Here is a 57671-nt window from a genome sequence, read left to right on the forward strand (position 1 = left end):
TAGAGGTAGTAAAATCGTAATTCACGACACTGATAAAGAGAATATTTCTGAATCTTTCAGGATGTTGCGAACCAATATTAATTTTATGCTTTCTAAAATAAAAGGTCGCGCAAAAATAATATTTATTATGTCGACAATTGTTGGAGAAGGTAAAACTTTTACCACATTAAATCTAGCATCGGTAATTGCCCTTTCTAATAAAAAAGTATTGTTAATAGGTGGAGATATTAGAAAAGCAAATAGTAATGAATATATTAATCAAAATATAGGAAATGGATTGTCCAATTTTTTAATGGATAATTTTCTAAAAGTTTCGGATGTGATTGAACGTTCTTTAGAAGGAAACTTTGACATTATAAATTCAGGGACAGTACCTCCTAATCCATCTGAGCTAATAATGAACGGTCGTTTTGATGAAATTTTCGATTACGCAAAAGGTAATTATGATTACGTTGTTGTAGATACAGCTCCTGTAAAAATGGTTACTGACTCGCTATTGTTAAGTCATTATGCTGATTTATGCTTGTATGTAATTAGACTTAATAATTTAGACAAGAGGCTTTTAGAAATTCCAAAAAAGATGTTCAATGAAAAGCGATTGCCTAATATGGCGATTCTTATAAATGGTGTTGATTTAAAACGAGGCTACGGGTATGGCCAAAGTTACGGGTATGGTAGATCTATGCCAAAAAAAAACTGGTGGAAAAGGATTATAGTAGGATAATTCGATAAGGGAAATCAAAACATTTCAATAGTATTGTTGCTTATTGGCCTTTCAAAGTCAAACTGATAAATTTACTGAAATCATTACAAATCAAAATCATAAATTTTTCGAATTATTTTGATTAGTTAAAATTAAGATTTATTTTTTTAACTTTTTGTGATTCATAAGTTAGTAATCTTACTTTTAAATGATTGACAAAGTGTTTTTTATAATTGATTTGATTCTTTTTTCAAATGAATTAATAGCGTTAATCACTTTTTATTGTTACTAAAAAAAAGGAATAAATCATAATTTTTATTAAACGTGGACTGTTCATTTATGTAACTTTCTACAGCGGAGCTGTAAAAAGATTTGTTTGTGAATTAAATTTTTTTTAAAATATTTTATTCTTAAATAGCTAATCTAGATGATTTTTTCTAAAAACAAATTTGGTATTATATTTATTATAGCTATTGCACTTTTATTAATAGCGATGGTTGGATTTGTTATGTTTGTTTAAATTATAATAGTATTCAATTTCAATCATCCAGCGAACTTAATAATATACATCACGCATTTTAAGTTTTTAATTAAAATAAGTTCCATCGTCTTTTAAAAAATTAAATAATTTCTTTAAAGCATTGTTTAACTATAATTTAAGTTTGAAAAATCAAGTGATTTTATCAAAAAAACTTTATTTAAGAAATCTTCTTTTTTGAATTGAAAATTAAAGACATTAGATAATGATAAAAAAATTTAAGAGAGCGGAAAACAAAAAATTATATTCTAATTTTATATCATTGTCATTTTTACATGCTGCTAATTTAATATTACCATTAATTACATTTCCTTATATCGTTAGAACTCTTGGAATAGAAATTTACGGACTTGTTATCTTTGCACAAGCGCTTATTAGCTATTTTTCTATCATCTCGGAATATGGATTTAATTTTTCCGGAACCAGAGAAATATCATTAACCAAGAATAACATCGAAGAATTAACGACAGCCTATAATTCAATTATGACAGCTCGTTTTGTATTAGTAATAATCTGTTTTGTTGTAATGGCAATTATAGTTTTTAGTTTTGAAAAATTTTCAATTCACTGGGAGTTGTATTTTTTAACCTTTGGTATGGTCATAGGAACAATGTTATTTCCGACGTGGTTTTTTCAAGGAATGGAAAAGATGAAATACATCACAATTCTGTCTGTAAGTTCAAAAGCTATTTTTACAATTTCGATATTTGTATTTGTAAAATCTCCAAGTGATTATTTATTAGTCCCAGTATTAAATTCTGGAGGATATATTTTTGTTGGTATTATTTCAGTGATTATAATAAATGTAAATTTTAAAATTCCGTTTAAAATCCAAAAAAGTATAAATGTCTGGAGACATCTTAGAGAAGGATATTATATTTTTATTTCTACAATTTCTACTAATTTATACACAACGACAACTACAGTTGTTTTAGGATTGGTAACTAATACAACTATGGTTGGTTATTATGCAATCGCAGAAAAAGCTTTGAGAATAATTGTAGCCATATTTTCTCCCTTTACTCAAACAATTTATCCACATGTTATTCAATTGGCAAAAAACTCATTCGAAGAAACTGTAGTTTTTTTGCGGAGAATTTTAAATTTTACGATTTTAATTTCAATTTTTATTTGGATAATCGGATTCATTTTTGCAAAGCCAATATTTCATTTGTTGTTTAGTCAAAATGTAAACCATTCAATATTAATTTTTAGAATTTTATCTCCACTTATAATAATACTGCCCACTGCATCAATACTATTTAACGTTGTATTGTTACCTTTTAAAATGGATAAATATTTTTCTAGAATCTACATGACGGGTGCAATTTTAAATTTGTTTGTCTTAGGAATTTTACTTTTTGTATTCAAACTATCTACTGTTGGGGCAGCTATATCTTTATTAATTTGCGAGTTTACCATAACAATTTATGCCGCAATAGTTATTCAAAGAAACAATATAAAAGTATTTTCATTTTATAAATAAATCATGAAAAGATTTCTAAAATCTAATAAAAAAGATCTGACTTTCTGGTATACTGCCCTGCTATTGGTTCTTTCCCAAACAGCTTGGGACCAAGCTGTAGTTTTTTTATCAATTCCTTTATTAATTCATCTTGAACTTAATAGATCAGTAAATGCCTCTCTTGGGTTAAAAAATATTTTTTTTTTAAAGATGATTATTTTTACAGGATTTTTAGTTGGGATAGTCCATTTAGCGGAATATGATTTGTATTATTTTTCTAGAGATATAATGTACTTTATTCAAGCTCCAATATTTATAATTATCGGGTTTTACATGTCTAAAAACATAATTCATTTTAGAGAACTAATACGAATTGTTGTACTAAGTTCGCTTGTTATAACTGTTTATAAATTGATAGAGTTAGTTTTAAATCCAGCATTATTGACCCAACTAGGTCTTGAAACAAGATATGAGTATAGCTTATCAAATGCAACAGCATTGTTAGCATTTACAATATTGTTTTACGCAAGGATATGTAAATTTAAATTATTTGAAAATTTTCAAGAATGGTTGATATTGGGTATTTCTCTGTTCTCAGTTGCGATATCATTTTCGAGAACAGATTATTTTTTATTATTGGTAATGATTTTAATTCCTTTAATAAACAAAGCTTTTTATATTTTAAAGATCTACTGGCTAACAGTATTTGTGGTAGTAGTAATTATTTTTGGAGGCTTTTTCATAAAAGTTGAATCCAGTGCAATTGAAGAAGATACATTTCAATCAAAAATAAATCATTCTTTCAATGAAATTCTTGTTCAGGATTATGAAACATCATTTGAAATAAGTCAAAACTGGCGCGGATATGAAGCATTTTTAGGGCTAACAAAATTCAGTGAAGGTAATTTTATTGAGATATTAGTAGGCCAGGGCTTCGGTACTGTCGTTTATACTCCAAATTGGATTTTTAATGGTGAAATGGATTCATTAGATGTTTTACCTATGTTCCATAATGGTTTTATTACAGTATTATTAAAAACTGGATTACTTGGGTTATTTTTTTTCTTTCTTTTTTTATTTAAACTATTAAAAGTGGCCTTGAAAGTTCCTGTACTAAGTTTTAGTAAGCTAGAAAAATTAACGACAATGCTTTTACAGGCAGCTGTATTTACAGTCTTGCTTCTAACTTTTGTAGTTCATGGAATTTTTACAACAACAACGCCTGTGCTGCTACTAATTATAATTGGCGCTACACTTAAAATGAAAACATTCAGAGGAAAAATTATAAAGTTAAATTAATTGTAACCAACAATATGAAAGAAAAACTTACAGTTGGATATCTAACCGCAAAAAATCCAAAAGATAAAAGAAGTTGGTCCGGAACCCATTTTAAGATGTATGAATCCTTATTGAAAGAAGTTGATGAAGTTTATTTAATTGCGCCAATAAAGTATAATTTAATAATAAAATCGCTGCTTTTAATAAACACTTTTATAAATCAGATGTTTTTTATAAAAAAATATGATAGATCGCACAGTTTGGTATTAAGTAAATTTTATGCTTCTCAAATAAAAAAAAAACTCAAAAATAAAAAAATTGATGTAATTTTTGCTCCAGTAGCATCGACGGAAATAGCTTATTTGGACACATCGATACCAATATGTTATTTGTCAGATAGCTCTTTTGGACAATTAAACAATTATTATAATTATTTTTCAAATATTTCCAATTTTTCTTGTAAAGAGGGTAATTTAATTGAAAAATACGCACTTATAAAGTCTGTCACTCATGTTTATTCTTCCACTTGGGCAGCTGAATATGTAATTAATAATTATAAAGTTGATAAAAGTTCTGTATTTACAGTGCAATTTGGAGCCAATCTAGATTTTACACCGCAAAAAGCAAGTTTAAACAAACAATTCGATAGTACTATAAATTTTCTTTTTTTAGGAGTAGATTGGCAAAGAAAAGGTGGAGAAATTGTAATAGAAACATTCAATCTTTTAATTAACAGAGGATATGATATAACTTTAACAATTTGTGGTTGTATTCCTGTTTTATTACAAAATGATGATAAAATTAAAATAGTGCCATTTCTTGATAAAAACAAATGTGAAGAATATGATATTTTATTAAATATTTTATACAATACACATCTTCTATTTGTTCCTACCCGTGCTGATTGCACTCCTATAGTGTTTTGCGAAGCTAATGCTTTTGGAATACCGGTTATAACTACAGATACCGGTGGAGTTAGTTCAATTATTGAAAGTGGTGTAAACGGTTATACTTTGCCGTTTACAGCTACGTCACATGATTATGCGGCTACTATTCAATCGCTTTTAGATGATCGAGTCCAATTAAGTAATTTATCTTTAAACGCCCGCAAGAAATTTGAAAATGAATTAAATTGGGACATTTGGGGACAAAAAATGAGAGAAATACTTAAAATGACAAAGCTTCCAAATTACAAGAGCGAAAGTAATTAGGAATTTAGCATTTAACTGATAATTATATTGTTTTTAATTTATAGAACTTTCATTTATAAGTAATTAAAGCTAAAATTTCTTTATTGCTGGAGCTATGTTAAATTAATTTAATCCGTTGGTTGTAATTTTTTTTAATAATAAATTTTAGTCAATTTTAGTCAATTTTAGTAATTTTCTCCCGAACCCCCGAGAAAAAAATTGTCAATACTACAAGAAAAATTTCATTAAAAACGGTTCTTAATACAATTGGTGTTTTGCTTCACTCCACAAAAAAAACTTGAACTAATGTTTTGAACTACTACACTTAACAAGTTGATTTGTGGTGCTCTAAAAACAGTTTCTAAAACAAAACACTATATGATGAAAAAAGCAAATAAAATAACGTCTATTGATGTAATCATCTTGAATTTCGAATCATATTTAGATACTATTAACTGCGTTAAGTACCTGCAAAAACAAGAAAAAATAGATTTAAATATTTTAATAGTTGACAATTGCTCATCCAATAAATCATATGATATATTAAAAGATATATATCTAGAAATTAAAAATATTGAAGTAATTCTTAGCGAAAAAAATGGAGGTTATGCATATGGCAATAATTTTGGTTTACATCATTTAGAAAAAAAGAATACAGATTTTATTGTAATTAGCAACAATGATATTATGATAAAAGACACATTATTATTATTTAAAATGGCTGAAGAATATAAAAAATTGAATAAACCGGCTTTTATCGCTCCTTTAATGCATGATAATGGAGAAATATCAAAGATGTCAGCATGGAAAATCCCCAGATTTATAGATGATTTAAAAGGCTCACTATTCATATTAGATTTTTTTTTTCGTGATGAAGACTTCTACAGGGGGAGGCAAATCTATAACACTGACCATCTTTCAAAAACCAAGCCTGTAGATTGTTTGGCGGGCTCTTTTTTCATGGGTGTTAAAAAAGTGTTTTTTGATATGGGGTTGTTAGATGAAAACACTTTTTTGTATATGGAAGAATCTATTATAGGTATCAAAGTTAAAAGATTGGGACTTAACAATTACCTTTTGCATAACTTAAATTATAATCATTTATCCTCACAAACTATTTCAAATCATTTGAGTTTTATTAAAATGCACAAATACGCTTTCAAAAGTAAAATCTATTTTCATAAAGCATATCTTAAGTCGAGCAACTCAAAAATCTTTTTATTAAAATCTTTATTTGAAGTATGGAAAATTGAAAGTTATTTTGTCAGAAAAATAAAGATATATTTGAGTGTAAAGAAGTAACAGAGTGCCGGTAGTAAATTTTTTAAAATCAGTATATGTATGAAAAACTATAAAATTTTTGTTGATGCACATATATTTGACGGGGAATTTCAAGGTACATTGACATATGTTAAAGAATTGTATTTAAAGATTTTATTTTTAAACCCTACTATTACCTTGTATTTTGGTGCAAATGAAATTGAAAATATTAAGGAATATTTTGGAAATCATCCGAATGTAAAATACATTCAGTATTCTTCTACAAGAAGTTTTAATAGGATTTTTATTGAAATACCTAAAATAATCAATGAATTAGGTTGCACACATGCTCATTTTCAGTATGTTATTCCTTTTTTTAAAAATAGAAACTGCAAGTATATCGTTACAATTCATGATATTCTTTTTAATGATTTTTTTAATGATTTTTCTTTTTTCTATCGATTACAACGTAACATATTATTTTTTTTAAGTGCTAAACGCTGTGACTATTTACTGACGGTCTCAGATTATTCTAAACAAAAAATTGCCAAACAATTTAATATTAAAGCAAATAAAATAATAATTACCCCAAATGCTGTTTCAGATGACTACTTTCATTTTAAAACCTCAAAAGATGTGTCGAAATTATACATCAATGATCGATATGCCGTCCAAAATTTTATTTTATATGTAAGCCGTATAGAACCGAGAAAAAATCAAAATTTATTAGTTACAGCTTTTGTGAAGGAAAAACTTTGGAAAAAAGGTTTTGCTCTTGTATTAATTGGAGACAATACATTGCACAGTGGACTTTTTGACAATATAAGTAGTTTAAAAAAAGAAATTAAAAAATCTATTTTCTGGTTTGAGAAAGTTAGTGATTTAGATTTGAAGAATTTTTTAAATGCAGCAGAATTTTTTGTCTATCCTTCAAAAGCTGAGGGATTTGGTATTCCTCCATTAGAAGCTGGAGCATTGCGTACACCTGTTATTTGCTCTAATACTACCGCAATGGCTGATTTTGATTTTTTTAATCCCTATTTTTTTGATCCAAATAATTACGAAGAATTCGCTAAAATCATTAATCAGATGACACAAAATATAAAAAGTATAGATTTAAGCGCAATACAATCAACTATCAAAGGGAAATACTCTTGGGAAGAAAGCGCTAGAATAATGCTTGAAAAAGTGATTTTAGTATGAGACAAAAAAAAATAGCCATTATCGGTGTTGTTGGTCTTCCTGCTAAATATGGTGGCTTTGAAACCCTTACTGAATATTTAACGAAGCACTTAACCAATTCATTTGATGTTACTGTTTATTGTAGTAGTGTTTTTTATTCTAAAAAGTTAAAAAGGTATAATAATGCCAATTTAAAATATATTCCATTAAATGCAAATGGTGTTCAAAGTATTTTGTACGATATAATTTCCATTTTTAACGCCGTATTTTATGCAGATGTACTGTTAATATTGGGAGTTTCGGGTTGTATTGTTTTGCCATTTATTAAATTGATATCTAATAAATTAATTATTGTTAATATCGATGGGTTAGAGTGGAAACGTGCAAAATGGGGGAGAGTAGCTAAAATGTTTTTAAAATATTCTGAAAAAATAGCAGTAAACTATGCTGACAGTGTTGTTTCTGATAATAAAGTAATCCAAGATTATGTAAAATATGTTTATAATATCAATAGTGAGTTAATTGCATATGGTGCTAATCACACAAAGAAAGAAGCGTTAAGTGTCAAAGTTTTATCTGAATATCCTTTCTTAGCTGAAAAATACGCATTTAAAGTTTGTAGAATAGAACCCGAAAACAACATTTATTTAATATTGCATACCTTTTCACAACATCCAAGTTTAAGTATTGTTGTCATAGGGAATTGGAACAATAGTAATTATGGTAAAGAAATGAAATTAAAATTCAATAATTTTGAAAACATCCATTTATTAGACCCCATTTATGAGCAAAATATATTAAATCAAATTAGAAGTAATTGTTATGTTTATGTCCATGGTCATAGTGCAGGAGGAACTAATCCTTCATTAGTGGAAGCAATGTTTCTAGAATTGCCTATCATAACTTATGGTGTAAATTATAATGTGGAAACTACAGCTAATAAAGCCAAGTATTTTGCAAATAAAAATGAATTATTTAAAATATTATCAAATATTAATCAAGAAGAGTTAAATGTGGTTGCTAAGGATATGAAAAATGTGGCTAATAAAATTTACACTTGGGAAGCCGTTACAGCCGATTATGCTAATCTATTCCTACAAAATTCAAAATAATTTTAGTATCAGAAATCTATTTTAAGATATAAAGATTAGTTTGCAATATGTGAAAAAAATAAGAAAATTCGTATCAAAAAATCAACAAAAAAGGGGTTATCGAAAAACAGTGTTTTAGAAATAAAGAGGTTACTCGCTAAAGTTATATAATCCTAGGTCAATATTTTTAAAATAAATAAAATAGCGCCATATTTTTGAAATCAAAAAATCAAAATAAGAGCGGTAGAAAATTTTAAAATAAAAAAATAAATTAAATGTAAAAAGGATTTCGAATTAAGACAATGTTTGTAATAATAAAAAGCTGTCTTTATGGGACAGCTTCTGTACTCTTAGTAATATGTTTATATTTTAGTTTCTTCTTGCAATTGAACCTTTTTGACTTCATCTTTGCGTTCTAAAAGAGCCATGTAAAATCCATCGAAACCTGACTCTGAAGCCAAGATTTTTTGGTCTTTTATAAAATTGAAATGTTTACCAATATCTGTAGTCAAAAAACGAGCAATTTGATCTTGATTCTCGGATGGTAAAATAGAACAAGTAGCGTACACTAATTTCCCTCCCGGTTTTACAATTTTAGAATAACTTTCTAAAACTTCCGATTGTACTTTACGGATGTTGTCAATGAATTCCGGTTTCAATTTCCATTTAGCGTCGGGATTTCTTTTCAAAACTCCTAAACCGCTACATGGTGCGTCAATCAAAACACGGTCTGCTTTTTCATGTAATTTTTTTATGATTTTTGTCGAGTCAATAATACGGTATTCAATATTGAAAGCACCGTCTCTTTTGGCTCTGATTTTTAATTGCTTTAATTTGCTTTCATACAGATCCATAGCGATTAACTGTCCTTTGTTTTCCATTAAAGAAGCAATGTGAAGCGTTTTCCCTCCGGCGCCAGCGCAGGTATCAACTACACGCATTCCTGGTTTTACATCAAGGAAAGCAGCAACTAATTGTGAGTTGGCATCCTGAACTTCAAAAAAACCTTGTTTGAATGCATCAGTCAAGAAAACATTAGCTCTTTCTTTCAGCACTAAAGCGTCAGGCTGATTTTTCAGCGTTTCTGTTTCAATGTTCAAATCCATCAAAATAGCACGCAACGCTTCTCTTGTTGTCTTAAGAGTATTTACCCTCAAGATTACTTTAGCTGGTTGGTTTTGAGCTGTGATTTCGGTAGCCCAAACTTTCTCGCCTAATTCTTTTACGCCTAATTCATCCATCCAGTCCGGAATAGATTCTTTTAAAGCTCTTACTTTTGAAAGTTCGTCAAAACGCCCTTTTATTTTTCGTTCTGGAGTTCCTTCCAGTTGACGCCAATCCGGAATAGGATAACCTCTTAATACTGCCCAAACAGAAAACATTCTCCAAAGATTTTCTCGGTCAAATGGCTCTTTTACTTCGGCTATTTCTGCGTATAATCTTTTCCAACGTACAATTTCGTAGATGGTTTCGGCAACAAACTTTCTGTCAGAACTTCCCCAACGTTTGTCTTTTTTTAAGGATCTTGCCACTACTTTATCCGCATATTCGCCTTCGTTAAAAATGGCATTCAAGGCGTCTATTGTTGTGTAAACTAAATTTCTGTGTAATCTCATTTTAAATAATTGAGGTGCAAAGGTACTATTAATTGATCGAATGTTATATTTTAAACAATGAATGTTATTGATTTTAATTTTTTTGCATAAAAAAACACTGCATTTAAAACAGTGTTTTTCTATATTTTAAAATGAAAAAAGTTTATTTTACCCTTGTTAATGCGATCTTCTCAGGCGCGTGAAGCACCATTGGAAACTTTTCGATTTTAACAGAACTGCTGTCTAAACCAAAGGCTCTTTCTTCGGATAAACTTAATTTTTTAATTAAGAAATAAGAGTTCATAATTATTTTTTCATGCCATCTTAAGTCACTGTCGTTAGAAAGAAACTTTTCAGACAATACAAATTTGAAATCACCAATGATGTTATTTTTGTTTAAAGATTCGTAACGGCTGGTAATATCAACTTCTCCTTTTTGAACCATATCCTTGATAACTTCCTTAAACATCAGGTTGATTTTAGTAGGTTCTCTAAAGCCTAAATTGAAGTCTACACGGTACAAATCATCTTTTACTATTTCAGTTACCTTATATTCTGTTTTGTAAGGTTCTGTTAATATATTAACATGAACAAACCAATAAATATCAGCTCTTTTTGGTCTTTTTTGTAAAATAGAATACATTACTTTTTCTTCTATTTCATCCACTCTTCCGGCATTGGTCATGTAAACTAAATGTGTTGCATATTTCGGTATAGATAAGTCAGTGCTTAATTCACCAAGAACTTTTTTATAATCCTCAATTTTAACAATTTTAGTGTAGCTTTTATTAATTTGCTTCGCTAAATACCAAATGGTCATTATACTAATTAAAGCGATTGCTATTAAAAGCGTTACATAACCACCTTCAGCGAACTTAGTAATATTGGCTACCAAAAAACTAAATTCGATTATTAAATAAATAGTAATTAATGGTACAATAAAATATAATTTTACTCTTTTCAATATCAAATAAAAATTAAGTAAAATAGTGGTCATAATCATACACAAGATAATGGCCAGACCGTAAGCATGTTCCATATTACTGGATTCTTCAAAGTGCAAAACTATTCCAACACAACCGATAAACAATAACCAGTTAATCGATGGAATGTATAGTTGGCCTTTCAATTCGGTAGGATATTTGATTTTTACTTTTGGCCAAAAATTCAATCGCATCGCTTCATTTATCAAAGTAAAAGATCCGCTAATTAATGCTTGCGAAGCAATTACAGCAGCAAGTGTAGCAATGACAATTCCGATAGGTTGAAACCAGTCTGGCATTATTAGGTAAAAAGGATTTCCGTTTTCTCCACCCAAACTTTGTAATGTTTCTCCCTCATGCTGAATTAAATAAGCTGCTTGACCAAAATAATTAAGCACTAAAGCAGTTTTTACAAAAATCCAGCTGATTCTAATGTTTTTTCTGCCGCAATGTCCCATATCCGAATATAATGCTTCAGCTCCCGTTGTACAAAGAAATACAAACCCTAAAACAAAAAAGCCTTCCGGATGAATCGTCAATAAATGATAAGCATAATATGGGTTAATTGCTTTAAAAACCTCAGCATGTTGAGAAATCTGTGTGATTCCCAAAACAGCAAGCATACTAAACCAAATCAGCATCATAGGTGCAAAAAATTTACCGACTAATTTGCTTCCAAATTGCTGAATTGTAAACAACACAAATAAAATACCTATCACAATTGGGATTGTATTTATTTGTGGATAAAATGTTTTTATCCCCTCTATTGCAGACGATACTGAAATCGGGGGTGTTATAATTCCGTCAGCGAGTAAGGCACTTCCACCGATTATTGCGGGGACAATCAGCCATTTTATTTTTGTTTTTTTGACTAAAGCATATAAAGCAAAGATTCCACCCTCGCCATTGTTGTCAGCACTTAAAGTGATGATGACGTACTTTATGGTGGTCTGTAAAGTAAGTGTCCAAAAAACTGCTGAAACGCCTCCTAAAACAATATCTGCATTAATGATATGATCCCCAAGTATAGCTTTCATTACGTATAAAGGCGAAGTTCCGATATCGCCATAAATTATTCCCAATGAAATTAATAAACCTCCTAATGTCAATTTGCTATGCAAGTCCTTGTGCGCTGTGCTCATGTATAATTTTTAAAAAACTGGTTCAAATTTACACTTTTATAATAAATTAGCGCTTTTTATTTCATAAAAAAAACACGGCTAAATGAGCCGTGTTTTTTTACTTTTCTGATACCGTTTTTTAAGATCTTCCGTTGTCATTTCTGGAAGAATTGCCTCTGCTTTGCGATTCTCTTCTTTGTGATTCTCCTCTTTGTGGTTCAGCTTGACTAGAAGGATTGGTTCTGCCTTGTGATTCTCCTCTTTGAGAATTTCCTCTTTCTGGCGATGCCTGACCAGAAGAACTGGTTCTGCTTTGAGAATAATCTCTTTGAGAATTACCTCTTAGTGGTTCAGCTTGACTAGAAGGATTGATTCTGCCTTGTGATTCTCCTCTTTCCGAATTTCCTCTCTCTGGCGATGTCTGACTAGAAGGACTGGTTCTGTTTTGAGAATACCCTCTCTGAGAATTTCCTCTTTGTGGCGTTCCCTGAGTAGAAGAATTATTTCTGTTTTGAGAATACTCTCTTTGAGAATTTCCTCTTTGTGGCGTTCCCTGAGTAGAAGAATTAGTTCTATTTTGAGAATACTCTCTTTGAGAATTTCTTCTTTCTGGCGACGCCTGAGTAGAAGGATTGGTTCTGTTTTGAGAATACTCTCTTTGAGAATTTCCTCTTTCTGGCGATGCCTGAGTAGAAGGATTAGTTCTATTTTGAGAATATTCTCTTTGAGAATTTCCTCTTTCTGGCGATGCCTGAGTAGAAGGATTGGTTCTGTTTTGCGAATACTTTCTTTGAGAATTTCCTCTTTCTGGCGATTCCTGAATAGAAGGATTGGTTCTGTTTTGAGAATAATCCCTGGACGAACCTGACCTTTGTGCTGAAACTCCACCTCTTGTAGTGTTCATTCTGTTTTGCGAATTGTCTCTTTGAGTCTCAGTTCTTCTGTTTGAGTAACCAACTTCGTTTCTAGAAGCTCTTCTCTGATCTAATTCATAACGGTTTGTTACATTAACATTTCTTCTTGAAAACGAATAATTCGGATTTTGTCTTTCGTAACCATTTGAACGTCTTGAATTGTGTAAAAGTACAGCACGATTACTTCTTCTGTTGTTAACATAATTATAATTGTTATTGATGTTCAGACTAATGTTAATATTATTTCTATAACGGAATACAGGAAATGGATTCCATGCATAATAATAGGAAGGATAATATCCCCAATTCCAAGTAGAGTAATAAGGATGATAATTAGGTGACCAGAATGAAGCATATATTAAAGGAGTGGTATAATAGTCGGGCTCATAAATATAATTTTCACCATACATGAAAACATCTCCAACCACTTGAACGTGAATTTTATTGTTTCTGTCTTTTTCAACATCAATTGTAGCAACATCTTGGTAAAAATCATCATCAAGGACAGATTGAATAATGATTAAATGCGTTCTATTTTCGACGGTTTCAATAACCCGTAAATAGTCAACTTGATTGTCGTCGTTTAAATCTAAATTTGATATTTGAAGTTCAGGATCATTTAGGCGTTTTTCAAAATCCTGTAAGTCTCTAGAATCCCCAAAAATAGAAGCAACAGCTCTTAGATCAAGATTATCGCTGATTTCGGCATTCATTGCATTTACTGATGTTCTATCTTGCGCTTGTGTTTGTATTGCGAAAACAGAGGTCAAGAGACTCAATAATAGTAATTTCGTTTTCATAATTAAATGGATTAAGTTTTCCCTTTTTTTCAAGATCCAATTATTATGCCAATTAATTTTAGTCTCTATTTGTGTTCTGATTATTAATTGTAAATTAGCCCGAAAATGTATCAAAATGAAAAATATTGTTTTAATTATATTGGTTGTAATTGTTCTGGTGTCTTGTAAAACAGCTGATTATAAATTGGTGAATTTAAATAGAATTAGTTTTCAATCTGCTATAATTGATACGCTTTTTCAAGATAAAATAAGTATTAGAGCGATTCTAATCGATAAAAATAAAATTTGGTATGCTGCAGATAAAGGAAGATATGGTTTTTACAATTTAAATACCAGTCAAAAATTGGAGAACACCATTATCAAGGATTCTTTAAAACTTGAATTCAGAAGTATTGCCCAAACAGCGCAGCATATATTTATTTTAAATGTTGCAAATCCGGCGTTGTTACACCGAATTTCAAAAGATGGAAAAGAAACAAAAATAGTGTACCAAGAAAATCATGAGAAAGTTTTTTATGACAGTATGCAGTTTTGGGATGATAAAGATGGTATTGCCATGGGAGATCCAATCGCTGATTGTCTTAACATCATTACGACACGCGACGGAGGAAATTCATGGAATAAAATTCCGTGTGATAAATTGCCAAAAGTGATGGATGGCGAAGCCGCTTTTGCCGCAAGTAATACTAATATTGTCATTAGAGAAAATAATACATGGATTGTTTCCGGTGGAAAAAAATCGAGGGTTTTTTATTCTTCCAATAGAGGAAATAACTGGACTGTTTATAATTCTCCTATTGTGCAAGGCAAAACGATGACCGGAATTTTTACGGCTGATTTTTATGATGCAGATAACGGATTTGTAGCCGGAGGTGATTACGAAAACAGAAATCAGAACTTCTCCAATAAAGCCATTACAGCAGATGGTGGAAAAACATGGACGCTTACGGCTGAAAATCAAGGTTTCGGATATGCTTCGTGCGTACAATATGTTCCTAAAAGTAACGGTAAAGGTCTTGTTGCTGTTGGTTTTTCAGGAATTCATTATTCTTCTGACAGCGGCGTTTCATGGAAACAATTGTCAACCGATTCAACTCTGAACACAATTCGTTTTACAGATGAAAAAACCGCTATCGCAGCGGGACAAAATAAAATGATTCGGATTAATTTTAAGTAAAGAAAAACCTAAGTTCCCAAATAACATGGTATTTGCGGTATTTTTTTTAAACTGAGAAAATAAAAAAGCGATTATTTCTTCTGGCCTTTATTGCGGTATTGATGTAATAATTTTCTATTGAAATCTTCCTCTGCTTTTCGGAGTTTAATAATTTTTACTGAAGGCAGTATTTTTCTCAAATTTTGAGTGAATTTTTTTCGAAGTAAAAATAATTCCTCTTCTGTATCTTCCATTTGAACTAAAAAATTATTAGCTTCTTTTTCGGTTATTTTATCTAATGAACCGTCACTCATTCTTTTCATAAAAGCTCTCATTTTTTGATGTCTTAATTCAAATTGTTTATCATCAAAAGTGTTGTAAAGAGGCCAGAATTTCTCTGCTTCATTTGTTGTTAAGTCTAGTTCTGTCGTAAAAAAAGCGACCTTCAACGTTTTTATTTTCTCTTTTTTTTCTTGCATACTTTCACCTTGAGCGTAAAAGCTGACTGAAACAAACAGCAATAATAGGGGTAATAATTTTCTAAAGTTCATTTTATGTTTTTTTTTAAATTTTAGCTTAAAGGATATTTGTTATTTATTCTAAAATTAGATTTTCCAAATTTGAATTGGCTGATAAAACGTCCTCTATAGCTTCATCTTCTAAAACAATACTTGTATTCATGTTATTAATATCCTCGGTTTCCAAAACACGTATCAAGTCATATTGGTTCACGTTCGATTGATAATTAATGTAATTTTCCAGTGCAATTCTATCCAATGCTTGAGAACTGGTGGTTGAATAATTTAAATATGGAATCATCAAGGCAATTACTAAAACTGCTGCAACCATCAGTAATATATTTTTTCTTTTTTGAAAAATGGAAATTACTTTTGGTTCACTCGCAGGTAATTGTTCCATCATTTTGACCGAAAAATTTTCAAAATAATCATCCGGTGTTTTAAATCCGGTTTCAATTTTAGGCTCGTTTTCTAATTTAAATGCTTTCATATTTTTTTAGACATGATTATTGCAAAAAGGTTTAATTGGTCGATACATAAGTTTCTATTTTTTTTACTGCTATGTGATAGGATGCTTTTAATCCTCCCACTGAAGTTCCCAAAATTTCCGAAATTGCTTCGTACTTGAGTTCTTCAAAATATTTCATTTTAAAAATCAGCTGTTGTTTTTCTGGCAACAATGCAATCGCTTTTTGTAATTTTAGTTGAATTTCATTACCATCAAAAAAGACATCGGCTTCCAGATTGTCGAGCGTTTTGTTTTGCAATATTTCAGATGAAATGCTACTTAATTTTGATTTTTGTTTTAGAAAAGTTAAGGCTTCATTGGTCGCAATACGGTACATCCATGAAAAGAGTTTGCTTTCTCCTTTAAAATTTTTCAAATGTTGAAATATTTTAATAAAAGTATTTTGCAGAACATCATCAGTATCGTCGTGGTTCAAAACGATGTTACGAACGTGATTGTAAAGAGGTCTTTGATAATCCGATATCAAACGCTGAAACGCTTGGTTTTGCGTTTTAGGGTTTAACAATCGTTTTATAAATTCCTGTTCTTCTAGCAAAATTTGTATTTTAAGGTTAGAATGGAATTTATTAAAAAGGTTTAATCGTCGTAATACAATTTTAAAATTCGGATTGCTCTTCTTCTTTAATGATGGCCGGTTCCGGTGTTTTTACTGCTTCCACTTTCTTGATGACAGGTGTTACATAAGAATTGACAGGAATTGCTTTTGGTGTAATAGGGTAGTAAATTTCAGTGACCCATTTTGAAGGATTCTTAATTTGGGACCGGCTTTTTGTGAAAATTTCTAAATGTGAAAACACAGGATCTACCGGAATTCTATTAGCGTTTATGTATTCTTTGGTTTTATCCAATGCTTTTCTACTATGGGAATAATCACCTGTCAAAGTTGTTTTGACTGCATCAAAAGGTTCTAACTTATCCGCTAAAATATCACTTCCCGAACTCGTTAATATTTGACTTTTTATTGGTACACAAAAGGATAATTTGGTCAATCCGTTCGCTAAATCATAAGTGTGATAAAGTATAAACGGTTTGCCATTTAATTCAATATTATTTTGTTTGCAGAATGTGATGATTTTATAAAATACGACTCTGGAATTTTTAGTAACACTAGAAATTTTACTGGTAAAGGTTTGTTTTAAGTAAAAAGTACCGGCTTTTTTTACTAATCCATTCACTTTTACAGTGTGTGTATTTAATTCAAAATCAAGAGTTTTGTCAAGACTAGCCAAGCTTTTTTCATATATTTTGCCAATGATATTGTCAATTCCACCATTGAATGCAGTGTAGACTTTCATAGAAAAACTCATTTTTCCTATGGTTTTCCAAGTAACTTTTGTGCCCCCAACCGTATCTTTAAATTTCCAAAAAACCAAAGATTCCGTACCGCCAAAATTCATTTTTTGAGATATACTATCGTTTTCTTTAACAAAAAGAGTTTTTATATTTCCTGTTCCATCTTTTCCCTCCCATGAATACGATGCTCCAGGTCCGATTGTTACAGTAGAGTAATTTATTTTCATTTGCGGATCTTCTGTAATCCAAGAACCAAAATCTTCCCAGTTTCTGAAATCATTAACAAAACTAAACACATTGCATTTTGGAGAATTTATGATTTGACTTCTTTCTACAGTAAAATCTCCTTTTTGAGTGGCCACAAAAATGGATAAAGCCACAAAACTAAGTAGCAGTAAAAGAAATAAATATTTTAAAATCCTCATAATACACAGGTTTATTAATTTTTGTAAAGTTAAAGATTTAATTTACAAGTAGCAGAAAGTGTTAAATAAATATAATGTCATTTTTACATCAAAAATCGTAGTCAAAAAAGTTAATTTTCTAAAATGAATCTTAGTGGTCAAACGAAATGAGTAGAACTAATATTTAAAACTGTAATCTAGCTTTATAAAGCAGAAGTAAGGAATTTGATTTGGAATGATAAAATAGTACGGAAATAAAAAAGTCCACTGAAGAGTGGACATCATTACTTTATTTTAAAAAAATTAACGTTTGAAAAACACTTTTATTAAAAATAAAATTCCAATAAAAATTCCAAATCCTATCAGAATTTTGTAATTTCCTTTATAAAACTCTTGATGTATTTTTATATCTTTCCGGTAAGAATAAATTGCAGCAATAATAAATGCAATAAAAAATAAGCCTGCAAACACTAATTGACCTTGACTAAACATAGTTTAAATTATTTTAGGCAAATTTAGTTAATAGTTTAGAAATAGTTGCTAATTTGCCTTTTCATTTAATAAAATAAAAAGATGCAAAAACAGATAAACTCAGTTAAAGAATTTCACACAGCTTTTAAAATAGGCCACAGTGAAGTTCCCACCGCTAATTTAGGAGAAAGTAAACATGAACTCCGCTATAATTTAATGAAAGAGGAAAACGAAGAGTATCTTGAAGCAGTCAAAAACAATGATTTAATAGAAATTGTGGATGCATTGGGTGACATGATGTACATTCTATGCGGAACTATTATCGAACATGGTTTACAACATAAAATAGAGGCCGTTTTCGACGAAATCCAACGGAGTAATATGAGTAAATTAGATGAAGAAGGAAAGCCTATATATCGGGAAGATGGAAAAGTATTGAAAGGTCCAAATTATTTTAAACCAGATTTTTCTAAAATATTTGAGAATACTTAATTAGCGTCCTGGCAAACTAAATTCAGCCAAAATAATAGAAAACAAAAAAGCGATTTTCAGAGTGAAAATCGCTTTTTTAAAATTATAAAATGTTGAATTTATACTTTAACAGTCCACCCAAAAGTATCTTCTTCCAGTTTATTTTGGATATTAGTCAACTTATCTTTTAATTGTATTGCCACAGTTTTTTCGATTTTTGGCAATTCATAATAAACATCCTGATAAGAGAATCCAGAAATTGGACTAACGACAGCTGCTGTTCCAGCGCCAAAAATCTCTTTTAAAGTTCCGTTTTTTGAAGCTTCAACAAGTTCAGAAACCAATACGGGACGAACCTCTACATCAATACCTTCACTTTTAGCCAAATCGATTAGTGTTTTTCGGGTTACACCATCAAGAATTCTTTCACTGACCGGAGCTGTTAGTAATGTGTCATTTATTCGAAAGAAAACATTCATCGTTCCTGCTTCTTCCAGTTTAGTATGCGTTGCATCATCGGTCCAAATTACTTGTTGGAAACCTTCCTTATTCGCTAACTCGGTAGGGTAGAACTGTGCAGCGTAATTTCCGGCAGCTTTAGCAGCCCCAATTCCTCCATTGGCAGCTCTACTGAAATGTTCAGCTATCAATACTTTTACATCGCCTGAATAATAAGAAGATACAGGAGATAAAATAATCATGAATTTATAAGCATTTGATGGATTTGCAATTACACCAGTTCCAGTTGCAATCATAAACGGTCTGATATACATGGCGTTTCCTTTTCCTTTTTTAATCCAGGCTTTGTCTAATTGTAACAATTGCTTTAGACCATTCATGAAAATTTCCTCTGGAACTTCCGGCATAGCCATTCTCACTGCTGATTTATTAAAACGTTTGTAATTTTCATCAGGTCTAAAAAGCCAAATAGCATCAGTGCTGTCTCTGTAGGCTTTCATCCCTTCAAAAATAGCTTGGCCATAATGAAAAACTCTTGTTGATGGGTCTAACAAAAAAGGGGCATAAGGCTTAATAACTGGCTCTTGCCATTCCCCGTTTTTAAAATCACATTCAAATAAATGATCCGTAAAAACGGAACCAAAGTTTAAGTTGTCAAAATCTACCTCGTTTATTTTTGAAGTAGAAGATTTTATAATTTCAATTTTGTTAGTTTGAGTTGTACTCATAGTAATGTATTGTTTTTTAATTTTTTTAAAATGATGAGTTAAAACTTAAAAGAATCTGGTTTTCACAAATTGGCATTTAATTTTTGCAAAATTAAATAAAAATCAGCAAATTACTTATCAAAACAATATTAATTATAGTCTTTGACTAAGATTTATTTACGTTTTAAAAAATTAGAAATAAATAAGTTTAATTCTCTCGATTACATAATAAATTGTGCTTTTTCAGCAGTAAGCGTAATAGTTTTTATTAATTTTGACAAGTATTAGAATTTTAAATCAATACAAATAAAGCGTATAATTTTGAAAAGAGAAATAATCCAGACACTCGATGGTTCAACAACCATACATATATCAGAATGGGACGAATGTTATCATTCTAAACACGGAGCCATTCAGGAAGCAAGACATGTTTTTATAAAAAATGGTCTTTCCTTATTTCAAAACCAGAAAGTTGCTATTTTGGAAATAGGATTTGGCACTGGTTTAAATGCTTTTATTACACTTTTGGAGGCTAAAAAAATGCAGCAAACTATCGATTATGTTGGAGTAGAAGCCTATCCAATTTCAGCTGATGAAGTTTTGAAGATGAATTATGTGACCGAATTAGAGGCAACTCAGGAAAGTGCGATTTTCGATATGATGCATGAAAGCAATTGGGAAAAAAAAAATGTTTTGAATGATGATTTTACATTGACTAAAAGGAAACAATTCTTTGAAGAAATTAACGATGAAAATAAATTTGATTTGATTTATTTCGATGCTTTTGGATACAGAGTGCAACCTGAACTATGGAGTACGGCAATTTTTGAAAAAATGTTTAAAGCGCTTAAACAAAATGGAGTTCTGGTTACTTACGCTGCCAGAGGTGTTGTTAAAAGGAGCATGATCGAAGTAGGTTTTACTGTCGAGAAGCTTGCAGGGCCACCTGGAAAAAGAGAAATGTTTCGAGCCCTGAAAAACCAACTTAAATAGTTAAAGTGTTTGTTTTCAATTATTTATTTTTCTCTGAATTTTTCTTCATCTAAAATAAAAAACTAAAAACTTCGTTAAATAATAATAGTGTGATTAAAATTACTGTATTTTTACGAAGCTTTATTATAAAAATCTAACTTAAAATCTTCATTTATTATGTCGAAAATCATGTATGATTATACAAAATCTGTCTTAGAAAGAGTAAGTTTTGATCCGTTGCTTTTTTGCAAAGAGTTAGAAAAAGCCATCAAAATGTTGTTGCCTTATGAAATGGAACAACTGCGAGAATGGTTATTGAATTATACCATAGGAAAACCAGAGTTGAAACAATGTTTACTTATAGTAAATTCATAAAGGAAAGGAACCGTAAAAAACGGTTCCTTTTTTTATTTTTTATGTATCGAACTTATAATTTGAACGTTCTGAAAAACAATAGCGCCTTTTATGACGCCGGCAATTGTGCTCCTAAGGGCTTCAATTATCTGGATTTTCAATTCGCTTTTTGGGTATATAAGGCTTACTTCTCTGGCCGGTTTTGGTTCCTTAAAATGTCGTAATTTTAATTTGTCAGTTTCTTTTAAATCCAAGGTGTGTAAATAGGGGAGCAATGTTGTTCCTAAACCCTCGTCGGCTAATTTTATCAGCGTTTCAAAACTGCCACTTTCTATTTGAAAATGACTCGTTTCACTTTTACCAGTGTTGTTTTTACACAAATTCAATATTCCGTCACGAAAACAATGTCCGTCTTGTAACAACAGGATTTCATCTAAGTTTAGATCGGAAACTTCTATTTCCTCCTTTTGAAAATGATGATGACTTTCCGGAATGTAAGCTACAAATGGTTCAAAATATAATACAATTTCTTTGATTTTCTCTTCCAGTAAAGGAGTCGCGGCTATCGCTGCGTCAAGATGACCATTTTTTAGTTTTGTTATTATTTCGTCCGTATTGAGCTCCTCGATGATGAGCTTTACTTTTGGGTATTTTTTTATAAAATTATTCAAAAACATCGGCAAGAGCGTAGGCATAATCGTTGGAATTATTCCCAATCTGAATTCACCCCCAATAAATCCTTTCTGTTGCTCCACTATATCTTGGATACGATCGGCTTCATTGACAATATTTTTGGCTTGATTGACTATTTTTTGACCAATATCAGTTAGTTGAATCGGTTTTTTGGTTCTGTCAAATATTTGAATACTTAATTCCTCTTCAATTTTCTGAATTTGCATGCTTAATGTTGGTTGCGTTACAAAACATTTCTCAGCAGCAAGTGTGAAATTTTTGTGTTCGGCCACAGCCAAAACATATTTTAATTGAGTAATTGTCATCTTTTATAATAATATCTGATGCAAATATAAAAACAATCAATTTGACTTATAGTGTAAAGTTGCTTTTTCTTACCTACGTTTGTATAAAATAAAAATAATGAAAACAAATATTTTAGGATTACCCGTAAAAGAATCAGAATTGATAGTAAATGAATTAAATATTTTGTTGTCAAATTTTCAAGTTTATTATCAAAATTTAAGAGGAATTCATTGGAATATTAGAGGAAAACGTTTTTTTGATTTGCATGTAAAATTCGAAGAATTATACACTGATTCCCAAATTAAGATTGATTTGATTGCCGAAAGGGTTCTTACAGTTGGCGGGACACCGCTTCATACTTTTGAAGATTATATAAATAATAATCAATTAGTTGTAGGTAAAAATATTTCTAACGATGAAAAAGCAGTTCATTTGATTGTTACTTCCTTGTCCCATTTATTAAAAATAGAAAGAGAAATTTTAAAAAAATCCGGTGAGATTAATGATGAAGGAACAAATTCGATGATGAGTGATTTTATTTCTGAACAAGAAAAAACAATTTGGATGATGCAGGCGTGGCTAGAAGAAAGTTTGTAAGAAATTGAAAACCAGATGAAATCAATTGATTTTTTACTGGTTTTTTTTTAATGTTAATTTTTTTAAAATTTAGGATATTGGATGTTTTTTTTATGAACTATTATTCTATTTTTGCTACAATGAAAATGATATCTAAAATATTCTTAATCATATTTATTGCGTTTCTTGCCACACCAACAATAGTTACTGTGATTGAGAAAAGCGCTGATATTTCAATTTTCTACACTGTCTCTGAAGAAGAACATGCTCAGAAGGAAATCAAGACATTTTTTTATTTGGATAATTTTTCAGATGTAATCCTTCCCGCAAAATTAACTTCAAGCGCCATTTTATCTGAGAATTTATCTAAACACGATAATATAACGGCTTCCATATTTATTCCTCCGCCTAACGAAGTTTAATGCACAATTTTTGATTATATTTTTTTAATCAATTTTCACATGTAGCATGTGAACAACTGTTTTTATTCACTTTTAGTTAGGTATTATGACAAAAAAAATTAATCTTTTTGCTAACCTTAAATCCGATTTTGCGTCTGGTTTAGTGGTTTTTTTGGTTGCGCTACCGTTATGTTTAGGTATTGCAATGGCTTCGGGTGCTCCTTTATTTTCAGGAATTATTTCAGGAATTATAGGAGGGATAGTAGTGGGTTATTTAAGTACTTCTCACATAAGCGTTTCTGGACCGGCCGCCGGACTTACGGCAATTGTTCTAACAGCAATTACGGATTTAGGGGCATTTGATATTTTCTTGACAGCAGTCTTTTTTGCAGGTCTGATACAATTGATACTTGGATTTGCGAAAGCCGGAAGTATTTCTAATTATTTCCCAACGAATGTTATCGAAGGAATGCTGGCGGGTATTGGAATTATAATTATTCTGAAACAATTGCCGCACGCATTTGGATATGACAGTGATTTTGAGGGAGATCAAGCCTTTTCGCAAACGGATGGCAGTAATACTTTTTCAGCGTTGTTTAATATTTTTGATTACCTCCAAATAGGTTCTATAGTTATTACGTTAGTTTCTATGGCAATCATAATTTCTTGGGATAATTTTCCATTTTTTAAAAAACTAAAATTAGTTCCGGGAGCATTAATTGCCGTAACTGTTGCTGTTATTTTGAATGAAATATTCATTGGCAACGGGAGTGCATTGGCAATAGGGAAAGAACATTTAGTTTCTTTACCGGTTCCATCGTCATTCGAAGAATTTAAAGCAATTATCGTCACACCTAATTTATCTGGAATTATGAATCCAAAGGTTTGGGTAGTAGCATTTACGATTGCTATTGTAGCTTCGATTGAGACACTTTTGAGTATTGAAGCATCAGACAGGATGGATGTGCAAAAAAGATATACTGACACCGATAAAGAATTAAAAGCGCAAGGAATTGGTAATATGGTGAGTTCTTTACTAGGCGGTTTACCATTGACTTCTGTAATTGTTCGTTCTTCGGCAAACAATAATTCTGGGGCAAAGTCTAAGATGTCAACCATTATTCACGGATCATTATTGTTAATTAGTGTACTTGCTATTCCGGTAGTTCTTAATAAAATTCCATTAGCAACTTTAGCAGCCATCTTGATTTTAGTGGGATATAAGCTGGCTAAACCTGCTAGATTTATACATTTTTGGGAAAAAGGAAAATATCAGTTTGTTCCTTTTATTGCTACATTATTAGCAGTTGTATTTTTGGATTTGTTGAAAGGAGTAGCTTTGGGAATCATCATCAGTGTTATTTTTGTTTTAAAAGGGAATCTTAAAAGAGCTTATTATTTTAGAAAAGAGGAATATGAAGATGGAGATGTGATTCATATCGATTTAGCTCAAGAAGTTTCTTTCTTAAACAAAGCAGCCATCAAACAAACATTAAGTCAAATACCGGAAAATTCTAAGGTTATCATTGATGCAAAAGATACGGTTTATATTGCGCATGATATTTTGGATTTGATCCATGAGTTTAAAACTACCAGAGCTGTAGACAATAACATTAAAGTTAAATTAAAAGGATTTAAAAAAGCATATCAGTTGGAAAACAGCACGGATATACAAAAATACGTTACTATTGAGCATTATTACGATGCCGCAAAACGAGTTATGGTAAAAAAAGAAATGACAGAGGAATAATTTTTTTAAAAATAAAGCGAAAAATAATTAGGGATTTAAATTCAAAAAAATGTTTCTTTACACCTAATGACAAAAAATATACGTTTGTATAATTATTAATAAAAAAAATTATGAGCGATTTTTATAAAAAAATATTGGAGAATAATAAAAAATGGGTTGAAACTTCGTTAGCAAGCGATCCAAATTATTTTCAAGATCTTGCTAAAGGTCAAACACCACCATTGTTATGGATTGGTTGTTCGGATAGTCGCGTTCCTGCAAATGAAATCGTAGGTGCAAAACCGGGGGAAGTTTTTGTACACAGAAACATCGCTAACATGGTCGTTCACTCTGATATGAATATGTTGAGCGTATTGGATTACGCAGTAAACGTTTTGAAAGTCAAACACGTTTTAGTTTGCGGACATTACGGTTGCGGGGGTGTAAAAGCAGCAATGGGAAATGATTCTATCGGGATCATTGATAACTGGATTCGCCACATTAAAGACGTGTATCGTTTGCATAATACGTACTTGGATTCTATTCTGGACGAAACAGAACGTTTTAACACTTTCGTAGAATTGAACGTAAAAGAACAGGTTTTTGACCTTGCTAAAACATCAATTGTTCAGGCAGCTTGGAGAAATGGTCAAGATTTGACGTTACACGGATGGGCTTACGGATTAAACTCCGGTTTTGTTACCGATTTAGAGGTTAACATCAGTTCTGAAAAAGATTTGGATGAAGTTTACCAGTTGAAATTTTAAGTAGCGAATTACATTCCAAAAGCGGATCAAGACAGTACATAAAATCTTACACAATTTTATAATTAATTGAAATAATGATGAGCTCGATATTGTGTCGGGCTCGTTCTTTTTAGATTTAGTTTAATTCTATCTGCTATCGTATTTTTTAAAGGATCACAATTTTTACGTAATGATAAGTATTTTTCTTAAAACATTAAGATAATATTTACATCTCCGATGAAGGAGTGCATCAAATGCTGTTTATCTTTCAGGTGTATTTCAATATTAATGCATGGCATCGGCAGGATTGATTTTGTTTTTTCCTTTTTTTATCAAAAGTATAAAAGGAATACACAACAAAAATAATGCGCCTAAGTACAAAAAGATGTCCATATAAGATAATACGGAACTTTGAACCATTACTTTATATTCAATGGCTTTGTAGGCTTTTGCCAAAGCTTCATTTTCTGAATAGCCTTTAGACATAAATCCCATTTTTAGTTGTTGCACTATTTTTTGTACTTCATAAGAAGTTGAATTCAGATGTGAAATAAGATTCACACGATGTTCCTGATTGAATCTGGCAATAAAAGTGGTTATAATAGCAATTCCGAAAGAACCTCCCAATTGTCGCATCATTCCTGTAAAAGCGGCTCCTTCGCCAATGCTTTTTCCTTTTAAAGTGGACAAGGAAAGTGTAGAAATAGGAACAAATAATAATCCCAATCCAATTCCTCTTAATATCAGTGGCCAGTACAGATGTTCTGCACCAGAATCTGGTGTGATTACCTGTTGCATCCAATACGTAAAAAAGAAAAATAACAAGAATCCTGCTGCCACCATATACGTTTGCGGTACGCCACGCTGAATCATTTTACCAATAAAAGGCATCATAATTCCGGTAGTGATGGAACTTGGAATCAACAATAAACCGGCATCTAAAGCACTCCAGCCCAATACGGATTGTGTGTAAATAGGGATGATAAAAGTAGAGCCATACAATCCGAAACCTAGAATAAAACACATTATGGTTCCTACTCTCAGGTTGGTATCTTTCAAAACTCTTAAATTTACTATGGGATGCTGATAGGTGAGTTCTCTCCAAATAAAAAGTACTAAACCAAAAATAGAAACAACAGTTAACAATACAATTATGTTATTATTGAACCAATCGTCTTGCTGACCATGTTCCAGAACGTATTGTAAGGAGCCAATAAAAGCGGTTAATAGAACGATTCCCCACCAATCGACTTGACTGGCTTTAAGTTTATCTCCATATTTAGGGCTTTTTACAAAAGACAAAGTCAGTAATGTCGCGATAATCCCGATAGGAATGTTGATGTAAAAAATATAAGGCCATGAAAAATGATCCACAATATAACCTCCCAAAGGCGGACCAAGCGTTGGTCCTACAATAACTCCCATTCCGTAAATAGCTTGCGCCATTCCTCTTTTGGCAACAGGATAACTCTCGGTTATTATGGTTTGTGCTGTCACTAATAAAGCGCCACCACCCAATCCTTGAATAAATCTAAAAGTGACTAATTCCCAAATATTATTGGCGTTACCACATAGAAAGGAAGCAACCGTAAATATAATTATGGAAACCGCAAAATAATTCCTACGCCCAAATTGTTGTGATAACCAACTGGTCATAGGAATAACAATTACATTCGCAATGGCATAAGCGGTAATTACCCAAGCCACATCAGTAAGTGACGCACCAAGGCTGCCTCGCATATTGTTCAATGCCACATTTACAATTGTAGTATCTACAATTTCAAGCATAGCACAAAGAACGGCTGTAATGGTAATGATGACTCTTCTAAAGCCATATTCTACTAAATCGTCTTCTCCCGTTTGAACCATTTTATACTAAAGTGTAAACTATCATTTTCTTAAAGCTAGTGCAGTTTTTGACATTTTAGAACCTGCCAAAGTTTTGATTTATTTTAAATGTACATCAACATCCACATTCATTCCCGGGCGAAGTAATTTTATTTTTTCAGGATCGTTTGTTGTGCTCAAACTTATTTTAACCGGTAATCTCTGGATTGTTTTTACAAAGTTTCCTGTAGCATTATCAGGAGGAAGTAATGAAAAACGAGAACCTGTAGCAGGAGAAAATGAGGTAATTGAACCTTTAAAATCATAACCCGGATACGCATCAACTTTTATGGTAACTTTTTGTCCGATTACCATTTTGTTTAATTGCGTTTCTTTGAAATTAGCAATTACCCATGCCTCCTTGTTATTGATGATGTAAAATAAAGATTGTCCCGGTTGTACTAATTGTCCCGGTTGAATGTCGATTTTTGAAACCTGACCGTCAATTGCAGCAGTTACAGCAGTGTAACTTAAATTTAATTTTGCGGCATCTAATATTGCTTGCGCTCTTTTGATATTGGCAGCAGCTACTTCCGTTTGTTTGTCTGAAACTTTTGATTTTGCTACAATAACTGATTTTTGAAAAGCCGTTGCTCGCTGTTGTTGTTGTAAAACACGTACTTGGCTTTCTGCTTCAAGTTTTGCGGCTAAAGCTTGCTCATATTGTTGTTTTGTAATCGAATGGCTTTTAAATAAGTTCTCATATCGGTTGTAATCACTCGTAATGCGGCCCAATCTTATTTTTGCCGATTCGATATTTCCGCCCGCTGATTGCACATTGGCATCAGAAACTGAAATGTTAGCCAAAGCACTTCCAATATCCGCTTTAGAAACTTCAAAACTGCCTTCAGCACCAACCATTGCAGCATTAGCTTCTTCAATTTTTAACTGATAATCTCTTTTGTCAATTGTAAAAAGCGTGTCGCCTTTCTTTACAAAATCATTGTCTTTGATATATACTTTATCCACATATCCCGAAACTCTAGGAATTATAGGATTCATGTTTTTTTCAATTTGCGCATCGTCTGTTTCTTCATGAGCTAAGGAATGCCTATATTTATAAGTTCCGTAAGTACCACCTAACACTACCAAGGCCACTAGGATAATAATAAATTTTGAATTCTTTTTTTTCTTTTGCATGGTAGTATGATTATTTTTGAGGTAGATTGAATGATTGTGATAATTGACCAGTTACGGAGAGTAACTCGTAGTATTTTTGGATGGTATTGGCTTTCGCCAAAGCTTTACTGATTTTTGAATTTAGTTGTTCCACATCAGCTTCGAGCAGATCATTAGTGTCCGAAAGTCCATTGTCATATTTGTCTTTTACAATTCGGTAATTTTCACTCGCTTGTTCTTGTGCTTCCTCGTAAACAGTGGTTTGCTTTAAAGCTAAATCGTAATCTTCAATCGCTTTTTGAACTTGAACTTTAATATAATCAGTTAACAGAGCTTCAGAATTTTGTACTTCTAAAAACTTATTTTCTGCAAGTCGGATCAAGGTTCCATTTTTCAGAATAGCACTTAAATCATAAGAAATTCCAACACCGATATTCATCGCATTTTGAACAGTGATTACATTGCTCAGGTTTAATGCGGTATATCCACCAATGATTGCAATTGCCGGATAATACGACCCTTTTGCTATTTTTATATTCGCTTCACTTGCTTTTCCCTGATACCGAATAGCTTCTAAATCCTTACGATTTTCTAATGCCGGCAATTCATTAATTGGGATATTTATCATTTGGAAATCAGCAAAATCATCTTCGCGAATTTCCAGTTTGGTGTCTGGATTTAATTTTAAAAGTGTAACCAAATAAAAGTTGATTACTTTTAAATTATTATTCGTTTCATCTAACGATAATTGTATTTTCGAAGCTTGTAATTTAGATTTTAACAGATCATTTCTAGGAATGATTCCGTTTTTTTCGAGTTCTACAAAATCTTTAACACGTTGCTTGGCGCTTTTTTGGTTTTCTTTCAGCAGCTCAATTGTTTTTTGTGCTTTGTATAAACTGGCATAATATTCAATCACCCGCAAAGCAATTTCCTCCTTTGTTTGAGCAGCAGTAGCCATTTCAGCTTCGTAAAGATTCTGATATGCTTTGATGCTGTTTTGGATTTTAAAACCAGAGAAAACAGGAACACTGGCATTCAATTGACCCACCATTAATTGATTGACAATGGGAAGTTGCTGGGCGCTGTTATTTTGATTCAGTTTAAAATCTACCGATGCATTTGCCAATCTTTGGTATTGTCCGGAGAGTTTCAAATCAGGATATTGGTTGTTTTTTGTAGATTGCAATTCGTACTTTTTGGTTTTTACTTTCGTATTGGCCAGCGTAACTTCATTGCTTTTGGTCCAAGCCAAATTAATGGCTTCGTTCAATGTTAAACTTGTTTTTTCTTGTGCTTCTATTGATGAAATTCCAATAAAGAAAATCCCAAAGAGCATGAATTGACTAACTTTCATATATCAGAAGTGCTTTTATAGTTTGTTGTATGTGCTTGGTCAAATTGGTTTTGATATAATTGTTATATAAATCCTCCGTTTTCAAGTTCAATAAATTTTCGAAGAATGGTTTGTTCATGTGAAAATGAAAGAAAGTACCCAAAATGGTTGGTGTAATGAGCGGAATAATTACATCTTTTCTGAAAATGCCTTTACTCTGACCTTCTTCAATAATAGTTTCAAGGGATTTTAGATTTCCTTTTTTTAATTCAGAAAAAGCCTGTAAATTTTGTTCTCGTTTTTTGGAAGTGAATTCGAAATGTAAAATTCTGTAGATACCTCTGTTACTGTTGATTCTATTGATGTAAAGTTCAATTAGTTTGTTGATTTTTTCAATGGGTTCCAGATCTTCTTTTAAGAGATTCTCTAATTGGTTTTTGAGGTCGGATGTTCTGTATATAATAAGCGATTCCAACAAACGTTCTTTAGAACCAAAGTAATATGAAACCATGGCAATATTGATTTTTGCCACTTTAGCTATGTTTCTAATGGAAGTACCATCAAATCCTTCCTCTGCAAAAAGTATTTCGGCAACTTCGAGGATCTGAATTTGTTTGTCGTTAAAAATACTTTTCAATGGAATCAAATTTTTTCAAGAAACAAAACTAAACAAGCGTTTAATTTAAACAACTGTTTGGTTTTTGTTTAACATAATTTTAACATTGAATAAAGCGTGACATATTTTTTTTTTTTGATACTTCAATTACATCATTCATAAAAAAAATAAATATAAATCTAACGGCTACTATTAATACGTGTGGTAAAAATAAAAAAATTTGATTTTAACGTTATTTATTAGCATGTAATAATTCTTTCTATTAATTACTTAAAATCAGCACTAATATTTAATGCGAAATCCTATAAATTAGACATTTTATACGGCTTTCCAAATGTATTATAGGATCGACAATCAATATTCAAAGAACTTAAAACTTATAAAACTCTAAAACTTTTTTCATTATATTTGACACAGATAATCCATTTATTTTACTTCAAATAACGATACACAATGGGTTAATTTAATTTTTTCAGTATGAAATTTAAAAATAAAAACACCATAAAATTGACACTGTTCATTGGTTTATCGCTACTTGTTTTAGAAAGTTTCGCGTATGGTTCATCAAAAGCGGGTAGATTTTCATCTCAAAGAAGTGAAACCATTGTCAAAAACTCACTAGTAGATCCAATTGACAATAATGGCTATTTGGGAGATAAGATTGTGAATTTCGGAATGGGATTATTAGGAACACCTTATGTTACAGCTGGCTGCAGCAAGAATGGTTTTGATTGTTCCGGATTTGTTTACTTTGTCTACAATCATTTTAAAATTCAGGTTCCACGCAGCTCTTCACAGTTTAATAATTTTGGTAAAAAAATCCCGATTGCCGATGTAAAAAAAGGTGATATTCTATTATTTTTGAGTCCTACCAGAAATGTTATTGGGCATATTGGCATCGTGTCAAATCCAAAAGGAATGGAAAGTGATTTTATTCACTCCACCTCAGGTCGTGAAATGAAAGTGGTTATTACAAGTCTGACAAAGCCCGGCTACAAGCGTAGATTTGTGAAAGCAATACGTGTTTTGTAATTTTATTATTTTAAGAAAATAGTAATCTAAAATCTATTTTATTATTATTAAAAATGATTCGATTTGCATTCTAGTTATACTATTCGTAGAAAATACATCAATAATGGTGGCTTCATGGTTAATTAATGTAAAATGATTTCCTCTTATTAAAGTAATCGAACTATGATTGGTTATTCCAAAACGAAAATATTTCCCTTCAATTTCTAGTTAATGATATTATACAGTTTCTTTATTGTCAAATAGACTTTGTGTCAAAACAAATAATGAATTGGTAATCGATTCGAAATTTTCTATTCTTTTCTTAATATCATTATTCTTTTCAGTAAGATATAATTCGATGAGATGTTTCTGTTTTCTTTCATAATAATTTACTACCACAATTATAAACTCTATTCAATTTGTATTTCTTAAATATAATCTAATAATTCCCGCAAAAATGCTACTTTTTAAAACTAATTTCATCCAGCCCAATCGTGTATTCCGCACGTTGGTTGTCGTTGACATCCCAAATTTCCATTTTTATTTTTGGGATTTTGTTTTTCCAGTCTATCGTTAATAACCCAAAATGATTTTCCATAATTGGACCTTCAATTCTGTTTTTGTTGGGTGTCGCAAAATGCCAGGTTGAAGAGAGTCCGCTGGAGGTAAAATCGTAAATAGGATACAATCCCGGTGCCGTAAGTTTAGAAATTTCAGCATAATGCACATCTCCGGTTAAAAACAAAACGCCGTTTGCTTTCGTTTTCTTGATGAGATTTAAGAATCTTTTTTGCTCCAGCGGAAAATTAGCCCAACCTTCATAGCCGTTGTATTCAATTCCAAACTGAGACCCGGAACCAATTAGTCGAATATCAGCGGGTTTTTGTAATTCTGCTTCCAGCCAGTTCCATTGCGCAGTTCCTAAATAAGTGGAATCTGGGTTTTGTAAAGGTGCGTAATCCAAAGAGTAGAAATACCGTTTATCATCCCTAACTTCTCCATTGTATTTCTTGTAATCATCCCTGAAAGTGCGGTTATCCAACAGGATTATCTGTACTTTTTTGCCTTTGTTTTCATACATATTGGACGTGTATATTCCGTCGTGTTTTCTTCTTTCGGAATCTGCAGGTTCATCAAAAAACTTCAAGAACAGTTCTTTTGATTCTTGCTTTTTTGGATAATGCCGACCCGCATCATTTTGTCCGAAATCGTGATCGTCCCAGGTAGCAATAATAGGTACATTTTTTTTCAAATTTTGAAAAGTAGCTTTAGCCGCCAATCGATCGTATTTGGCTTGCAGTGTGTTCATATTGTCCGTATCTCCGTAAATGTTGTCGCCCAGAAATACAAATAAATCCGGTTGGTGTTTTACCACAACATCAAAAATGAGTAATGGATTATTTTGGTTCGAACACGATCCAAAAGCAATTTTTGAAATGTTCTTTTGCGAGAAACCATTCCATGAGACTAGTATGAAAGCTACTAAAAAAAAGGTTTTTTTAACGATATTATTTTGAATCATAATTTGATTTTTAGTGTTTTAAAGTTTCTAAATAAAAGGGAAGTCGTCTCCAAAAGCATTACCAGTTTCAATAAAATTTAAATGCTGACCGCAATAGATCGTATAAATTCAAAAAAAAACGTATTTCCAAATGTAATAAAAAAAGAATTCTAATAAAATGAAGCTAAAAACGAACTGCCGTTAAAACCTCCTAAAAAGTCTGGAACGTTTGTTAATTAAAAGTTAAACCAATGAATATTATTTAATTTGCTTGAGCTAAAATATATTTTTGATATTGATTAACCATTAAATATCCAGTAAATGAAGAAATTTTTCATTTTAACAGCAATTGTAGCAACAATGCTTGTGCCAACCAACCAATTTGCACAATCCAAAAGAAAAAGAGATAAAAACGCCGCTGTAGTTCCGCCATCGGAAAAGAAACCGGAAGCCACCATCAAGGAATACAGTAAGGTAATTACTAAAGATGCCGTTTCAGACGAAGGCTTATTTACGGTTCATAAAGTAGATAAAAAATATTTCTTCGAAATCCCAAATAAATATTTAGATAAAGACATGCTTTTGGTAAGTCGGTTGTCTAAATTGCCTTCAAATTTAGGCGGCGGATACGTAAACGCTGGTTCCGAAACCAATGAGCAACTGATTGTTTGGCAACGTTTTCAAGATAAAATCCTTATCAAATTAAAGTCGTTCAGCGCTGTTGCCAATGACAGTTTACCCATCAGTATTTCAGTGAAATCCAATAATTATGAGCCTACATTATTCGCTTTTGATATCGTAGCATTCAGCAAAGATTCTGCAAATACGGTGATTGATGTATCCAAATTTTATGGCACCGATGTAAAATCAATTAGTGGTTTATCAGGTGAAATGAGAGAAACTTATAAGGTAAAAGGACTGGATGAAACCCGAAGTTTTATCAATACAATGAAAAGTTTCCCCATGAACATTGAAGTAATTCAGGATTTCACCTACAACGCGTCAAAACCGCCGGTTCAGGCAGATTCAGAAACAATCAGTATCCAAATGAATCAATCGATGATTTTATTACCTGAAAAACCAATGCAACCCCGATTGGCCGATCCGAGAGTGGGGTGGTTTACGATGAATCAAATTGATTATGGAAGTAATGAATTAAAATCCGACAGTAAAAGCTATATCCGCCGTTGGAAATTGGAGCCAAAAGATCCTGTCGCTTACGCAAAAGGCGAACTCGTGGAACCCATAAAACCAATTGTTTATTATTTAGATCCTGCCACGCCTGAAAAATTGCGAAAGTACATCAAACAAGGAATTGAAGATTGGCAAAAGCCTTTTGAAACGGCTGGTTTTAAAAATGCGATTATCGCGAAAGATCCCCCAACGAAAGAACAAGATCCTGACTTTAGCCCGGAAGATATTCGGTATTCCGTGATTCGTTACGTGGCCAGTACGACACGTAACGCGGTTGGACCAAGTGTTTCGGATCCTAGAACAGGAGAAATTATCGAAAGTGACGTAATTTGGTACCACAACCATTTGCGATCGTACCGAAACCGTTATTTGTTAGAAACTGGAGCAGCAAATCCTACGGCGAGAACATTAAACACAAGCGATGAAGAAATGGGTGAAATGATGCGTATGGTTATCGCGCATGAAGTGGGACATGCTTTAGGTTTTCCTCACAATATGGGTGCTAGTTGCGCTTATGATACTGAAAATTATAGAGATGGAGCCTTTACTCAGAAAAACGGAATCGCAGCAAGTTTGATGGATTATGCCCGTTTTAATTATATCGCTCAACCCGGAGATAAAAACGTGCGTTTCATTCGCCAGATGGGACCTTACGATCATTATGCTACGAATTGGGGATACAGATTCATTCCAAATGTGACTTCTCCTGAAGCAGAAGTACCCACATTGGACAAATGGATTATGGAAAAAGCGGAAAATCCTATTTACAAATTCGGAAAACAAAGCAGTAATTTTGATCCAACATCACAAACCGAAGATATTGGAAATAATTCTATGAAAGCGGGTACTTATGGCCTCAAAAATTTGCAATACGTAGCGGCACATTTACCGGAATGGACCAGTGATGTAACTAATAATTACGAAGATTTAGATGAGCTGTACAAAGAAATGCTGGATGTTTGGAGCAGATATGTTGGACATGTAGTGACCAATGTTGGAGGTGTTTATGAAGCTACAAAAAAGCCAATCCAAAAGGGAAGTATTTATGATATTGTACCAAAAGCAAAACAGCAAGAAGCGATGCAGTGGTTGCAAACTAATGCTTTTGCTTCTCCAACGTGGTTGGTGAATGTAAATACATTAAAAAACATTGATTACGCTGGTTACACCGAGCGTTTCCGAAATGTACAATCCAGACATTTAAATAGTGTGTTGAGTTTTGAACGTATTGGTCGATTGATGGATGCCGAGATAATGGGAACGGCAAATTACAAAGCCTTGGATTTATTAGGTGATATGCGTAAAGGAATTTGGAAAGAGGCTAATTTGCCATCGAACGTGACTATTTACAGAAGAAATTTGCAACGGGCGTACATCGAAAGAATGGCTTATCTTATGAAAGAAGAAATCAAGTCCGGTAGTGCTTCTGACTATTATAATGTTGCGCAATCAGATTTGAGAGGATTAGTGAGAGGTGAGTTGAATGCTTTGAGAATCACTTTGGCAGTTGCTAAAACGAGAGCTGTAAATGCAGAAACAAAATACCATTATGAAGATGCCATCAAAAGAATTGAGTTAATCTTAAACCCGAAATAATGGCAATTCAGGAGATTATATTTATCCAAAAATCCGCTTTCGAGCGGATTTTTGGGTTTTGTAAAGTTGACCTTATAAAAAGAATGCGGTTTATTTCATTGGAAAATTAGCCTCAAAAGCTTTAAATCTTGAGTCTAAATCTTTTAGTAATTGCTTTTTTACGATAGCTTCTTTTATAAAACTATAATTGATACTATTGTACACATATTGCTTAATATCGGTGTACGAAACGTTTTTGTATCTTTTGGCTAACAAAACATATTGCTCCGTCATGTTGGTGCGTAAAATACCTGCATCATCGGTACTGATTACAATAGGAACGCCAAATTCTTTGTACAAGGTCAAAGGATGACGGCTTTCTTTTACTTTCAAAATGAATTCGTTGCTCACTAAGTTAATTTCAATAGGAATGGTTTTCTTCGCCATATAACGCAATAAATTATACGAATCTTTCTCATACGCCATATCTACTCCGTGACCGATGCGATTGGCTCCTGCAGTATGAACAGCTGCGCCTATGTGCCAAGTCAAATCTTCCGGTTGCACCAAACCAAGAGTCAGTTCGCCGGCATGCATTGAGTATTTTACATTTGGATAACGGGAATGGCAATATTTAAACATCACCATGTGCAACCAATAATCTTTCATTGAAGTTGCGCCGTCTTCCGGCGAAACAATGTTAACTCCTGCCATCAGCGGACTTTCATCTGCCGAAATGAATGCAATTATCAAATTTTTGAATAAGTCTACGGGTTCCATGAAACGCAGTACAAAATTTTGATAGCGCATCGTAAATTGCTTACCATCAATTTTAAGGTCCTCGTGAAGCTTTGCCACAAAATTGGTATTAAATGCTGCAGCGTAGGAATTAGCATCTTTTTTTAGTAAAGAATTGTAAACAGAATCCAATGATTTTAGAATAGCTTTTTCGTCTTTTAATAATGCTAATTTCCGCAATCGGGAATTAAATTCTGTCAAATCATCAGTGTTCATTGCAGTTGGAATCGTTGATAATTGTGTTTCAATATAACTGACATTTTCTGAAATGGCTCTGTTTTTAAGTTCCAATAATCCTTGTCCAAAATTCCCTTTGATAGCCGGTTCAAACTTCATAAACGATTCGAAAAACAGCTTATCTGATGGGTAATCCACATGATTATAATCTTTTACAGACCATTTTTGCATGATTTTTTGTTTGTAAGCGTCCAATGTACCGTTGCTTTTCAATGTCGAAAATAATTGCCAGTTTCCGGTTCCTGGTTTTTCTTTTAACACGTCCATCGTTTCTGTATTAAGATAAAAATCGTCCGTAATAGCGCGTTCCAATAAAGGCTCAGCGTAAATAGAACCCGAAAAATGATGATGTAAATCGCCTCCTTTTGGCATTTGCGAGAAGAAAGCAGTTAGTGCTGCTTCATTGTTTCTGATCTTTTCAAAATAGTCATTCGTTGATTGCGAGTAAGTAGAGTTTAAAAAAAGAGCGAAGAATAAAGTATAAAGTAATTTCATATTTTTTTTTTGGATCGATAATGTTAAAGTACTTTTTTAAAAAAAAGTCCTAAATTATGCCAAAATTAAGCAATTTCGTTTTCTATTTGGTATAGCAATAAAAAAGTTTTATTTTTGCACCTTATTTATGGAAAACAGTATTCATTTTATCTCCGTTACTCCGCCTTGATTTATAGTCTTTAAATCGAAGGATATCACTTAAAAATTTGCATTCAATTTTTTGAAGACGCTTTCTACATATGGAAATGTCTAATCAATACATTTTATGAGCAGTAGCAGTATTTATTTTAGTACCGTTACCACGACTATTTTTTTAGATTTTTTAAATTTAAAGATAATTCCTAAAGCATTTTATTAATTTTTTTAGATATGATTTCAGCAACTGAAATTGAATCACACATCCTATTTGAATTTTTTTATGAAAAAAGTATTTAATTTATTTGATTTATCACAAAAGGTAAATTACAAAACAGAAATTTTAGCTGGTTTGACAGTTGCTATGACGATGATTCCGGAATCCCTATCATTTGCTATTCTCGCAGGTTTTCCACCGTTAATGGGACTGTACGCTTCTTTTATAGCTGGTTTTATTACGGCAGTATTTGGAGGCAGACCCGGAATGATATCAGGAGGAGCAGGAGCAACGGTAATTGTTTTAATTGCCTTAATGAAGTCAAATGGTCTAGAATATGTTTTTGCAGCGGTTGCTTTAGCAGGTATTTTACAAATTTTAGTGGGCGTTTTTAAATTAGGCAAATTTATCAGATTAGTGCCTCATCCCGTAATGTTTGGTTTTGTCAATGGATTGGCAATCATTATATTTATGTCTCAATTGGAACAATTTAAAATGGTGGTCAATGGAGAAATCACATGGCTTACAGGAACTCCAATGCTGATTATGGCAGGTTTGGTTGCTTTAACTATTGGAATTGTTGTATTTCTGCCAAAATTAACAAAAGCAATCCCATCATCGTTAGTAGCCATTGTAGTTGTATTCTTGTTGGTTTTTTTATTAGGAATAGAAACAAAAACCGTGAAAGATATTGCCTCTGTAAGTGGTGGTTTTCCTCCATTTCACATTCCGAATATTCCACTTACATTAGAGACTTTAAAAATAATTTTTCCTTATGCCTTAATTATGGCTGCAGTCGGATTGACCGAAGGCTTACTGACCTTGAATTTAGTCGATGAAATCACTGAGACTCGTGGTAATGGAAATAGAGAATGTATTGCACAAGGGAGTTCTAATATTTTGAATGGCTTTTTCTTTGGAATGGGAGGTTGCCCAATGATAGCACAAACATTGGTTAACTTATCAGCAGGATCTAGAGCCCGTTTATCTGGTATTGTTGCTTCATTAACAATTCTAATAATTATTTTATTTGGTGCTCCGGTAATTGAACTATTACCTATGGCTGCTTTGGTTGGCGTGATGATTATGGTTGCCATAGGAACTTTTGAATGGGCGAGTTTGAAAATATTTAATAAAATGCCCAAAAACGATGTTTTTCTTGTGATTTTAGTTGCTTTAATTACTGTTTTATTGCATAATCTTGCTTTGGCTGTTTTGATAGGCGTAATTATTTCAGCTTTGGTTTTTTCGTGGGAAAGTGCTAAACGAATTCGCGCAAGAAAATTTATTGATGAAAACGGGGTGAAGCATTATGAAATATACGGGCCTTTATTTTTTGCATCTACGACTGCTTTTACTGAAAAGTTTGACGTGTTAAATGATCCAAATGAAGTTATCATCGATTTTAAGGAAAGTCGAGTTTCTGATATGTCAGCAATTGAAGCATTGAATGTTATTACAAATCGTTATCACAAGCAAGGTAAAAAAGTACATTTACGCCATTTGAGTAGCGATTGTATAACGTTACTTAAAAATGCAGAAGCCATCATTGATGTAAATATTATGGAAGATCCAACGTATAAATTAGTGATTGATCGACTTTAATTTCAATAAGCGTAATAAAAGTTTAGTTCTGGAACTTCCAATTGTATCAGTTCATGGATTGAATAATAATTAAAAAACTATACCAAGAATCTCACAAATCCCCGCAAATTAATTCGTGGTGATTGGTGTAATTCGTGGCGAATTAGTTGAATGCTATAACTTGGCAGACTTTTATCCTAAAATAACAAACTATATTTTCATCGCTTCGGCAGCTAATCGTCCCGTTTGTAGAGCGGCATTGATAGAACCATTTAGCAAGTTGTCTCCGCAAATAAATAGCGTATCCGAGATTTTTATTTCAGAGACAGCGATTTCATTTCGTACACTTTCTTGAGTTGGCAATGCATATTCAATGCGATACGCCTTTAGCATTTTCCACGAATTTACTTTTTCACCGTACCATTGTTTCAACTCTTGCTTCATGTTTTCAGTTAAAGTCGCGTCATCAACAGTTGGGATTCCATTGTAGGAAACGGAAATAAGCACTTTCCCTTTTGGCGCATACGCTCTGGAAACATTTGAGATTACAGTCAAATTATTCACCCATTTTTTCTGAGTTGAAGCATTTAAAATAACGACCGCTTTTTTAGTAGGCGCTTCAATGGCTTCAAAATAAATATTGGTTACCTGATGCGAAGTCATTTTTTGCTTCGGAAAGTATTTTTGGGTCAAGGCATTGGCGGTCGTAGCCAAAAGGATTTGGTTGGCTTCAAAAACAGTTCCATCTTCAATAGTTATCTTATTTCCATCAATAGCTGTCACTTTGGTATGGCATTGAATACAGCCTTCTGGAAGCATAGCGACTAATTGTTTGGGTATTTCTTCCATTCCTAAAGCAGGAACCGCGACATCACCATCTGAAAACATTTTCATTACAAAATCGAACATTCTACGGGAAGTTTTCAATTCATTTTCCAAAAAGATACCGGAAAGAAAAGGAGCGTAAAAGCGTTGAATCATTTTTGGGCTAAAACCATAATCCGCCAGTTGCTTGCGAGTCGTTTGTTCAGGTTGTTCGAAAATTTCGTCAATCGTTAATTTTTGCAGTTTATTTTTTAACCAAAGAGTATTGATTTTGTCTTTTAGAGTGCCAACGGGCGCAAAAAGTGTTGCAAGTGCAGCAGATGGTCTTCGGAATGGATCTGCAATTTCAAAACTGCCTCCGTCATAAAGCACGGTTGCTCCGGGTAACATTTTTTTTAGTTGTAAATCATCATAATTAAGTAGAGCTCTTGTCTCAGGATATGCTGTCAAAAGGACTTGGAAACCTCTGTCGAAAAGATAGCCTTCATGTGAATCGGTTTTTATTCTTCCGCCAGCGCGATCACTAGCCTCCAAAAGGAGAACTTTTCGACCTTGACGATGCAAATGAACAGCCGCAGCTAATCCCGCTAATCCCGCTCCCACAATAATTACATCATGTTTCATAGTTTTTGATAATATTTGGTACAAAAATAAGCCAAATTGGGTTTTAGAATTGCTTCTGTACCTTACAATTTAAAATTTAATCATTGTTCACTGTAATCGAAATTGCATCAATAAATCAGTTTGCTCGTCATTACCCATTATAAAAACGTGTTTGTCAAATACAACAAACCCATTTTTAGTATAAAATCGGAGTGCTCTGTGATTTTCTTCCCACACACCGAGCCAAACAGAATCAACGCCAGAACTTTTTGCGATTTTTTTTACCTTGTCAAGCAAAAGCTGTCCGATATTTTTTCCATGAAAATTTTGCAGAACATAAATCCGTTGCACTTCTAAAGCATTTTCGTTAATAGATTCCGTTTGGGCATCGCCAAAGTTTATTTTCAGATATCCCACTGCTTCTGCATTTGAATAGGCTACATAAAACTGAGAATTATCATTGTTTAATTCCGTTGTTAATTGTTCCATATTGAAATTTTCTTTTACATAATTGGCAATGTTTTCAGGCGTATTTACAGCGGCAAAAGTCTCTTTAAAAGTATGGATACTTATATTTTGAATTGTTTCCAAATCTGATACTGTTGACTTCCTAATTTCAATCGTGTTCATAATTATTTATTGGTATTTTACAACTCAAAAATAATTAAATTGGCGAACAATTTTCATTATCTATTGCACTATTAAACAAATCAATTTAAAGATTCTTGATTTCTTGATTTCAATTAGTACTTTTGGTTCAATTAATAAAAAGAGCTCGAAAGAGTATTGTGTATGAAAATTGTAATATCGCCAGCCAAGTCGTTAAATTTTGACAAACAGTTACCCACTCAATTGCACACCGAACCTTTGTTCTTAAAAGAATCGAGACAGATTCAAAAAGTTTTAAAAGAGAAAAAGCCTGCTGATTTATCGGATTTAATGAGTATTTCAGATAAACTTGCTGATTTGAATTGGAAGCGAAATCAAGAATGGAAAACACCGTTTACGACTTTAAATGCACGTCCGGCAATATATACTTTTGATGGAGATGTTTACGTTGGATTAGGTGCTTATTCGATTCCAGAAAAAAAAATAGAAGCTTTACAGGATCGTTTGAGAATACTATCTGGTTTGTATGGAATACTGAAACCGTTGGATTTGATTCAGGCGTATCGACTGGAAATGGGAACCAAATTACCAATTGGCGAAAGCAAAAACTTGTATGAATTTTGGAAACCGGCCGTTACAAAGGCTTTAAATAAAGAGCTTAAAGAAGACGAATTGTTTATCAATTTAGCCAGTAATGAATATTTTTCAGCAATAGATGTCAAGGCGTTAAAAGTTCCTGTAATCACGCCAGAATTTAAAGATTACAAAAACGGAAAACTAAAAGTCATCAGTTTTTTTGCCAAAAAGGCTAGGGGAATGATGGTGCGCTACATTATTGATACCGATGTTAAAACGATAGAGGATTTAAAAGGTTTCAATTACGATGGTTATCAATTTGATCAAAACTTATCGGAAGGCAATAATTTGGTTTTTACGAGATAGCTAATTTTTTAAATATTAATCCTTTAAAATTGGCATGTATCATATTTTTTTAAATTAAAATATTTAATAATTTTAGAAGTTGACACTTACTGGTTTTTGATTCATGTTATATTTTGATTTTAAGTCGTAAATCATAAATCAAAGTGAAGTTGGGTACTAGAAAATCTGAAAAGTGCTGAATTCTATTTTACATAATATAAATTATAGATCATTTTATTTCATATAAATATTAAATAAGTTATTAACGCAACGCTACCGAAAAACTACAAATCTTTTAAATTTGATAAAATCAAATGTGTTGTGGGCTCGCCATAAACTAAAAGTCGGTCTATAAATTGTTGCAGATGCAGTTGATCAATTAAAACTACTTTCATAAAAATATTATGTGTACCAGTAATTCTATAAGCTTCATATATTTCCGGAAATTGATTTAAATCTTCACAAAAAATGTAGAGTTTTGTACTAAATAATTTAAACATTATAAAAACTTCTAAGCCAAAGCCAAGTTTTTTATTGTTTAGTTGAATCTTATAACCTTCGATAACACCGCTATCTTCTAGTTTTTGAATACGTTCTCTAACTGACGAAGGTGAAAGCCCTATATGTTTGCCAATATCTACAAATGAAGTTCTAGAATTAACTTTAAGACTTTCTATTATTTTTAAATCAAGTGCATCGACCATAAATAAAGCTTTTAAATTGGCTAAATTACATTTAAATTATTGTAAACGGACATTAAATCCGTTTAATAAATTTTAGTTTAACTAATCGTTGATCTAATTTTGCATTATGGATATGATGTTATTACTTCTTACTATTGGTATTTTTCTTGGCTTTTTTGTTCAAACCATTACCGGATTCGCCGGTGCTTTAATTGCCTTACCTTTTTTACTCTTTGTGATGCCATTGTCGGATGCAATTGGTTATTTATCTATTTTTTATTTTATTTCAACTCCTATTTATATTTATAAAGAGTGGAAATACATTGACAAACAACTTCTAATAAAATTGGCCCCATCATCATTTTTTGGACTAATAATTGGAATTATTGTTTTAGTATACGCACAACCTATATTTTTAAAAAAAGCATTGGGTTTGTTTATAATTTTGTACGCATTAAATAGTTTAAAAGAAAAAAAAGAAATCCATTTAATCTCAAAAATGAAATACTTTTTTGGTTTTCTAGGAGGTTTTTTTTCAGGTCTTTTTTCAACTGGAGGGCCTTTGTATTTGATAATTATAAAAAGTGAAACCTCGAATATCAAGACTTTACGTGCCACCATGTTTGGTGTTTTAGGTTTAATAACATTAATGCGAATTCCTATCCTTGCCTTTGAAGGTATTTTGTCATTAAGTCAATTTTATAATGCAATTTTTGTTTTACCTTTTTTCATAGTAGCTTTATTATTAGGTAATAAGGTGTATTTAAAATTAAATGAATTTATCTTGAAGCGAATTATGTTAGGACTTTTGTTTTTGTCCGGAATTATGTTATTAATAAAGAATTAAGTGCTTTTATTTATGTTTTCAGTTTTTGCGATAAATCAAATTTATTAAATCTACCATTTGAATCGCCCTTTAAATATTTACCTTTGCAAAAATTAAAAAAATTTGATGATTGATCTCATAATGACAAAAACTAAATATTTCCAATTAATTCTAATTTTAGGTTCACTAACTGCGCTTGGACCATTTTCGATTGATATGTATTTGCCTGGTTTTGCCGGAATTGCCAAGGATTTGAATACATCCGTAGCTAATGTTTCCATGACCTTGTCCAGTTATTTTATTGGAATTTCCGCAGGACAATTGCTTTATGGACCTTTATTAGATCGTTTTGGTCGAAAAAAACCTCTTTTTATCGGACTAATCGTTTACATTTTAGCTTCTCTAGGTTGCGTTTTCGTTACTGATATAAATACTTTTATTGGTTTACGATTCATTCAGGCTGTCGGCAGCTGTGCTGCAACCGTAGCATCGGTTTCCATGGTTCGAGATTTATTTCCTGTGAAAGATATTCCAAAAGTATTTTCATTATTGATGTTGGTTGTTGGACTTTCGCCAATGCTAGCACCAACTATCGGTGGTTACGTTACCGAAGATTATGGCTGGCATACCGTGTTTTTTATATTAATGTGTATGGGTATTTTGATTCTTTTGGCTGCGCAAATCGGCTTGCCAAATACTTTTAAACCAGATACCTCAATTTCATTAAAACCAAAACCAATTATTACTAATTTTATCATTATTCTAAAAGAGCCTCAGTTTTATACCTATGCATTTGCAGGAGCAATAGCTTTCTCAGGATTGTTTACTTATGTAGCGGCCTCCCCTATTTTATTTATGGACATTTTTAAAGTTAGCGGAAAAACGTACGGTTGGATATTTGCTTTTATGTCTTTAAGTTTTATTGGTGCCAGCCAATTAAATTCATTTTTGTTAAGAAAATTCACAAGTGAACAAATGATTTTAGGGGCATTAATTTCACAATCTTTCATTAGCATTTTATTCGTTGTTTTGGCAATGAATGATCTTTTAAATTTGTATCAAACTATTGCAATGCTATTTTTATTCTTGGCTTGTTTAGGAATTTTAAATCCTAATACAGCAGGACTTACGCTTGCTCCTTTTTCAAGAAATGCGGGAAGTGCGTCGGCATTAATGGGAGCCATTCAGTTAGGATTAGGCGCCTTAGCATCTTTTGCAGTGGGTGTTTTTGTGAAAAATTCGATGTTGCCAATGGTTTTAATTATGGCCGTTTCAACGATTTTAGCCTTAATTATTTTAATTCTTGGAAAACGAAATATAAAAAAAACTGTTGCAACTTCTCATGATGAAGGAATTGCAATAGTTCATTAATTTTAGCTTTAGTATTATTTTGCTTCTATTTTAACTTTTTTATCAGGTCTGATAATCATTCGCAAAGATTGGTCTTTTGCAAAATAGGCAATCATCCAATTAAAAAATGTTTTCACTCTATTGCGGTAAGTTATCAACGAAATGAGATGAATAAATAGCCATATTATCCAGGCAAAAAATCCTTTGAAATGCATTTTAGGATGTGGTATATCAACCACAGCCTTATTTTTTCCAATGATAGCCATTGATCCTTTGTCATTATATTTAAAGGGTTTTAATGGTTTTTTTTGACTCATTAGTTTGAAGTTCTTAGCCAAATTTATTCCTTGTTGAATCGCAACTTGTGCCACCTGTGGATGACCATTGGGGAAATCTGCATCTGTAAGTTGGATGCAAGTATCGCCAATTGCATAGATGTTTTCAGTACTATTTACTTTATTATAAGCATCAGTAGCCATTCTTTTTCCGCGACCATAACTTTCTATTGGAATTCCTTCGAAAACTTTTGCAGAAACTCCCGCGGCCCATATTAAATTTGTAGTTTGAATCGTTTCGCCATTAGCAAAATATACTGTGTCATCGATATAATCCACCACTGTGGTATTTAATTTCACGACAACACCTAATTTTGTCAGCGCTTCAAGCGTATCTTCCTGAGAAGCTTTACTCATTGGAGAAAGTACGGCATTTGCGCCATCAACAAGATAAATATTACTTGCAGTTGTACTTAATTCTGAATATTCTTTCAGCAAAATATTTTTTCTCATCTCGGCGAGCATACCGGAAACTTCAACACCAGTTGGGCCACCACCGGCAACTACAATGGTTAATAATTTTCTGCGTTCACGAATGTCTTTACAAATGGCAGCTTTTTCTAAATTCTTCAAGAGTGTATTACGCATAACGATTGCGTCATTCAGCGTTTTCATTGGAATAGCATTTTTTTTTACGTTTTCCATTCCAAAATAACTCGTTTCGGCACCAGTGGCAAAAACCAAGTAATCGTATTTTAATTCTCCATTGTTGAGAATGATTTTATTTTCTGAAGGGTTTATTTTTAGTAAGTTTCCTAAACGAAATTGTAGATTTTTTTTGCCCGAAAAAAATTTTCTAAAAGGGTAACTAATGCTTGAAGGCTCTAAAAAAGCGGTAGCGACCTGATATATCAGTGGTGCAAAGAAATTGTAATTATTTTTGTCTACAAGTGTTACGTTGATTCCTTTTTCATTTAAAAGTTCTTTAGCAAGATTTAATCCTGCAAATCCACCGCCGATTATTATAATTTCCATATCGTGTTTTTATAGTCTATAAATTAAAAAAGCATCCCTAAATATACACTATTTATGAATGCTGTAATAAATTAAATAGTAAATAAACTTGAAATATTTAATTCTTTTTAAGTTTTTTAACGGGTTTTTCTAAAGGTTCATTTTTGTTTTGCAGCATATAATTTGCCAATAATTTTTCAATCAATTCATCTTTAGTCAAATGATGAAAAACAATTTTTATTTTTTCTTTTAATTCTGCAGCAACATCATGATTGGGTTTAGTTTTGAAGATTTGCTTTGCCCACAATAACGTATTATTTTCTTCGATACTGGCAACAGTTGGTTTTTTGAATTGTGTAAATTTTATTCCCAATTCTTTTTCGAAATCAGCAATTTCCCCTACTTCTTCTTGTTGCAAAACCGTTAGAGAAAGGCCCTTTGCTCCTGCTCTTGCCGTTCTTCCGCTACGGTGTACGTATGCTTCATAAGCGTCGGGTAAATGGTAATTGACCACATAAGAGATTTCTTTTACGTCAATTCCTCTTGCCGCTAAATCTGTCGCTACCAATATGTTGATATGTCCTTCACGGAATTGCTCCATGATTCTGTCTCTTATTCCCTGAGACAAACTTCCGTGCAATGCTCCTGATGAAAATCTATTTATTGCCAGATTTTTCGCTAATTTATTGACAGCGGCTTTTGTTTTGCAAAAGATAATTCCGCGCTCTCCTTCTTTAGAATTCAAGAAATGCATCAAAACATCCAGTTTTTCAATGGGATCAACAACAATATATTCATGATCAATTCCTTGATTTCCTATTGTTTCCATATTGGCGCTAACATGCACCACATTTTTATTCAAATAATTCTGAATTAACTGTTTGATAGTTCCGGGCATGGTTGCCGAGAATAAAAAAGTATGATGAATTGCAGGTAACTCCGCCACAATCTCATCTAAGCTTTCTTTTAAAATAGTCACCATTTCATCAGCTTCATCGAGCACAAAGAACTTGGTTTCCTTTAAATTTATTGCTTTGCGCTGAATCAAATCAATCAATCTTCCGGGTGTTGCCACAACAATATGTGTAGGCAATGAAAGTCGCTCTATTTGGGGTTTTATTGGGATACCGCCGCAAGTTGCCGCAATGGAAACATTGGGTAAATATTTAGAAAAATCTTCTAGGTTTCTAAAAATCTGATGTCCTAATTCCCGAGTTGGAACTAAAATCACTGCTTGAACCAGCTGTGAATTTACATCAATTAATTGTAAAAGAGGCAATCCAAAAGCAGCCGTTTTTCCTGTACCGGTTTTTGCAAGTCCAACCAAATCTGAAGTATTTGATAAAAGTAACGGAATTGTTTTTTGCTGAATTTCTGTGGGTACAACAATTTTCAATTCGGTAATCGCTTTTATTATTGGTGCTGAAATTCCTAAATCAGAGAATTGTTTTGGCATTTTTTTGGATTTTATAATTTTATAAAAAAGTTTTTTTGTAAACGTAATTTTTAGCCCCGATAGCAGTGAAAATCCTTTCTGGTCATGAAATTGTTTCAGTATTCTGAAACAATTTCATGACCAGAAAGATTGCAACGAATAGCGGGATTAGCTCCTAGAAAAAGAAATATTAATCTTCATCCGGTTCGTTCATGATTTTTTCCCGATATTTTTTCCCAGTTAACAATACCAGTTTTAATTTATAATCGTCAACAAGCCACTCACGGTAATTTTTACTGCATTGACTCAAACATTTAGAATAGCGCTTGATGCGGCAGTCGATATCATCATCTAGCAATTTTCCTAATGCTTTCGCCTCTTGTAAGGTTTCAGAATTATTAACACACATAGCAGCGTGCTGTTCCAATGATTTTTCCAATACTTCTTTTGAACGTAAATTTTGTTTGATGATGAGTTTGTGTTCTTCATCGATATCAAAAGTTACCACTTCTGTTTTGCTAAATTTAGCTCGTATTTCAGGCGGCATGCTGTATTTAAAATACAATTCGATTTCAGTGTCATCACGTAAATTTTCCAGATAAAACTCCGGTGATTTAAAGATGTGTTGCCAATTTACCGGCTCACTCCACAATCCAAATCGTGCTGCATTATTCCCCAAATCGATAACGCTAAAAGTATCTTTATTAGGTAATTTTCTGGAACCGCGACCAATCATTTGATAGTATAGTGTCAATGATTTTGTCGCTCTATTTAATATGATAGTTTCTACAGTAGGCTCATCAAAACCGGTGGTAAGAATTCCAACTGATGTCAGAATTGCATCCGGCGTATGCTTAAACCAATGTAAAATATCTTTTCTTTCTTCGTTATTGCTGGTGTTATCCAAGTGGCGAATCGCATAACCGGCTTCTCTAAAAGTTTCATATACATATAAGGATGTATTGATTCCATTATTGAAAATTAAGGTTTTCTTACCCAAAGATTTCTCCGTGTAAGCATGCAATAATTTTTCCTGCATGGCCATATTCGTATATAAATCATCTGATGATTTTACGGTGTAATCCCCATTGATACCTACTTTTAATGAGGTCAAACCCACATCATAGCTGTACGTGATTGCTTTTGCTAAAAATCCATTTTCAATCAACGAACTAATGGTGTCTCCTACGATTAATTCATCGTAGCTCTCATGCATTGGCAACTTGATATTCGAACTTAAAGGCGTTGCTGTAACTCCTAATATGAATGCATTTTTGAAAGAGCTTAATAATTTTCGGAAGGAGTTGTAATGCGCCTCATCGATAATTACCAATCCTACATTATCTAAATGCAATTTTTCGTCATTGATACGGTTTTTCAAAGTTTCGACCATTGCAACAAAACAAGAATAATCGTTTTGGTCCGGAAGTTCTTTTACTTTACTGTTGATAATTTTGTTTTTCACATCAAAACCTTTCAACATTTTTGAAGTTTGCTTACACAACTCAATGCGGTGTGTCAACACAACTACTTTTTTATCGTGTTGTGATAAGTAACGTCGCACTATTTCTGAAAAAACTACTGTTTTCCCGCCGCCAGTAGGCAATTGGTATAACAAATGGTGTTGTGGAGGTGCATTATCTATACGCTCAAATATGGCGTCAATGTCGCCTTTTTGGTACGCATAAAGTTCTTTTTTGTCTTCGATTTCTATTTCTAAAGTGTTTTGCGACATTGCTTATTGTTGGATTTTTGCAAAAATACACCTAAAAAACAGTTTAGTTATCAATTTTAATTAAAAAAAATAGGATTGATTAAATAAAATTGAATTATGCAACCTTTCAGTACTCAAATCGCTCAATAATAGCATTGAACTCTGGTTCGTTGTACCATTTTTGCATAATGGTTTCGTTATGAATGACTGCTATTCTTGTTTTAAAATCATTAAGTATTCCGTTTGCAATTAAGAAAATAACGGCTTGCTCAAAAGAATTGAACATACTTTTGAAAAACAAATCATGTTTTATAACATTTTCAGATGCAAAGGTTTGTGCAATTTCGATATTGTAAAGCATTACATCGGCAATTATAAAGGGATCAACACCTAAAAGGATAAAATGCTTGATATATTTTTGAGCAACGGAGCGTCTCATTTTAGGTTTGCTGCGTCTTCCCGCCTTTTTGAAAGGAAAATATTCATTTGAAATTTTGAGTTTGCATTCCTGCAAAAGCGTTTCTTCTTTTGGATTGAAAACAAAATTATAATAGACTTTTACCGGACTGAATTTTTCATACAATTCGAGAATTTGCTCTTCGAGTTGCTCTTTATTCAATTCAGCTAAGTATTTTTTTAAATCGCGTTTGCTCATTACCAAAGTTTAAGATTACAAAAGTAATTTACTTTTAGAATCAATGCGCCGAAAATCAATGATAATAACTAATTTTGACACAAATAAAAGTAGAAGCACTTTTTATCCTAACCTAATTTTTTACTTTTATCCTCAAATTTATTTTTATGCTAAAGATTTTTAAAATTATCGCACTACTTGAAGGAGTTTCTTATTTGGCTTTATTTACCAATATGTTAGTTGTGAAACCTACAAATGTTGCTTTTTACAAGGCATTATTATTTCCAGTAGGAATGGCTCACGGAATTTTATTTGTAAGTTATATCATTTTAGCGATAATGCTGAAATTTGAACAGAATTGGGATTGGAAAAAATTCGGAATTATATGTTTGGGTTCCTTAGTTCCTTTTGGAACTTTTTACGTAGATAAAAAATATTTACAAAATGTATAAATACATAGAAAAAATATTCAATTTTCTTTATCCTGTATTTCGAAAATGGGGATTAGGAAGCAGTTTAGCTTCCTATTTAAGCCTAGTGCTCAATATCGTTATATTATGTGTCTTGGCATACGCGATTTATGTTGTTTTTAGACTTATCCTGGTCACCATTATGGCAGTTATTGCCCAAAAAACTAAAACCAGATTTGATGATTTATTGGTAACAAACAAAACTGCCAAGTACATTGCGCACTTAATTCCGCTGCTGTTTATATATAAATCGGTACCAATTATTTTAGACAAATACGTGTATTGGGAAGGCCTTTTTGGAAAATTAGTCGGAATTTATATTGTAATGTTGGTTTTATGGATCATCCGAACCATTTTTAATGCTTTACGAGATTATTTAAAACTAAAACCAAGGTACAGCGATAAACCAATTGACAGTTTCATTCAGGTTATAATGATTGTGCTATGGACTGTTGGGATTACGGTTATTATTTCCAAATTATTCGATATCAATCAAAAAGAGTTGTTAACCATTTTGGGAGCGGTTTCTGCGGTAATTATCTTGATTTTCAGAGACACTATTTTAGGTTTTGTTTCGAGCGTTCAAGTCTCAATTAATGACATGGTTCGAATTGGCGACTGGATTACGATGGATAAATTTGGTGCCGATGGAGATGTAATAGAAATTAATCTGGCAACAGTGAAAGTTCGAAATTTCGACAACACTACGACCACTATTCCTACCTACAGTTTAAGTTCCGATTCGTTTCAAAACTGGCGCGGAATGTTGAATTCTGATGGCCGACGGATCAAAAGACACATTCTTATTAAAACTAGCAGTATTCGATTTCTGGAAGAAACAGAATTAAGTGATTTAAAGAAAATACACCTTATTTCAGATTATATTGACACTCGAAAATTAGAAATAGACGAATATAACTCCAGTAATAAAGCTGATAAATCTATTGCTATTAATGGACGAAATTTGACCAATTTAGGCTTATTTCGAAAATACATAACCGAATATTTATTTAATTATCCCGGCTTAAATCAAGAGATGTTGATGCTTTGTCGCCAATTGCAATCGACCTCACATGGAGTTCCACTTGAAGTCTACGCCTTTTCGCATGACAAACGTTTTGAAAATTACGAATACATCATGTCGGATATATTTGATCATATCATCGCATCAGTGCGTTATTTTGACTTAGAAATTTTTGAAACTGCCACCGAAAATGAATTAAAAGTTTAATCGTTGTTTAAATTTTATTTTCTCTGATCTTCGTTCCCTCCACTTTGTGTTATGAAATGTATAAATCTTTTAAAAAAACTAAAATTTTACCTTTGCTATGCGTATTTTTTTTAATTTTAGAAAAAAAAATATGAACGAGCGTGATACTTTTTTAAAAGAATTTAGAGGACAAACTATTGGTTCCGTAACCACCCAATCTACAACTGAAGAATCATTTCAAAATGAAGTACTTCGACCAATTTTAAAGCTACAAAATGATTTATTTGTAGCTTCCTTTATCAATTATATAAATAAAAATAAAGCTGATTTTCACAATCATTCTCTTGATAAAAAACAATCAGTCATAGAAAATGTAATCCGTAAGGACATCAAGTTTCGAAATGTTTTAAAGGGAATGGTTATTGGATTATTCACTTTTGATGAATATGCCATTTACATACAAAACACCTCCAATACCAACAAAAGAATGATGAATATGCTTGTGGAAAGATTGAAAAGCCAAGTTCAACTTTTTTAAATCTAAAAAAACAGTAAATTTTTTGTTTCCCTTGTTCAGAAATTCATTAATCCATTCCAACATTTTGATTTTACTGATTATTAAATGGTCATGCAGAATAGAAGGACTTAAGATTTTAAAAACACATTATGTTAAAACGACTTGATTTGTTGTTTATAATTTAAAAATCACCTTCTTATTAATCTAATTATTACCATTTATATCTAATTTAATAATTCTAATCTTTTTTATAATAAATATTAGGTAAGCGCATTTTTATCTGCTATCGGTATGGTTTTTTTCATTATAATTGTTAAAAATAATTTTATGAAGGAAGAATATTTCAGATGGTATTCCCCAAATTTAAATAGAGATATTGAAATGTTGGTTTTTGGACATGCTGGATATCCTGTAATCTTATTTCCAACTTCTATGGGAAGTTACCATGAAAACAAAGATATGGGTTTGATAGAATCTGCAAAATGGTACATTGAGCAAGGTTTAATTCAAATATTTTGTCCGGATAGTATTGACAAGGATAGTTTTTACAATAAAAATATACACCCTGTTCACCGTATCGAAAATCACGTAAAATACGATAAAATGATTTGTCACGAGATTGTTGAAAAGGCAAAGAACAACACGCCCTCAGGCAAAGTTGCCGTTGCTGGTTGCAGTTTTGGAGGCTATCATGCGGCAAATTTTGCTTTTCGTCATCCAGGTTATGTAAGTCATCTTTTTTCTATGAGTGGCGCTTTTAACATAAAGAGTTTTTTGGATGGTTTTCACAACGACGATGTATTTTATAACAGTCCGGAAGATTATTTATACGGTCTAGATGATTATGAATTATGGAACATGGACATTGTTTTGGGAACTTCTAATTGGGACATTTGTTTCGATGCCAATCTAAAATTAAGCAAAGTACTAAGCGACAGACACATCCATCATTGGTTAGATATTCGTCAGGAACAAAAACACGACTGGCCGATTTGGAAAGAAATGTTCCCGCATTATTTATCAAGAATTAAATTTTTTTAAAATTATAAACACATCAAAATGAAAAAAATTGGAATTTTATTTGGAATGGAAGACACCTTTCCTCAAGCATTTATTGATCGTGTCAATTCAAAAAACGAAAAAGGAATTATTGCTGAAGCAGTGGCTATTGATAAAGTAGTTCAAAATCAAGACGGAGAATACGCAGTAATTATTGACCGAATTTCGCAAGATGTCCCTTTTTATCGTGCCTATTTAAAAAATGCGGCTTTAACAGGAGCAAATGTAATTAACAATCCGTTTTGGTGGAGCGCCGATGATAAATTTTTCAATAACTCCTTGGCAGATACGCTCGGCGTACCTTTACCTAAAACCGTAATTCTTCCTTCGGCTGAACATCCTACGGACACGACCGGAAAATCATTCCGAAACCTAAAATATCCAATGGACTGGGAAGGAATCTTTGACTATATTGGATTTCCTGCATACATGAAACCGTATGCTGGAGGTGGCTGGAAAAATGTGTATCGATTGGAAAATATTGAGGAATTCTGGGAAAAGCATCAGGAAACTGGACAATTGGTGATGATGCTTCAAGAAGAAATTGTTTTTACGGAATATTTCAGAGTTTATTGTTTGGGTTGCAAAGCGGTGCGAATAATGCAATATGAACCAAGAAATCCGCATCATTTACGCTATGTAATCGATGGACCGCTTGTGGATAAAAAATTATTAGCAACCATAAAAGATTATACTTTACGACTTTGCAAAGGATTGGGATATGATTTTAATACGGTAGAATTTGCCGTTCGTGACGGTATTCCTTACGCCATTGATTTTGGAAATCCCGCACCTGACGCCGAATTAACTTCGGTTGGTGCTGAAAACTTTGAATGGGTGGTTGAAGAGGCTTCGAAAATGGCTATTGCTGCCGCAAAAAAGCAAAAATCAGGAAAAATGAACTTGACATGGGGAACTTTTATTAAAGATGCTGTTGCTGGGAAATAAAATTTTATAAATTACAAAATACCCTAGCACCGATTAAAGTGTAAATCCTTTGTGGGCCTGCTTTTAAGGCCTGTAAAGATTGTAACGGAAAGCGGGACACGAGCGAAGCGAACTGACGAAGTAATTAGCTCCTAAAAAAATAAAATAATGAAAAAATTACCAGTTTTTACACTAGGTGTTGAAGAAGAATATCAAATAATTGACCCTGATACAAGAGATTTACGGTCGCATTTGTCAAAAATTGTGGATGGTGCCAAAATAATTTTAAACGAGCAGGTGAAGGCCGAAATGCACCAATCTGTGGTGGAAGTAGGAACTAATATTTGTCATAGCGTTAATGATGCCAAAAATGAGATTCGGTTTTTACGCTCTAAAATCGTTGAATTAGCGGAGAAACAAAACCTTATTGTTGGTGGTGCCGGAACACATCCTTTTTCAAAATGGCAGGATCAACCGATAACTGATGATCCGCGATACCACGATATTGTTAATGAACTGCAAGATGCTGCACGTTCTAATTTGATTTTTGGAATGCATTGCCATGTAGGAATTGAAAATCGTGAAATCGGTTTGCAATTGATGAATCAGGCTACCTATTTTCTCCCTCACATCTTTGCACTTTCGACAAATTCACCTTTTTGGGAAGGAAGAAAAACAGGTTATAAATCATTTAGAACCAAAGTATTTGATAAGTTCCCCAGAACAGGTTTGCCGGAATATTTTGATTCAGTAAGTTCGTACGAGAACTATTTAGATACTTTGATAAAAACAAATTGCATTGATAATCCAAAGAAAATTTGGTGGGATTTACGCTTGCATCCGTTTTATAACACAATAGAATTCAGGATTTGTGACATGTGCTTGACCGTCGATGAAACTATTTGTATCGTTGCCATCATTCAGGCAATTGTAGCCAAACTCTACAAATTGAATATGAACAATACTAGTTTTAATGTTTATAGACTGGCTTTGATAAAAGAAAATAAATTCCGGGCAGCACGTTACGGAATTGAGAATAATATGATTGATTTTGGCATGCAAAAAGAAGTTGAGACTAAAATGCTTATTCTGGAATTGCTTGATTTCATTGATGATGTTGTGGATGAATTAGGCAGTCGTGACGATATTAATTATGTTCATGAAATTTTGAAAAACGGAACTGGAGCGGACAAACAATTGGCTGTTTTCGAAGAAGCTGGCGATCTTTCTAAAGTGGTGGACTTTATAACTGGTCAATTTACCAAGGGATTATAAAATATAAATTATCTTTGCGCATTATTTTTAAAAACAGTTATGTCGAATAAAATCATAAAAATAGCGCTTTTGGATATGTACAACGGAGAACCTAATCAGGGAATGCGATGTATTATTGATATTGTCAATCGGTTTGATCCCGTCGTCGGTTTTGAAATATTTGATGTTCGCGGAAAATGTCACTTGCCGGAAATAAAAAAATTCGACATTTATATTTCAACCGGAGGACCAGGAAATCCATTAATTGGAGATGGAGATTGGGATGTCAAATATTATCAATTTATTGATTCTTTGAACAAATGGAATATGGAGAACGCTGTTAAAAAACATGTTTTGTTTATTTGTCACTCGTTTCAGATGGCTTGTTTGCATTTTGGATTGGCCACAATAACCAAAAGAAATGATACTTCTTTTGGTGTGATGACCATGCACAAAACGAAAGAAGGCCAAACAGATTCTTTATTTGAAGGTTTGGCGGATCCTTTTTATGCCATTGATTCCAGGGATTATCAAGTGGTACAACCAAAACTTAGTATTTTTGCTAAAAAAGGAGCTAAGATTATTTCATTAGAAAAAATCAGGGATCACGTGCAATACGAACGCGCGATTATGGCGGTTCGATTTACAGACTACTTTGTAGGTACTCAATTTCATCCTGAAGCGGATCCGATAAGCTTTGTTGCTCACATGAGAAACAAAGTAGCGAAGGAAAAAATCAAAAAAATGAAAGGGAAAAAGAAATTCAGAAACATGCTGGAAGATTTATTAGATGATGATAAAATTTACAGAACTAATGAAACCTTGATACCAAATTTCCTCAGAATAGCAATTAACGATTTGATGAAAACAAAAAAAATGCTTTCTAATTAATACAATCCTTGCAAATGATTTCAAAATATCGGGAGTTATTTAATGCTCAATTTACAGAAAAAAAATATCAGGAATTCAAAGATGATATTGCTTCCGATTTTAATTACCTACCTACTTTCAGGTTGGCGGAAACCCCTTTTTTTATTTCAAAAGAGTTGCAATCCCAATTGATTGAAGGTTGTAATGAAATTATAGCTTTTATTCAAAACGAAGACTTTAAGATACTTACTAACAAATCATTAGAGTTAAACATAAAAGTACCAAATGAGGACGAGCATACTACTTTTCTAGCGATCGATTTTGGCATTTGTGAAGAAGAAGGAAAAATTATTCCTAAACTGATTGAAGTGCAAGGATTTCCTTCTTTGTACAATTATCAGGTGAATGTGTATGAAAAGTTCAAGAATCACTATCCGATTCTTAAGGAACTGACTCCATTTATAACTGACATTACACAACTGAAATATTTGGATATTTTAGAAGAAGCAATTTGCAACAATCATCCAAAAGAAAATGTTATTCTTCTTGAAATTGAACCCGAAAAACAAAACACCAAAATTGATTTTTATTACTGCAAAAGAGATATTGGAATCCCAATTGTTTGCGTGACGGAGTTGATAAAAAAAGGCAAACAACTGTTCTATAAAAATTTAGCAGGCGATGAAATTCTTATAAAAAGAATTTATAATCGGGTTATTTTTGATGAATTAAATCTGAGAACCGATTTACAACTTAATTTTAGTTTCTCAGATGATTTAGATGTGGAATGGGCGGGTCATCCCAATTGGTTTTTTAGAATCAGTAAATTTATTTTACCTTTATTGAAAGGGAAATATTTTATAGACACAACTTTACTAAGTGACTT

The 57671-nt window shown here is 32.3% G+C and carries 51 protein-coding genes (2 of these 51 running past the window's edge); 29 read left to right on the top strand and 22 right to left on the bottom strand.

The window, feature by feature from the left end; genetic code table 11:
• The 7 genes from ACP7AQ_RS04485 to ACP7AQ_RS04515 form a co-directional block, all read left to right on the top strand.
• Positions 1-724 carry the 3' end of a GumC family protein gene (locus ACP7AQ_RS04485; RefSeq protein ID WP_426094552.1) on the top strand. Its footprint begins 1607 nt before the window's first position, so only the last 724 of its 2331 coding nucleotides appear in the window; its start codon lies off the left edge, out of view; the stop codon is at positions 722-724.
• 722 nt (positions 725-1446) lie between these two features.
• Complete coding sequence (locus ACP7AQ_RS04490) at positions 1447-2727, top strand: oligosaccharide flippase family protein (protein WP_426094553.1); 1281 nt, start codon at positions 1447-1449, stop codon at positions 2725-2727.
• Between the two features lie 3 nt (positions 2728-2730).
• Positions 2731-4005: a hypothetical protein gene (locus ACP7AQ_RS04495; protein WP_426094554.1), complete on the top strand. Its 1275-nt coding sequence runs from the start codon at positions 2731-2733 to the stop codon at positions 4003-4005.
• A gap of 14 nt (positions 4006-4019) precedes the next feature.
• Positions 4020-5195, top strand: a complete 1176-nt coding sequence (locus ACP7AQ_RS04500; protein ID WP_426094555.1) for a glycosyltransferase family 4 protein — start codon at positions 4020-4022, stop codon at positions 5193-5195.
• Positions 5196-5552: 357 nt separating this feature from the next.
• Positions 5553-6476: a glycosyltransferase gene (locus ACP7AQ_RS04505; protein ID WP_426094556.1), complete on the top strand. Its 924-nt coding sequence runs from the start codon at positions 5553-5555 to the stop codon at positions 6474-6476.
• A 39-nt stretch (positions 6477-6515) separates the two neighbouring features.
• Complete coding sequence (locus tag ACP7AQ_RS04510) at positions 6516-7637, top strand: glycosyltransferase family 4 protein (RefSeq protein WP_426094557.1); 1122 nt, start codon at positions 6516-6518, stop codon at positions 7635-7637.
• A complete protein-coding gene (locus ACP7AQ_RS04515; protein WP_426094558.1) occupies positions 7634-8728 on the top strand; it encodes a DUF1972 domain-containing protein in 1095 nt (364 codons plus the stop codon). The genes ACP7AQ_RS04510 and ACP7AQ_RS04515 overlap by 4 nt, the downstream gene beginning before the upstream one ends.
• Positions 8729-9069: 341 nt before the next feature.
• On the opposite strand, the gene ACP7AQ_RS04520 is transcribed toward ACP7AQ_RS04515, so the two are convergent.
• From ACP7AQ_RS04520 to ACP7AQ_RS04530, 3 genes are all read right to left on the bottom strand, one after another.
• The gene (locus ACP7AQ_RS04520; RefSeq protein ID WP_426094559.1) at positions 9070-10323 is read right to left on the bottom strand and encodes an RsmB/NOP family class I SAM-dependent RNA methyltransferase; all 1254 of its coding nucleotides are present in this window, start codon (positions 10321-10323) and stop codon (positions 9070-9072) included.
• A 142-nt stretch (positions 10324-10465) separates the two neighbouring features.
• The gene (locus tag ACP7AQ_RS04525) at positions 10466-12427 is read right to left on the bottom strand and encodes a KUP/HAK/KT family potassium transporter (RefSeq protein ID WP_426094560.1); all 1962 of its coding nucleotides are present in this window, start codon (positions 12425-12427) and stop codon (positions 10466-10468) included.
• Between the two features lie 118 nt (positions 12428-12545).
• Positions 12546-14120: a hypothetical protein gene (locus tag ACP7AQ_RS04530; protein WP_426094561.1), complete on the bottom strand. Its 1575-nt coding sequence runs from the start codon at positions 14118-14120 to the stop codon at positions 12546-12548.
• A gap of 115 nt (positions 14121-14235) precedes the next feature.
• Here ACP7AQ_RS04530 and ACP7AQ_RS04535 point away from each other — a divergent pair, with 115 nt between their 5' ends.
• Entirely contained in the window at positions 14236-15297 is a 1062-nt protein-coding gene (locus ACP7AQ_RS04535) for an oxidoreductase (RefSeq protein WP_426094562.1), read from the top strand.
• A gap of 71 nt (positions 15298-15368) precedes the next feature.
• Here ACP7AQ_RS04535 and ACP7AQ_RS04540 read toward each other — a convergent pair whose 3' ends face one another.
• From ACP7AQ_RS04540 to ACP7AQ_RS04555, 4 genes are all read right to left on the bottom strand, one after another.
• Positions 15369-15827 carry a sensor of ECF-type sigma factor gene (locus ACP7AQ_RS04540; protein ID WP_426091232.1) on the bottom strand — a complete coding sequence of 153 codons (459 nt, stop codon included), beginning with the start codon at positions 15825-15827 and terminating at the stop codon, positions 15369-15371.
• A 43-nt stretch (positions 15828-15870) separates the two neighbouring features.
• The gene (locus ACP7AQ_RS04545) at positions 15871-16284 is read right to left on the bottom strand and encodes a hypothetical protein (RefSeq protein WP_426094563.1); all 414 of its coding nucleotides are present in this window, start codon (positions 16282-16284) and stop codon (positions 15871-15873) included.
• A gap of 31 nt (positions 16285-16315) precedes the next feature.
• Positions 16316-16858: an RNA polymerase sigma factor gene (locus ACP7AQ_RS04550; protein ID WP_426091230.1), complete on the bottom strand. Its 543-nt coding sequence runs from the start codon at positions 16856-16858 to the stop codon at positions 16316-16318.
• 61 nt (positions 16859-16919) lie between these two features.
• On the bottom strand, positions 16920-18041 hold the full coding sequence (locus tag ACP7AQ_RS04555) for an SRPBCC family protein (RefSeq protein WP_426091229.1): 1122 nt from the start codon (positions 18039-18041) through the stop codon (positions 16920-16922).
• A gap of 552 nt (positions 18042-18593) precedes the next feature.
• Here ACP7AQ_RS04555 and ACP7AQ_RS04560 point away from each other — a divergent pair.
• Positions 18594-18983 carry a hypothetical protein gene (locus ACP7AQ_RS04560; RefSeq protein WP_426091227.1) on the top strand — a complete coding sequence of 130 codons (390 nt, stop codon included), beginning with the start codon at positions 18594-18596 and terminating at the stop codon, positions 18981-18983.
• A 98-nt stretch (positions 18984-19081) separates the two neighbouring features.
• Here the strand turns inward: ACP7AQ_RS04560 and ACP7AQ_RS04565 are convergent, their stop codons facing one another.
• Entirely contained in the window at positions 19082-20149 is a 1068-nt protein-coding gene (locus ACP7AQ_RS04565; RefSeq protein ID WP_426094564.1) for a branched-chain amino acid aminotransferase, read from the bottom strand.
• Between the two features lie 300 nt (positions 20150-20449).
• Here ACP7AQ_RS04565 and mnmD point away from each other — a divergent pair, with 300 nt between their 5' ends.
• Entirely contained in the window at positions 20450-21121 is a 672-nt protein-coding gene (gene mnmD / locus ACP7AQ_RS04570; RefSeq protein ID WP_426094565.1) for a tRNA (5-methylaminomethyl-2-thiouridine)(34)-methyltransferase MnmD, read from the top strand.
• A gap of 156 nt (positions 21122-21277) precedes the next feature.
• Positions 21278-21475 (top strand): hypothetical protein, encoded by a 198-nt coding sequence (locus ACP7AQ_RS04575; RefSeq protein WP_113633621.1) that lies wholly within the window; start codon positions 21278-21280, stop codon positions 21473-21475.
• A gap of 32 nt (positions 21476-21507) precedes the next feature.
• Here the strand turns inward: ACP7AQ_RS04575 and ACP7AQ_RS04580 are convergent, their stop codons facing one another.
• Positions 21508-22452 carry a LysR substrate-binding domain-containing protein gene (locus tag ACP7AQ_RS04580; RefSeq protein WP_426063769.1) on the bottom strand — a complete coding sequence of 315 codons (945 nt, stop codon included), beginning with the start codon at positions 22450-22452 and terminating at the stop codon, positions 21508-21510.
• A gap of 97 nt (positions 22453-22549) precedes the next feature.
• On the opposite strand from ACP7AQ_RS04580, the gene ACP7AQ_RS04585 reads away from it, so the two are divergent.
• The 4 genes from ACP7AQ_RS04585 (at position 22550) to can (ending at position 25905) form a co-directional block, all read left to right on the top strand.
• The gene (locus ACP7AQ_RS04585; protein WP_426091224.1) at positions 22550-23029 is read left to right on the top strand and encodes a Dps family protein; all 480 of its coding nucleotides are present in this window, start codon (positions 22550-22552) and stop codon (positions 23027-23029) included.
• 119 nt (positions 23030-23148) lie between these two features.
• Positions 23149-23430: a hypothetical protein gene (locus ACP7AQ_RS04590; RefSeq protein WP_426094566.1), complete on the top strand. Its 282-nt coding sequence runs from the start codon at positions 23149-23151 to the stop codon at positions 23428-23430.
• An 85-nt stretch (positions 23431-23515) separates the two neighbouring features.
• Complete coding sequence (locus ACP7AQ_RS04595; protein WP_426094567.1) at positions 23516-25159, top strand: SulP family inorganic anion transporter; 1644 nt, start codon at positions 23516-23518, stop codon at positions 25157-25159.
• Between the two features lie 110 nt (positions 25160-25269).
• A complete protein-coding gene (can, locus tag ACP7AQ_RS04600) occupies positions 25270-25905 on the top strand; it encodes a carbonate dehydratase (RefSeq protein WP_426063765.1) in 636 nt (211 codons plus the stop codon).
• A gap of 264 nt (positions 25906-26169) precedes the next feature.
• Here can and ACP7AQ_RS04605 read toward each other — a convergent pair whose 3' ends face one another.
• The 4 genes from ACP7AQ_RS04605 to ACP7AQ_RS04620 form a co-directional block, all read right to left on the bottom strand.
• Positions 26170-27753 carry a DHA2 family efflux MFS transporter permease subunit gene (locus tag ACP7AQ_RS04605; RefSeq protein ID WP_426094568.1) on the bottom strand — a complete coding sequence of 528 codons (1584 nt, stop codon included), beginning with the start codon at positions 27751-27753 and terminating at the stop codon, positions 26170-26172.
• A 78-nt stretch (positions 27754-27831) separates the two neighbouring features.
• Complete coding sequence (locus ACP7AQ_RS04610) at positions 27832-28911, bottom strand: HlyD family secretion protein (protein WP_426094569.1); 1080 nt, start codon at positions 28909-28911, stop codon at positions 27832-27834.
• A 10-nt stretch (positions 28912-28921) separates the two neighbouring features.
• On the bottom strand, positions 28922-30247 hold the full coding sequence (locus ACP7AQ_RS04615; protein WP_426094570.1) for a TolC family protein: 1326 nt from the start codon (positions 30245-30247) through the stop codon (positions 28922-28924).
• Positions 30237-30863 (bottom strand): TetR/AcrR family transcriptional regulator, encoded by a 627-nt coding sequence (locus ACP7AQ_RS04620; RefSeq protein WP_426094571.1) that lies wholly within the window; start codon positions 30861-30863, stop codon positions 30237-30239. The genes ACP7AQ_RS04615 and ACP7AQ_RS04620 overlap by 11 nt, the downstream gene beginning before the upstream one ends.
• A gap of 456 nt (positions 30864-31319) precedes the next feature.
• Between ACP7AQ_RS04620 and ACP7AQ_RS04625 the strand changes: the two genes are divergently transcribed.
• The gene (locus tag ACP7AQ_RS04625) at positions 31320-31874 is read left to right on the top strand and encodes a C40 family peptidase (protein ID WP_426094572.1); all 555 of its coding nucleotides are present in this window, start codon (positions 31320-31322) and stop codon (positions 31872-31874) included.
• Between the two features lie 439 nt (positions 31875-32313).
• On the opposite strand, the gene ACP7AQ_RS04630 is transcribed toward ACP7AQ_RS04625, so the two are convergent.
• A complete protein-coding gene (locus ACP7AQ_RS04630; protein WP_426094573.1) occupies positions 32314-33375 on the bottom strand; it encodes an alkaline phosphatase D family protein in 1062 nt (353 codons plus the stop codon).
• A gap of 300 nt (positions 33376-33675) precedes the next feature.
• Here ACP7AQ_RS04630 and ACP7AQ_RS04635 point away from each other — a divergent pair, with 300 nt between their 5' ends.
• Positions 33676-36144, top strand: coding sequence for a zinc-dependent metalloprotease (locus ACP7AQ_RS04635; RefSeq protein WP_426094574.1), 2469 nt, complete (start codon positions 33676-33678; stop codon positions 36142-36144).
• A gap of 90 nt (positions 36145-36234) precedes the next feature.
• Here the strand turns inward: ACP7AQ_RS04635 and ACP7AQ_RS04640 are convergent, their stop codons facing one another.
• Positions 36235-37653 (bottom strand): adenosine deaminase, encoded by a 1419-nt coding sequence (locus ACP7AQ_RS04640; RefSeq protein WP_426094575.1) that lies wholly within the window; start codon positions 37651-37653, stop codon positions 36235-36237.
• 418 nt (positions 37654-38071) lie between these two features.
• Here ACP7AQ_RS04640 and ACP7AQ_RS04645 point away from each other — a divergent pair, with 418 nt between their 5' ends.
• Positions 38072-39610 carry a SulP family inorganic anion transporter gene (locus ACP7AQ_RS04645; RefSeq protein WP_426091213.1) on the top strand — a complete coding sequence of 513 codons (1539 nt, stop codon included), beginning with the start codon at positions 38072-38074 and terminating at the stop codon, positions 39608-39610.
• A 189-nt stretch (positions 39611-39799) separates the two neighbouring features.
• On the opposite strand, the gene ACP7AQ_RS04650 is transcribed toward ACP7AQ_RS04645, so the two are convergent.
• Together ACP7AQ_RS04650 and ACP7AQ_RS04655 are read right to left on the bottom strand one after the other, a co-directional pair.
• Complete coding sequence (locus ACP7AQ_RS04650; protein ID WP_426094576.1) at positions 39800-41062, bottom strand: NAD(P)/FAD-dependent oxidoreductase; 1263 nt, start codon at positions 41060-41062, stop codon at positions 39800-39802.
• Positions 41063-41125: 63 nt separating this feature from the next.
• Positions 41126-41647 carry a GNAT family N-acetyltransferase gene (locus ACP7AQ_RS04655; protein WP_426094577.1) on the bottom strand — a complete coding sequence of 174 codons (522 nt, stop codon included), beginning with the start codon at positions 41645-41647 and terminating at the stop codon, positions 41126-41128.
• A gap of 162 nt (positions 41648-41809) precedes the next feature.
• Between ACP7AQ_RS04655 and yaaA the strand changes: the two genes are divergently transcribed.
• Positions 41810-42568, top strand: a complete 759-nt coding sequence (yaaA, locus tag ACP7AQ_RS04660) for a peroxide stress protein YaaA (protein ID WP_426094578.1) — start codon at positions 41810-41812, stop codon at positions 42566-42568.
• A 263-nt stretch (positions 42569-42831) separates the two neighbouring features.
• Here yaaA and ACP7AQ_RS04665 read toward each other — a convergent pair whose 3' ends face one another.
• A complete protein-coding gene (locus ACP7AQ_RS04665) occupies positions 42832-43251 on the bottom strand; it encodes an Lrp/AsnC family transcriptional regulator (RefSeq protein ID WP_426063752.1) in 420 nt (139 codons plus the stop codon).
• A gap of 112 nt (positions 43252-43363) precedes the next feature.
• On the opposite strand from ACP7AQ_RS04665, the gene ACP7AQ_RS04670 reads away from it, so the two are divergent.
• Positions 43364-44077, top strand: coding sequence for a TSUP family transporter (locus tag ACP7AQ_RS04670; protein ID WP_426094579.1), 714 nt, complete (start codon positions 43364-43366; stop codon positions 44075-44077).
• A 120-nt stretch (positions 44078-44197) separates the two neighbouring features.
• Complete coding sequence (locus ACP7AQ_RS04675; protein ID WP_426094627.1) at positions 44198-45427, top strand: multidrug effflux MFS transporter; 1230 nt, start codon at positions 44198-44200, stop codon at positions 45425-45427.
• 14 nt (positions 45428-45441) lie between these two features.
• Here the strand turns inward: ACP7AQ_RS04675 and ACP7AQ_RS04680 are convergent, their stop codons facing one another.
• From ACP7AQ_RS04680 to ACP7AQ_RS04695, 4 genes are all read right to left on the bottom strand, one after another.
• Entirely contained in the window at positions 45442-46716 is a 1275-nt protein-coding gene (locus ACP7AQ_RS04680) for an NAD(P)/FAD-dependent oxidoreductase (protein ID WP_426094580.1), read from the bottom strand.
• A gap of 97 nt (positions 46717-46813) precedes the next feature.
• Positions 46814-48151: a DEAD/DEAH box helicase gene (locus ACP7AQ_RS04685; RefSeq protein WP_426094581.1), complete on the bottom strand. Its 1338-nt coding sequence runs from the start codon at positions 48149-48151 to the stop codon at positions 46814-46816.
• 169 nt (positions 48152-48320) lie between these two features.
• Entirely contained in the window at positions 48321-49865 is a 1545-nt protein-coding gene (locus tag ACP7AQ_RS04690) for a DEAD/DEAH box helicase (RefSeq protein WP_426063748.1), read from the bottom strand.
• Between the two features lie 106 nt (positions 49866-49971).
• Positions 49972-50499, bottom strand: a complete 528-nt coding sequence (locus tag ACP7AQ_RS04695; RefSeq protein WP_426063747.1) for a DUF6155 family protein — start codon at positions 50497-50499, stop codon at positions 49972-49974.
• Between the two features lie 146 nt (positions 50500-50645).
• On the opposite strand from ACP7AQ_RS04695, the gene ACP7AQ_RS04700 reads away from it, so the two are divergent.
• The 8 genes from ACP7AQ_RS04700 to ACP7AQ_RS04735 form a co-directional block, all read left to right on the top strand.
• Positions 50646-50930, top strand: a complete 285-nt coding sequence (locus ACP7AQ_RS04700) for a DUF3817 domain-containing protein (RefSeq protein WP_426091204.1) — start codon at positions 50646-50648, stop codon at positions 50928-50930.
• Complete coding sequence (locus ACP7AQ_RS04705; RefSeq protein WP_426094582.1) at positions 50923-52179, top strand: mechanosensitive ion channel family protein; 1257 nt, start codon at positions 50923-50925, stop codon at positions 52177-52179. Before ACP7AQ_RS04700 ends, ACP7AQ_RS04705 begins: the two co-directional genes overlap by 8 nt.
• A gap of 130 nt (positions 52180-52309) precedes the next feature.
• Complete coding sequence (locus tag ACP7AQ_RS04710; RefSeq protein WP_426094583.1) at positions 52310-52696, top strand: glyoxalase; 387 nt, start codon at positions 52310-52312, stop codon at positions 52694-52696.
• Between the two features lie 306 nt (positions 52697-53002).
• On the top strand, positions 53003-53716 hold the full coding sequence (locus tag ACP7AQ_RS04715; RefSeq protein ID WP_426094584.1) for an esterase family protein: 714 nt from the start codon (positions 53003-53005) through the stop codon (positions 53714-53716).
• Positions 53717-53734: 18 nt separating this feature from the next.
• Positions 53735-54682: an ATP-grasp domain-containing protein gene (locus ACP7AQ_RS04720; protein WP_426094585.1), complete on the top strand. Its 948-nt coding sequence runs from the start codon at positions 53735-53737 to the stop codon at positions 54680-54682.
• A 147-nt stretch (positions 54683-54829) separates the two neighbouring features.
• Positions 54830-55936: a carboxylate-amine ligase gene (locus ACP7AQ_RS04725; protein WP_426094586.1), complete on the top strand. Its 1107-nt coding sequence runs from the start codon at positions 54830-54832 to the stop codon at positions 55934-55936.
• Between the two features lie 39 nt (positions 55937-55975).
• On the top strand, positions 55976-56806 hold the full coding sequence (locus ACP7AQ_RS04730; RefSeq protein ID WP_426094587.1) for a type 1 glutamine amidotransferase: 831 nt from the start codon (positions 55976-55978) through the stop codon (positions 56804-56806).
• 14 nt (positions 56807-56820) lie between these two features.
• Positions 56821-57671: the 5' portion of a hypothetical protein gene (locus ACP7AQ_RS04735; protein ID WP_426094588.1), read on the top strand. Its footprint extends 340 nt past the window's final position; the window shows 851 of its 1191 coding nt (coding positions 1-851); its start codon is at positions 56821-56823; its stop codon lies beyond the right edge, outside the window.

This window comes from Flavobacterium sp. DSR2-3-3, assembly GCF_049896585.1.
Taxonomy (GTDB): domain Bacteria; phylum Bacteroidota; class Bacteroidia; order Flavobacteriales; family Flavobacteriaceae; genus Flavobacterium.

Bases quoted from the DNA above. Each gene is read 5' to 3' on its own strand.
- ACP7AQ_RS04490 (WP_426094553.1), top strand. From the start codon at position 1,447: ATGATAAAAAAATTTAAGAGAGCGGAAAACAAAAAATTATATTCTAAT.
- ACP7AQ_RS04495 (WP_426094554.1), top strand. From the start codon at position 2,731: ATGAAAAGATTTCTAAAATCTAATAAAAAAGATCTGACTTTCTGGTAT.
- ACP7AQ_RS04500 (WP_426094555.1), top strand. From the start codon at position 4,020: ATGAAAGAAAAACTTACAGTTGGATATCTAACCGCAAAAAATCCAAAA.
- ACP7AQ_RS04505 (WP_426094556.1), top strand. From the start codon at position 5,553: ATGATGAAAAAAGCAAATAAAATAACGTCTATTGATGTAATCATCTTG.
- ACP7AQ_RS04510 (WP_426094557.1), top strand. From the start codon at position 6,516: ATGAAAAACTATAAAATTTTTGTTGATGCACATATATTTGACGGGGAA.
- ACP7AQ_RS04515 (WP_426094558.1), top strand. From the start codon at position 7,634: ATGAGACAAAAAAAAATAGCCATTATCGGTGTTGTTGGTCTTCCTGCT.
- ACP7AQ_RS04520 (WP_426094559.1), bottom strand. From the start codon at position 10,323: ATGAGATTACACAGAAATTTAGTTTACACAACAATAGACGCCTTGAAT.
- ACP7AQ_RS04525 (WP_426094560.1), bottom strand. From the start codon at position 12,427: ATGAGCACAGCGCACAAGGACTTGCATAGCAAATTGACATTAGGAGGT.
- ACP7AQ_RS04530 (WP_426094561.1), bottom strand. From the start codon at position 14,120: ATGAAAACGAAATTACTATTATTGAGTCTCTTGACCTCTGTTTTCGCA.
- ACP7AQ_RS04535 (WP_426094562.1), top strand. From the start codon at position 14,236: ATGAAAAATATTGTTTTAATTATATTGGTTGTAATTGTTCTGGTGTCT.
- ACP7AQ_RS04540 (WP_426091232.1), bottom strand. From the start codon at position 15,827: ATGAACTTTAGAAAATTATTACCCCTATTATTGCTGTTTGTTTCAGTC.
- ACP7AQ_RS04545 (WP_426094563.1), bottom strand. From the start codon at position 16,284: ATGAAAGCATTTAAATTAGAAAACGAGCCTAAAATTGAAACCGGATTT.
- ACP7AQ_RS04555 (WP_426091229.1), bottom strand. From the start codon at position 18,041: ATGAGGATTTTAAAATATTTATTTCTTTTACTGCTACTTAGTTTTGTG.
- ACP7AQ_RS04560 (WP_426091227.1), top strand. From the start codon at position 18,594: ATGCAAAAACAGATAAACTCAGTTAAAGAATTTCACACAGCTTTTAAA.
- ACP7AQ_RS04565 (WP_426094564.1), bottom strand. From the start codon at position 20,149: ATGAGTACAACTCAAACTAACAAAATTGAAATTATAAAATCTTCTACT.
- ACP7AQ_RS04575 (WP_113633621.1), top strand. From the start codon at position 21,278: ATGTCGAAAATCATGTATGATTATACAAAATCTGTCTTAGAAAGAGTA.
- ACP7AQ_RS04580 (WP_426063769.1), bottom strand. From the start codon at position 22,452: ATGACAATTACTCAATTAAAATATGTTTTGGCTGTGGCCGAACACAAA.
- ACP7AQ_RS04585 (WP_426091224.1), top strand. From the start codon at position 22,550: ATGAAAACAAATATTTTAGGATTACCCGTAAAAGAATCAGAATTGATA.
- ACP7AQ_RS04590 (WP_426094566.1), top strand. From the start codon at position 23,149: ATGAAAATGATATCTAAAATATTCTTAATCATATTTATTGCGTTTCTT.
- ACP7AQ_RS04595 (WP_426094567.1), top strand. From the start codon at position 23,516: ATGACAAAAAAAATTAATCTTTTTGCTAACCTTAAATCCGATTTTGCG.
- can (WP_426063765.1), top strand. From the start codon at position 25,270: ATGAGCGATTTTTATAAAAAAATATTGGAGAATAATAAAAAATGGGTT.
- ACP7AQ_RS04605 (WP_426094568.1), bottom strand. From the start codon at position 27,753: ATGGTTCAAACGGGAGAAGACGATTTAGTAGAATATGGCTTTAGAAGA.
- ACP7AQ_RS04610 (WP_426094569.1), bottom strand. From the start codon at position 28,911: ATGCAAAAGAAAAAAAAGAATTCAAAATTTATTATTATCCTAGTGGCC.
- ACP7AQ_RS04615 (WP_426094570.1), bottom strand. From the start codon at position 30,247: ATGAAAGTTAGTCAATTCATGCTCTTTGGGATTTTCTTTATTGGAATT.
- ACP7AQ_RS04625 (WP_426094572.1), top strand. From the start codon at position 31,320: ATGAAATTTAAAAATAAAAACACCATAAAATTGACACTGTTCATTGGT.
- ACP7AQ_RS04630 (WP_426094573.1), bottom strand. From the start codon at position 33,375: ATGATTCAAAATAATATCGTTAAAAAAACCTTTTTTTTAGTAGCTTTC.
- ACP7AQ_RS04635 (WP_426094574.1), top strand. From the start codon at position 33,676: ATGAAGAAATTTTTCATTTTAACAGCAATTGTAGCAACAATGCTTGTG.
- ACP7AQ_RS04640 (WP_426094575.1), bottom strand. From the start codon at position 37,653: ATGAAATTACTTTATACTTTATTCTTCGCTCTTTTTTTAAACTCTACT.
- ACP7AQ_RS04645 (WP_426091213.1), top strand. From the start codon at position 38,072: ATGAAAAAAGTATTTAATTTATTTGATTTATCACAAAAGGTAAATTAC.
- ACP7AQ_RS04655 (WP_426094577.1), bottom strand. From the start codon at position 41,647: ATGAACACGATTGAAATTAGGAAGTCAACAGTATCAGATTTGGAAACA.
- yaaA (WP_426094578.1), top strand. From the start codon at position 41,810: ATGAAAATTGTAATATCGCCAGCCAAGTCGTTAAATTTTGACAAACAG.
- ACP7AQ_RS04665 (WP_426063752.1), bottom strand. From the start codon at position 43,251: ATGGTCGATGCACTTGATTTAAAAATAATAGAAAGTCTTAAAGTTAAT.
- ACP7AQ_RS04670 (WP_426094579.1), top strand. From the start codon at position 43,364: ATGATGTTATTACTTCTTACTATTGGTATTTTTCTTGGCTTTTTTGTT.
- ACP7AQ_RS04675 (WP_426094627.1), top strand. From the start codon at position 44,198: ATGACAAAAACTAAATATTTCCAATTAATTCTAATTTTAGGTTCACTA.
- ACP7AQ_RS04680 (WP_426094580.1), bottom strand. From the start codon at position 46,716: ATGGAAATTATAATAATCGGCGGTGGATTTGCAGGATTAAATCTTGCT.
- ACP7AQ_RS04685 (WP_426094581.1), bottom strand. From the start codon at position 48,151: ATGCCAAAACAATTCTCTGATTTAGGAATTTCAGCACCAATAATAAAA.
- ACP7AQ_RS04690 (WP_426063748.1), bottom strand. From the start codon at position 49,865: ATGTCGCAAAACACTTTAGAAATAGAAATCGAAGACAAAAAAGAACTT.
- ACP7AQ_RS04695 (WP_426063747.1), bottom strand. From the start codon at position 50,499: ATGAGCAAACGCGATTTAAAAAAATACTTAGCTGAATTGAATAAAGAG.
- ACP7AQ_RS04700 (WP_426091204.1), top strand. From the start codon at position 50,646: ATGCTAAAGATTTTTAAAATTATCGCACTACTTGAAGGAGTTTCTTAT.
- ACP7AQ_RS04705 (WP_426094582.1), top strand. From the start codon at position 50,923: ATGTATAAATACATAGAAAAAATATTCAATTTTCTTTATCCTGTATTT.
- ACP7AQ_RS04710 (WP_426094583.1), top strand. From the start codon at position 52,310: ATGAACGAGCGTGATACTTTTTTAAAAGAATTTAGAGGACAAACTATT.
- ACP7AQ_RS04715 (WP_426094584.1), top strand. From the start codon at position 53,003: ATGAAGGAAGAATATTTCAGATGGTATTCCCCAAATTTAAATAGAGAT.
- ACP7AQ_RS04720 (WP_426094585.1), top strand. From the start codon at position 53,735: ATGAAAAAAATTGGAATTTTATTTGGAATGGAAGACACCTTTCCTCAA.
- ACP7AQ_RS04725 (WP_426094586.1), top strand. From the start codon at position 54,830: ATGAAAAAATTACCAGTTTTTACACTAGGTGTTGAAGAAGAATATCAA.
- ACP7AQ_RS04730 (WP_426094587.1), top strand. From the start codon at position 55,976: ATGTCGAATAAAATCATAAAAATAGCGCTTTTGGATATGTACAACGGA.